Source organism: Vagococcus allomyrinae, from assembly GCF_017829975.1.
GTDB classification, from domain to species: Bacteria; Bacillota; Bacilli; order Lactobacillales; family Vagococcaceae; genus Vagococcus_D; species Vagococcus_D allomyrinae.
Map to the genome: position 1 here is coordinate 57,672 of NZ_JAEEGA010000009.1, position 56,434 is coordinate 114,105.

General features: G+C 41.0%; 60 protein-coding genes, 2 pseudogenes and 1 other annotated feature (2 of these 63 only partly in view). Of the genes and pseudogenes, 45 read left to right on the forward strand and 17 right to left on the reverse strand.

All coding sequences use genetic code 11. The annotated features are described in order from the left end of the window. On the forward strand, positions 1-1,688 hold the 3' portion of the coding sequence (locus I6N95_RS14080) for an alpha-mannosidase (protein ID WP_209529069.1). Its footprint begins 1,381 nt before the window's first position; only the last 1,688 of its 3,069 coding nucleotides appear in the window; its start codon lies off the left edge, out of view; it ends in the stop codon at positions 1,686-1,688. Positions 1,689-1,810: 122 nt separating this feature from the next. Here the strand turns inward: I6N95_RS14080 and I6N95_RS14085 are convergent, their stop codons facing one another. The 4 genes from I6N95_RS14085 to I6N95_RS14100 all read right to left on the reverse strand — a co-directional run bounded on the left by I6N95_RS14085 (position 1,811) and on the right by I6N95_RS14100 (position 4,268). Continuing rightward, positions 1,811-2,533, reverse strand: coding sequence for a DUF975 family protein (locus I6N95_RS14085; RefSeq protein WP_209529071.1), 723 nt, complete (start codon positions 2,531-2,533; stop codon positions 1,811-1,813). Between the two features lie 296 nt (positions 2,534-2,829). Next, entirely contained in the window at positions 2,830-3,261 is a 432-nt protein-coding gene (locus I6N95_RS14090) for a universal stress protein (RefSeq protein WP_209529073.1), read from the reverse strand. 150 nt (positions 3,262-3,411) lie between these two features. Next, on the reverse strand, positions 3,412-3,780 hold the full coding sequence (locus I6N95_RS14095; RefSeq protein WP_209529076.1) for an iron chaperone: 369 nt from the start codon (positions 3,778-3,780) through the stop codon (positions 3,412-3,414). A gap of 56 nt (positions 3,781-3,836) precedes the next feature. Next, entirely contained in the window at positions 3,837-4,268 is a 432-nt protein-coding gene (locus I6N95_RS14100; RefSeq protein WP_209529078.1) for a universal stress protein, read from the reverse strand. Positions 4,269-4,651: 383 nt separating this feature from the next. Here I6N95_RS14100 and I6N95_RS14105 point away from each other — a divergent pair, with 383 nt between their 5' ends. Both I6N95_RS14105 and I6N95_RS14110 read left to right on the forward strand, forming a co-directional pair. Continuing rightward, positions 4,652-4,888, forward strand: a complete 237-nt coding sequence (locus I6N95_RS14105; RefSeq protein WP_209529080.1) for a hypothetical protein — start codon at positions 4,652-4,654, stop codon at positions 4,886-4,888. Positions 4,889-5,132: 244 nt separating this feature from the next. Next, positions 5,133-5,663: a ClbS/DfsB family four-helix bundle protein gene (locus I6N95_RS14110; RefSeq protein WP_209529082.1), complete on the forward strand. Its 531-nt coding sequence runs from the start codon at positions 5,133-5,135 to the stop codon at positions 5,661-5,663. A 149-nt stretch (positions 5,664-5,812) separates the two neighbouring features. On the opposite strand, the gene I6N95_RS14115 is transcribed toward I6N95_RS14110, so the two are convergent. Both I6N95_RS14115 and I6N95_RS14120 read right to left on the reverse strand, forming a co-directional pair. Beyond that, on the reverse strand, positions 5,813-6,019 hold the full coding sequence (locus I6N95_RS14115; RefSeq protein ID WP_209529084.1) for a helix-turn-helix domain-containing protein: 207 nt from the start codon (positions 6,017-6,019) through the stop codon (positions 5,813-5,815). Between the two features lie 50 nt (positions 6,020-6,069). Beyond that, positions 6,070-6,228, reverse strand: a complete 159-nt coding sequence (locus I6N95_RS14120; protein WP_209529086.1) for a hypothetical protein — start codon at positions 6,226-6,228, stop codon at positions 6,070-6,072. A 389-nt stretch (positions 6,229-6,617) separates the two neighbouring features. On the opposite strand from I6N95_RS14120, the gene I6N95_RS14125 reads away from it, so the two are divergent. From I6N95_RS14125 to I6N95_RS14145, 5 genes are all read left to right on the forward strand, one after another. Next, on the forward strand, positions 6,618-7,142 hold the full coding sequence (locus I6N95_RS14125) for a hypothetical protein (protein ID WP_209529087.1): 525 nt from the start codon (positions 6,618-6,620) through the stop codon (positions 7,140-7,142). Positions 7,143-7,304: 162 nt separating this feature from the next. Beyond that, a complete protein-coding gene (locus I6N95_RS14130; protein WP_209529089.1) occupies positions 7,305-7,499 on the forward strand; it encodes a hypothetical protein in 195 nt (64 codons plus the stop codon). Positions 7,500-7,532: 33 nt separating this feature from the next. Further along, entirely contained in the window at positions 7,533-7,883 is a 351-nt protein-coding gene (locus I6N95_RS14135; RefSeq protein ID WP_209529091.1) for a DUF2200 domain-containing protein, read from the forward strand. Between the two features lie 224 nt (positions 7,884-8,107). Next, on the forward strand, positions 8,108-8,734 hold the full coding sequence (locus I6N95_RS14140) for a hypothetical protein (protein WP_209529093.1): 627 nt from the start codon (positions 8,108-8,110) through the stop codon (positions 8,732-8,734). A gap of 327 nt (positions 8,735-9,061) precedes the next feature. Further along, positions 9,062-10,270, forward strand: a complete 1,209-nt coding sequence (locus I6N95_RS14145; protein ID WP_209529095.1) for a hypothetical protein — start codon at positions 9,062-9,064, stop codon at positions 10,268-10,270. A gap of 45 nt (positions 10,271-10,315) precedes the next feature. On the opposite strand, the gene I6N95_RS14150 is transcribed toward I6N95_RS14145, so the two are convergent. Together I6N95_RS14150 and celB are read right to left on the reverse strand one after the other, a co-directional pair. Further along, positions 10,316-11,026, reverse strand: a complete 711-nt coding sequence (locus tag I6N95_RS14150; protein ID WP_209529097.1) for a GntR family transcriptional regulator — start codon at positions 11,024-11,026, stop codon at positions 10,316-10,318. Between the two features lie 69 nt (positions 11,027-11,095). Then, complete coding sequence (gene celB / locus I6N95_RS14155; RefSeq protein WP_209529099.1) at positions 11,096-12,364, reverse strand: PTS cellobiose transporter subunit IIC; 1,269 nt, start codon at positions 12,362-12,364, stop codon at positions 11,096-11,098. Positions 12,365-12,608: 244 nt separating this feature from the next. Here celB and I6N95_RS14160 point away from each other — a divergent pair, with 244 nt between their 5' ends. Both I6N95_RS14160 and I6N95_RS14165 read left to right on the forward strand, forming a co-directional pair. Continuing rightward, a complete protein-coding gene (locus I6N95_RS14160) occupies positions 12,609-14,006 on the forward strand; it encodes a glycoside hydrolase family 1 protein (RefSeq protein ID WP_209529101.1) in 1,398 nt (465 codons plus the stop codon). A gap of 156 nt (positions 14,007-14,162) precedes the next feature. Beyond that, the gene (locus I6N95_RS14165; RefSeq protein ID WP_209529103.1) at positions 14,163-15,989 is read left to right on the forward strand and encodes a penicillin-binding transpeptidase domain-containing protein; all 1,827 of its coding nucleotides are present in this window, start codon (positions 14,163-14,165) and stop codon (positions 15,987-15,989) included. Positions 15,990-16,057: 68 nt separating this feature from the next. On the opposite strand, the gene I6N95_RS14170 is transcribed toward I6N95_RS14165, so the two are convergent. Further along, positions 16,058-16,231, reverse strand: coding sequence for a hypothetical protein (locus I6N95_RS14170; protein WP_209529106.1), 174 nt, complete (start codon positions 16,229-16,231; stop codon positions 16,058-16,060). A 317-nt stretch (positions 16,232-16,548) separates the two neighbouring features. Here I6N95_RS14170 and I6N95_RS14175 point away from each other — a divergent pair, with 317 nt between their 5' ends. The 3 genes from I6N95_RS14175 to bglX all read left to right on the forward strand — a co-directional run bounded on the left by I6N95_RS14175 (position 16,549) and on the right by bglX (position 21,005). Continuing rightward, positions 16,549-17,388, forward strand: coding sequence for an AraC family transcriptional regulator (locus tag I6N95_RS14175; RefSeq protein WP_209529108.1), 840 nt, complete (start codon positions 16,549-16,551; stop codon positions 17,386-17,388). Between the two features lie 113 nt (positions 17,389-17,501). Further along, positions 17,502-18,785, forward strand: coding sequence for a PTS sugar transporter subunit IIC (locus I6N95_RS14180; protein ID WP_209529110.1), 1,284 nt, complete (start codon positions 17,502-17,504; stop codon positions 18,783-18,785). Then, entirely contained in the window at positions 18,786-21,005 is a 2,220-nt protein-coding gene (gene bglX / locus I6N95_RS14185; RefSeq protein ID WP_209529112.1) for a beta-glucosidase BglX, read from the forward strand. Between the two features lie 200 nt (positions 21,006-21,205). Here bglX and I6N95_RS14190 read toward each other — a convergent pair whose 3' ends face one another. Continuing rightward, a complete protein-coding gene (locus I6N95_RS14190) occupies positions 21,206-21,475 on the reverse strand; it encodes a hypothetical protein (protein ID WP_209529114.1) in 270 nt (89 codons plus the stop codon). Positions 21,476-21,682: 207 nt separating this feature from the next. Here I6N95_RS14190 and I6N95_RS14195 point away from each other — a divergent pair, with 207 nt between their 5' ends. Both I6N95_RS14195 and I6N95_RS14200 read left to right on the forward strand, forming a co-directional pair. Then, positions 21,683-22,090 carry a hypothetical protein gene (locus tag I6N95_RS14195; protein WP_209529116.1) on the forward strand — a complete coding sequence of 136 codons (408 nt, stop codon included), beginning with the start codon at positions 21,683-21,685 and terminating at the stop codon, positions 22,088-22,090. Next, entirely contained in the window at positions 22,063-22,641 is a 579-nt protein-coding gene (locus I6N95_RS14200; RefSeq protein WP_209529118.1) for a putative phage abortive infection protein, read from the forward strand. Before I6N95_RS14195 ends, I6N95_RS14200 begins: the two co-directional genes overlap by 28 nt. 28 nt (positions 22,642-22,669) lie before the next feature. Here I6N95_RS14200 and I6N95_RS14205 read toward each other — a convergent pair whose 3' ends face one another. Further along, a complete protein-coding gene (locus tag I6N95_RS14205; protein WP_209529120.1) occupies positions 22,670-23,254 on the reverse strand; it encodes a guanylate kinase in 585 nt (194 codons plus the stop codon). A 45-nt stretch (positions 23,255-23,299) separates the two neighbouring features. Then, the gene (locus I6N95_RS14210; RefSeq protein ID WP_209529122.1) at positions 23,300-23,812 is read right to left on the reverse strand and encodes an anthrone oxygenase family protein; all 513 of its coding nucleotides are present in this window, start codon (positions 23,810-23,812) and stop codon (positions 23,300-23,302) included. 195 nt (positions 23,813-24,007) lie between these two features. Here I6N95_RS14210 and I6N95_RS14215 point away from each other — a divergent pair, with 195 nt between their 5' ends. From I6N95_RS14215 to I6N95_RS14225, 3 genes are all read left to right on the forward strand, one after another. Next, positions 24,008-24,805, forward strand: a complete 798-nt coding sequence (locus tag I6N95_RS14215) for a class I SAM-dependent methyltransferase (protein ID WP_209529124.1) — start codon at positions 24,008-24,010, stop codon at positions 24,803-24,805. A 13-nt stretch (positions 24,806-24,818) separates the two neighbouring features. Continuing rightward, complete coding sequence (locus I6N95_RS14220) at positions 24,819-25,691, forward strand: PhzF family phenazine biosynthesis protein (protein WP_209529126.1); 873 nt, start codon at positions 24,819-24,821, stop codon at positions 25,689-25,691. Between the two features lie 84 nt (positions 25,692-25,775). Next, positions 25,776-26,180 (forward strand): VOC family protein, encoded by a 405-nt coding sequence (locus I6N95_RS14225; RefSeq protein ID WP_209529128.1) that lies wholly within the window; start codon positions 25,776-25,778, stop codon positions 26,178-26,180. A 46-nt stretch (positions 26,181-26,226) separates the two neighbouring features. On the opposite strand, the gene I6N95_RS14230 is transcribed toward I6N95_RS14225, so the two are convergent. Together I6N95_RS14230 and I6N95_RS14235 are read right to left on the reverse strand one after the other, a co-directional pair. Then, positions 26,227-26,568 carry a P-II family nitrogen regulator gene (locus tag I6N95_RS14230; RefSeq protein ID WP_209529130.1) on the reverse strand — a complete coding sequence of 114 codons (342 nt, stop codon included), beginning with the start codon at positions 26,566-26,568 and terminating at the stop codon, positions 26,227-26,229. A 37-nt stretch (positions 26,569-26,605) separates the two neighbouring features. Then, positions 26,606-27,835 (reverse strand): ammonium transporter, encoded by a 1,230-nt coding sequence (locus tag I6N95_RS14235; protein WP_209529132.1) that lies wholly within the window; start codon positions 27,833-27,835, stop codon positions 26,606-26,608. Between the two features lie 256 nt (positions 27,836-28,091). Next, positions 28,092-28,359, forward strand: a binding site (T-box leader). Between the two features lie 59 nt (positions 28,360-28,418). Between I6N95_RS14235 and I6N95_RS14240 the strand changes: the two genes are divergently transcribed. The 4 genes and pseudogenes from I6N95_RS14240 (at position 28,419) to I6N95_RS14255 (ending at position 32,038) form a co-directional block, all read left to right on the forward strand. Beyond that, positions 28,419-29,522, forward strand: coding sequence for an aminotransferase class I/II-fold pyridoxal phosphate-dependent enzyme (locus tag I6N95_RS14240; protein ID WP_430727543.1), 1,104 nt, complete (start codon positions 28,419-28,421; stop codon positions 29,520-29,522). A 32-nt stretch (positions 29,523-29,554) separates the two neighbouring features. After that, positions 29,555-30,696: pseudogene (locus tag I6N95_RS14245) on the forward strand (amidohydrolase). A gap of 146 nt (positions 30,697-30,842) precedes the next feature. Further along, a complete protein-coding gene (locus tag I6N95_RS14250; RefSeq protein ID WP_209529137.1) occupies positions 30,843-31,259 on the forward strand; it encodes a GNAT family N-acetyltransferase in 417 nt (138 codons plus the stop codon). Between the two features lie 74 nt (positions 31,260-31,333). Next, positions 31,334-32,038, forward strand: a complete 705-nt coding sequence (locus I6N95_RS14255) for a GntR family transcriptional regulator (protein WP_209529138.1) — start codon at positions 31,334-31,336, stop codon at positions 32,036-32,038. Positions 32,039-32,040: 2 nt separating this feature from the next. On the opposite strand, the gene I6N95_RS14260 is transcribed toward I6N95_RS14255, so the two are convergent. Continuing rightward, entirely contained in the window at positions 32,041-33,240 is a 1,200-nt protein-coding gene (locus tag I6N95_RS14260) for an enolase C-terminal domain-like protein (RefSeq protein ID WP_209529140.1), read from the reverse strand. Positions 33,241-33,498: 258 nt separating this feature from the next. Between I6N95_RS14260 and I6N95_RS14265 the strand changes: the two are divergent. From I6N95_RS14265 to I6N95_RS14280, 4 genes and pseudogenes are all read left to right on the forward strand, one after another. Continuing rightward, a pseudogene (locus I6N95_RS14265) lies at positions 33,499-34,836 on the forward strand (PTS transporter subunit EIIC); the annotation flags it as partial. Positions 34,837-35,266: 430 nt separating this feature from the next. Continuing rightward, positions 35,267-38,446, forward strand: a complete 3,180-nt coding sequence (locus I6N95_RS14270; RefSeq protein WP_209529142.1) for a M14 family metallopeptidase — start codon at positions 35,267-35,269, stop codon at positions 38,444-38,446. Between the two features lie 153 nt (positions 38,447-38,599). Continuing rightward, positions 38,600-39,289 (forward strand): 5-oxoproline transporter, DUF969 family subunit, encoded by a 690-nt coding sequence (locus tag I6N95_RS14275; RefSeq protein WP_209529144.1) that lies wholly within the window; start codon positions 38,600-38,602, stop codon positions 39,287-39,289. A gap of 8 nt (positions 39,290-39,297) precedes the next feature. After that, entirely contained in the window at positions 39,298-40,248 is a 951-nt protein-coding gene (locus tag I6N95_RS14280) for a DUF979 domain-containing protein (RefSeq protein ID WP_209529401.1), read from the forward strand. Between the two features lie 113 nt (positions 40,249-40,361). Here the strand turns inward: I6N95_RS14280 and I6N95_RS14285 are convergent, their stop codons facing one another. Then, entirely contained in the window at positions 40,362-40,715 is a 354-nt protein-coding gene (locus tag I6N95_RS14285) for a hypothetical protein (protein WP_209529146.1), read from the reverse strand. Between the two features lie 214 nt (positions 40,716-40,929). On the opposite strand from I6N95_RS14285, the gene I6N95_RS14290 reads away from it, so the two are divergent. The 16 genes from I6N95_RS14290 (at position 40,930) to I6N95_RS14365 (ending at position 53,967) form a co-directional block, all read left to right on the forward strand. Beyond that, complete coding sequence (locus I6N95_RS14290) at positions 40,930-41,874, forward strand: sulfurtransferase (protein WP_209529149.1); 945 nt, start codon at positions 40,930-40,932, stop codon at positions 41,872-41,874. Between the two features lie 432 nt (positions 41,875-42,306). Continuing rightward, positions 42,307-43,338: a sulfurtransferase gene (locus tag I6N95_RS14295; protein ID WP_209529151.1), complete on the forward strand. Its 1,032-nt coding sequence runs from the start codon at positions 42,307-42,309 to the stop codon at positions 43,336-43,338. A gap of 15 nt (positions 43,339-43,353) precedes the next feature. Further along, positions 43,354-43,764: a hypothetical protein gene (locus I6N95_RS14300; RefSeq protein ID WP_209529152.1), complete on the forward strand. Its 411-nt coding sequence runs from the start codon at positions 43,354-43,356 to the stop codon at positions 43,762-43,764. Positions 43,765-43,837: 73 nt separating this feature from the next. Continuing rightward, positions 43,838-44,299, forward strand: coding sequence for a rhodanese-like domain-containing protein (locus I6N95_RS14305; RefSeq protein ID WP_245249530.1), 462 nt, complete (start codon positions 43,838-43,840; stop codon positions 44,297-44,299). A gap of 40 nt (positions 44,300-44,339) precedes the next feature. After that, on the forward strand, positions 44,340-45,062 hold the full coding sequence (locus I6N95_RS14310) for a TVP38/TMEM64 family protein (protein ID WP_209529154.1): 723 nt from the start codon (positions 44,340-44,342) through the stop codon (positions 45,060-45,062). Further along, on the forward strand, positions 45,049-45,423 hold the full coding sequence (locus I6N95_RS14315; protein ID WP_209529156.1) for a 4Fe-4S dicluster domain-containing protein: 375 nt from the start codon (positions 45,049-45,051) through the stop codon (positions 45,421-45,423). The genes I6N95_RS14310 and I6N95_RS14315 overlap by 14 nt, the downstream gene beginning before the upstream one ends. Further along, on the forward strand, positions 45,420-46,175 hold the full coding sequence (locus tag I6N95_RS14320; RefSeq protein ID WP_209529158.1) for a heterodisulfide reductase-related iron-sulfur binding cluster: 756 nt from the start codon (positions 45,420-45,422) through the stop codon (positions 46,173-46,175). Before I6N95_RS14315 ends, I6N95_RS14320 begins: the two co-directional genes overlap by 4 nt. A 7-nt stretch (positions 46,176-46,182) precedes the next feature. Further along, positions 46,183-46,830 (forward strand): TVP38/TMEM64 family protein, encoded by a 648-nt coding sequence (locus tag I6N95_RS14325; protein WP_209529160.1) that lies wholly within the window; start codon positions 46,183-46,185, stop codon positions 46,828-46,830. Between the two features lie 23 nt (positions 46,831-46,853). Continuing rightward, positions 46,854-48,089 carry an ABC transporter substrate-binding protein gene (locus I6N95_RS14330; protein WP_209529162.1) on the forward strand — a complete coding sequence of 412 codons (1,236 nt, stop codon included), beginning with the start codon at positions 46,854-46,856 and terminating at the stop codon, positions 48,087-48,089. Beyond that, positions 48,082-48,954, forward strand: a complete 873-nt coding sequence (locus I6N95_RS14335; protein WP_209529164.1) for an ABC transporter permease — start codon at positions 48,082-48,084, stop codon at positions 48,952-48,954. Before I6N95_RS14330 ends, I6N95_RS14335 begins: the two co-directional genes overlap by 8 nt. Beyond that, positions 48,947-49,744 (forward strand): ABC transporter permease, encoded by a 798-nt coding sequence (locus tag I6N95_RS14340; RefSeq protein ID WP_209529166.1) that lies wholly within the window; start codon positions 48,947-48,949, stop codon positions 49,742-49,744. Before I6N95_RS14335 ends, I6N95_RS14340 begins: the two co-directional genes overlap by 8 nt. Continuing rightward, positions 49,734-50,738 (forward strand): ABC transporter ATP-binding protein, encoded by a 1,005-nt coding sequence (locus I6N95_RS14345; protein WP_209529168.1) that lies wholly within the window; start codon positions 49,734-49,736, stop codon positions 50,736-50,738. The genes I6N95_RS14340 and I6N95_RS14345 overlap by 11 nt, the downstream gene beginning before the upstream one ends. Then, positions 50,735-51,451, forward strand: a complete 717-nt coding sequence (locus I6N95_RS14350) for a TIGR04283 family arsenosugar biosynthesis glycosyltransferase (protein ID WP_245249532.1) — start codon at positions 50,735-50,737, stop codon at positions 51,449-51,451. Before I6N95_RS14345 ends, I6N95_RS14350 begins: the two co-directional genes overlap by 4 nt. Continuing rightward, on the forward strand, positions 51,436-52,431 hold the full coding sequence (locus tag I6N95_RS14355; RefSeq protein WP_209529170.1) for a phosphotransferase family protein: 996 nt from the start codon (positions 51,436-51,438) through the stop codon (positions 52,429-52,431). The genes I6N95_RS14350 and I6N95_RS14355 overlap by 16 nt, the downstream gene beginning before the upstream one ends. Further along, the gene (locus I6N95_RS14360) at positions 52,424-53,110 is read left to right on the forward strand and encodes a TIGR04282 family arsenosugar biosynthesis glycosyltransferase (protein ID WP_209529172.1); all 687 of its coding nucleotides are present in this window, start codon (positions 52,424-52,426) and stop codon (positions 53,108-53,110) included. The genes I6N95_RS14355 and I6N95_RS14360 overlap by 8 nt, the downstream gene beginning before the upstream one ends. Next, positions 53,098-53,967, forward strand: a complete 870-nt coding sequence (locus I6N95_RS14365; protein WP_209529174.1) for a nucleoside hydrolase — start codon at positions 53,098-53,100, stop codon at positions 53,965-53,967. Before I6N95_RS14360 ends, I6N95_RS14365 begins: the two co-directional genes overlap by 13 nt. Positions 53,968-54,023: 56 nt before the next feature. Here I6N95_RS14365 and I6N95_RS14370 read toward each other — a convergent pair whose 3' ends face one another. Beyond that, positions 54,024-54,683, reverse strand: a complete 660-nt coding sequence (locus I6N95_RS14370; protein WP_209529176.1) for a B3/B4 domain-containing protein — start codon at positions 54,681-54,683, stop codon at positions 54,024-54,026. A gap of 245 nt (positions 54,684-54,928) precedes the next feature. Here I6N95_RS14370 and I6N95_RS14375 point away from each other — a divergent pair, with 245 nt between their 5' ends. From I6N95_RS14375 to I6N95_RS14385, 3 genes are all read left to right on the forward strand, one after another. Further along, the gene (locus I6N95_RS14375) at positions 54,929-55,381 is read left to right on the forward strand and encodes a MarR family winged helix-turn-helix transcriptional regulator (RefSeq protein WP_209529178.1); all 453 of its coding nucleotides are present in this window, start codon (positions 54,929-54,931) and stop codon (positions 55,379-55,381) included. Further along, positions 55,365-55,769 carry an organic hydroperoxide resistance protein gene (locus I6N95_RS14380; protein ID WP_209529180.1) on the forward strand — a complete coding sequence of 135 codons (405 nt, stop codon included), beginning with the start codon at positions 55,365-55,367 and terminating at the stop codon, positions 55,767-55,769. Before I6N95_RS14375 ends, I6N95_RS14380 begins: the two co-directional genes overlap by 17 nt. Before the next feature lie 178 nt (positions 55,770-55,947). After that, positions 55,948-56,434: the 5' portion of an AraC family transcriptional regulator gene (locus I6N95_RS14385; protein ID WP_209529182.1), read on the forward strand. 392 nt of this gene lie beyond the right edge of the window; the window shows 487 of its 879 coding nt (coding positions 1-487); its start codon is at positions 55,948-55,950; its stop codon lies beyond the right edge, outside the window.

Below are 56,434 nucleotides of genomic sequence, written 5' to 3' on the forward strand. Positions count from 1 at the left end.
AAATGTTGGAATACCAGCGCTTCTTCGGCAAAGGGGTGCCAGGCTTCCCACAAACGACGCAGTCTTTTGTCAGGACATTTTTTGAGACATTGGCAGCAGATATCGAAAGTAAATCGGTCCCTAAATGGCGGGGAGAGCTGTATTTAGAATATCACCGGGGTGTTTACACGACGGAAGGTCAAATCAAGAAAATGAATCGTCGAGCGGAGTCACTGTTGTTAGCCACTGAAATCCTAGGAGTCATCAGCCAGTCGTTAATAAATATGTCTTATCCAGATGAAGAGCTAGATGGCTTATGGCAACTGCTATTAATTAATCATTTTCATGATATTTTGCCTGGGACGTCAATTCGGGAAGTTAAAGATGAAGCGTTAGGGCGCTATCAGACCATTATTGAAAGTTGCCAAGGTCTGATTGAGAATCGCTTAAGCAGGATTGGTGAAAGTCGTCATCAGGGACGACCGGGAGCGATTGTTTTTAATCCGACGAGTTTTTACCGCAATGAGCTTATTCAAGTGATGGATCAAGATCACCAGCTAGAGGAAGTTTTGGTGGAAAACATTCCGCCGATGGGCTATGTTTTCCTACCTCAGAGGAGGATTCAAGCTGAAAATGAGCAGCTGTCGGTCTATACGAAAGAAGGTATTCTCTCTAATTTACATTATCGTGTCACTTTGAATCAGTCTGGTGAAATTGTGCAGTTGTTTGATAAGAGTTTACAAGAAGAATTGATTCAAGCCGATGAAGTGGCTAATCGCTTTGAGTTATATGATGACCGACCGTGGGAGTACGAAGCATGGAACCTAGAAAAGAGCTATCGCGACAAGGGCCAGTTGTTAGGAGAAGAGGCCTCTATTGCGCTTTTAATTAATACTGCTCTCAAGACGATTATTCGCGTAAAAAGAGCCTTCCTTCAATCTGAGATGGAGCAAGACATCATTTTTTATCGGCACACCAAACGAATTGATTTTGTGACGCGTGTTAACTGGCGTGAAACGAAGCAGTTGTTGAAAGTCAGTTTCCCTCTTAATGTCTACACCAATGTTGCCACTCACGATATCCAATTTGGAAATATCGAGCGGAATGTCTTTAAGAATACGAGTTGGGATGAGGCTAAGTTTGAAGTTTGTGCCCATAAATTTGTCGATCTATCAGAGCCTGGTTACGGTGTGGCAGTCTTAAATGATGCTAAATATGGTCATTCTGTTGATGAGTCAACCATATCAATCAGTTTATTGCGCAGCACGTCCTATCCTAACCCAGAGGCTGATATCGGCTGTCACGAATTTACCTATGCCCTATATCCCCACGAAGGCGATTTTAGGCAAGGGAGTGTTTATCGAGAAGCGTATGGGCTTAATCAACCATGTTTGTCAATGACGATTGATGGCACTCAAGAGCTGGGACTTGCTGAGATGTTTTCGGGTTTGAGGTTAGACCAAGAGAATATTATCTGTGAGACGATTAAACTGGCAGATAGGAACGATGGAATTGTTGTTCGATTGTATGAATCCTGGGGGAAAAAGACGACGGCGATTCTTGCAAGTGATTTTGGTCAGTCAGTGTCAGCGTATGAATCTGATCTGCTTGAAGAAAATCTTATTCCTCTAGAAATGATGAGGCAAGATCGCTTGAAAGTTGTTTTTGCGCCTTATGAAATAAAAACTATTTTATTGAAAGTCAATTAAATAGGTCACCTACCATGTAGATGTGGTAGGTGTTTTTTAGTATGAGGTGAAAGTGCATAAGAACAAAAAAATCCCGACAAGTAACAACTTGTCGGGTGATAGTGATCTAGTTGAGATCACGATTAGTCTAAGGCATTGACCTTCAAATTATCGTAGAAGGCAGCGGTAGTTGCTGACACATAAGGGTTTAGCCATAAGTAGCCGATTCCCAAAGTTAGAGTAGCCACAATATACCAAGGGATGAAGCTTAGGTAGAGAACGAATAGTTCCATCTTGTGTCCATTCATTAGGCGGCGGCTAGCAGTAATCGTATCTAGAAAGCCCATTTTATTTCCTGTTTCTTCATAAACATCGTAGTAAATGAAGTAACTTTGGGAATAAGCAAAGGATTTGATAATTCCAGGAATAATCAAAAGTAAGGCCCAAAAGAACGTAAACAGACTAGTTAGGACATATAAAGCAATGACTCCCCATAAGAAAGGCGATTTAAATGCGCGAAAGGCATCGCTAAATGGGCTGATCGTTTGCTTGCGGTTGCGCAAAAGGTCCAAGTAGGTCCAAGATATTCCAGCGCTGAAAACCGCAGCAAGTAATCCGCCGAAAAAGCCTGAACCGCCTCCAGTGCCGCCGCTTCCTGAGACATCGGTCATGTCTGTTGTGGAGGTAGCTAGTGAATCCAATGTTACGCCAAGACTGGTGAGTGTCTTGTAAAGGGTTACGCCCATAATTGTAGCGATGGCTAAAGCGATGAGGGTTGGAATTAAATTAAGTAAAATAGCAGATCCCCAACGTCCCTTTAGCATTTGTTTTGCTTCAGTTTTTAATTCTGACCTAGTTTTGGTCATGAATACCACTCCTTTTTTTTATTTATCGTACTGTTTCAAGGATAGTATAACATAAAGGTGCGGATTATCTATCTAATACGATTCTTCAGATCAAGATGTTAGCGGTTTTTTTTATTTTTTTCTAAAAATAAAAAAACGGTGGTCACCGTCTGAATAGTAATAGGAGCAGTTACTAGAAATCTGTTTCAGCAAAAAGTGGAGTCGCTTTTTAGGTAAGGATAGTCTGATGACAGACTAGTGATAACATAACATGAAAAAACCCCCACTTGGTGACAGCCAAGAGGGGGTTCGATTTATTAACGTCTGACGATTAAGACATTGCAATCCGTGTGACTGGTAGCGTAGTGAGGAAGTGAGCCTAACACTGATTCTTGTAATCGATGTTTTCCAGTTGCTCCTAGCACCAGCAAATCTACCTCATAAATACTGGGTAAATCTTTGGCAATCAATTGTTTTGGAGAGCCGACTTCACTGATAATAATCATCTCTTTAAGACCGATGGTTTCCACCTGTTCTTGCAGATTGCGGCACAATTCATGTCCTTCTTCTTGTAGTTGAGACAAAGCCTCTTCAGTTAAGTAGCCCATGATATTATTCACCACGTGGACAATATAAAGAGTGGCATTGTTTCGTTTGGCAATGTGTGCGGCTTCAAAAAAAGCTCGCCGTGCATTTTCGGAATCGTCGACTCCAACTAATATTTTTGAATATTTTCCGCTGTTTGACATGGTAAAACCTCCAGTTATTAGTCAATCTTTAAGAATACTTCTTAATTATCAAGCAAAAATATGCTAAAGTCAATTTTTGTTCGAATACTTCCAAGAAACTTAAAGAGTGAGTCGTAAGCTTTGACTAATTGTTAGGTGAGGAGCAGAAACTCATCGCCAAAATTGTGTGATTTCTGCTTTATCGGCAATATTGAAATCAATCATTTTTTTTAGTAGTTGATAATCGACCTCTTGATCCCAATTTATACGTACAATATTGTCTGTATAGCTGTAGCCAGCCTGTTCGATTGCTTGTGCGAAAAGCTTGATTGTAACCGTTTCGGGTGACAGAGCAAGGTGTTTTTTTGAGACGCTGAAACCGATGATAAAAGTACCATGATCGGTGAACATCGGCTGATTCCACTTGATGACCGGTTCCAAATTAGGATAGGTTTGATTAATCCAAAGCAGGACATCTTTTGTTCGTTGCTGGTGGTCAGGTTGAGAGATTTTGGCTAAAAATGGCTCAAATTCTTTCATAACACTGGCTCCTTTCATTTGTTAGAATAGGTGAAAAATCAAGGTTCTTTGTGTTTTTATTGTCTGACAATCAAGACGTTGCGATTGGCATTTGTTGACGCGTAGTGAGGAACGGAACCTAAAAGGGATTCTTGTAACCGATGTTTTCCAGTGGCGCCTAAAACGATTAGTTCTGCTCCAAGTTCCTTAGGTAACGTATGAGTGATTAATTGCTTGGGGGAACCAACTTGAATGATGACTTCGATATTGGTAAAACCAATATTCTCTGCTTGAGCCATTAAATTACTGCTTAATTCCTGAGCGTCATCTTTTAATTGAGCGATCGCGTCATCAGTTAAATAACCAACAAGATTATTAATAACATGAACAACATAGAGAACGGCATCATTTCGTTTGGCGATGTGTGCGGCTTCAAAAAAGGCTTTGCTGGCATTTTCCGAACTGTCAATTCCGACTAAAATCTTTTTGTACTTTCCTCTATTTGGCATAGTAACCCTCCGTTATTTCTTATTTATTATATACGTTTATTATTTGTATCTAAGTACTATTATCTTTTGCTTTACTTAAATAGTCAATTTATATGCTAGATAGTCGGTCAAATAAAGCAGGCCAGGGCAGACTAAAAAGGAACCGAAAGGATGTCGTTAATATAACAAAATTTATATTGAGGTGTGATAAAGAGGAGGGGATGTTGCCGCCTGTTTTTATTTAAGAGAATCGTAATGAGTGTTGGTGAAAATTAAAGCGAAACAAAAGACACTTTTGTAGGAAACAGTGGCTAAATTCCCTTAATAGGTGACAGAATTGTCATTCTGTTTTGGCCCTTTTTTTGGTATAATAAAGGTAGGTAAATAAGGTGAGGTGAGTATTTATGAGTTTAATTGATAAAGTAAGGGAGTATCAGCAGAGTAAGAAATTGTCCCATAGCACAAAATTACAAAAGAAAAATGATGAACTGAGAGCTAATGGTGTTGAACCAGTCAAAAAAGGCTGGGGGCAAATGGTAAATACTGGAAGTGGTGGTTTTAATCAAGCAAATCCAATTGACATTAAGTATGATCTGGCCCAGCAACAAAAAAATATTGCTGAAAAAAACTCGGAAAAATGAGTGATTCCCCCGAGATGTTTATTTCTTGGAGGCTCCGTATTAGGGAATCCTTTTTTTGAAGATTTGATTGGGCGAAGTGAAGAAGATGGGCCAATTCTGTCCGTGTATGTGTCAATCGTTATTTGGCTTACAAGACATCTTAAAAGGAAAAGGGCGATTCCAATGGGCTTATAGGACCTTAGAGAGAACCACGTTTAAAATTGGCTTTAGGCAAATACGATGATAAATGATTGGAGGAGTGTGAGTGGCTAGAGCTAGAACTAAAAAAGAGTTAGTGTCTCAGGGAGAAGAGACCTTTAATGAGTTAATGGCTTTGATTGAGTCCATCCCTAAAGAACAGATTGACGATTTATTTCAGTTTGAGGATGTCAAAGAGACGGCGGCTCATTGGAAAAGAGATAAAAACGTAAAAGATGTGCTTATCCATTTATATGAGTGGCATCGCTTGCTATTAAATTGGGTGGAAGCGAATCAGAACGGAATTGAAACGCCCTTCTTGCAAGAAGGCTACAACTGGAGAACGTATGGTGAAATGAATAATGAGTTCGTAAAGCAACATCTAACGACTTCTTTTGACGAAGCGTTTAACTCATTAAAAGAAAGCCATTCACAAGTAATGAGACTTGCCCTAAATTTTTCTGAGGAAGAGTTGTTCTCAAAAAAGGTTTTTAAATGGGTTGGCGGTAGCACACTTGGTGGGTATTTTGTCTCCTCGACTTCGAGCCATTATCTGTGGGCAATAAAAAAAATAAAACAACATCAGAAATCTTTATAAATACTATTGAAGAGCAATCCTGATAAAGTGACGGCTCTTTTTTTGCATGGTTGAGTGGAAATGAGGATCACTTGAAAAAATTTGTTGTGATGATTGTCAAAAGTAAAAAGAAGATCTCTCTTATTTGGGGAGATCTTCTTTGATTTTAGCTAATCTGATCGATACTCAAGGATATCGCCTGGTTGGCAATCGAGAGCCTGACAAATGGCTTCAAGGGTAGAAAAGCGAATGGCAACTGCTTTGCTGTTTTTTAATTTGGATAAATTAACGTTGGTGATGCCAACAAGGGGTGAGAGCTCTTTTAAGGATATCTTTCGCTCGAGCATGAAGCGATCTAATCTCACTAATATAGGCACATGCGCCCCTTTCTAAATGACTTCATCTGAAAATTTTTGTAGTTTAATCCCTAATTGACAATTTCTGCTAAGCAGACAAAAATGATCCCTACCAATGAGACAGCGGTTAATTGAATTTGGAAAAAATGACCTTGACTCATGGCGAAACTGACTAGGATCGAAAAGAGAATAGAGGAAAAACAATCGATAACGATTAATACCATTCCCATGAGTTTAAACCAATGATAAAATTCGTAGGAGAAAGGGGGGAGTCCTGTGGATATTTTTTTAATAAGGTACTACCTTTCCAAAATAAGTAAGAGAAAGCCAAAGAATACAGGGTGTGTGTTAAAACGGAGGCAAATTGCCAGTCCCCTTTGGAAATGTCAGTGGTTTGTGAACTGAAGATCGCAAGCTTTGATAGGTGGAATTGAAATGGCAGGGCTCGTGCTATCTTTTGAAATTAATGTAAAACAATAATTATTTAACGATTACCGATAATAAAGTTGTGGAAATTGAGAAAAGAGCCTTCCTAACGATAATGCTGTTAATTTCGACATTGTTTGCAAGGACAGTTATAATAAAGAATAGATGAGAGTTAAGGGGAAGGAAAAAGCGAATGAAAACAATTATTGAGCTGTTACCACTTAAAGGAGCTGTCATAGGGGATCATCAAGTTATGTTTGGCGACAGTAAAGAACAGATTTTAAAAACATTTAAATTGGCTAAAGTTGATGAAGGTGAGATCTTATACTTAGATGAGTATGAATTATCAATTTCATTTAGTTATGATAAGGTCGTTTTTATCGAATGTTTATATGGCACAAAATCAGAAAAAACAATTCCTAAAATAGACGGGTGTGAGATTTTTAAACTACCGGCAGCTGAAGTGTTAGCCTTGTTAGTAGCAAAAAATGGTTGTGAGCCTGAATTTGAAGAAGAAAGGGGCTACTTGTTTTCAGAGATAAGTGTCGGTTGTTATCGTCCTTCAACACCAGAGGATATTTTGGAAGAAATTGAGTTAATGAAAAATGATGGCAGTTATGAGGATAATCAAGAGTGGTTGGAAGAGGATTTGAGTGCAGCTCGCTACTTTCAAACTGTTGGGATTGGGGTTGAAGGGTATTACCGATCCTTAGATTAACCCATTGCAACAATCAAGTTTAGTTGATGTAATTGATGCCGTTAGAAATTGCAGAAAATCCTGAATGCCACGGTCTAAACTGCTCTTTATTTATAGCTCAAGCAGTTTATTCCGGCGGTGATACTAATAATGAGGCACAGTTGGCTGGAGGGAGGTCATCAGATGGGAACTTATAGTCAAAGAGAGTTGAATGAGGCTAAAAAGGCAATTGATTCCTTAGTGAGTAAGAGCCAAAAAGCCAAGGAAAGTTTAGCTAGCAAGGATCTTCAGCGCTATAAAGGGCAGTTGACCTTACTAACTAATAGAATAAAAGCGTTGGAAATCGCCAGCGAGTTAATTACCAATGAGCTTGATTAAGGGCTCTGGGGAAAACGTGAGGAGAGTTGAATGATGAAAAAGCCAAAGATTTTTAGTATGTCCTTTGCCAGTGTTTATCCTTTATATATACAAAAAGCAGAAAAAAAGGGGCGGACAAAAGCCGAAGTAGATGAGATTATATACTGGCTAACCGGTTATGACCAGGCTACTTTGCAACAGCAAATTGACGACAGGGTCGATTTTGAAGTGTTTTTTAAGGGTGCCCCCCAATTGAATCCTAATGTAACACTGATCAAAGGGGTCATTTGTGGGTATCGAGTGGAAGAGATTGAAGATGAGTTGATGCAGAAAATCCGTTATTTGGACAAATTGATTGATGAATTAGCTAAAGGAAAAGCCATGGAGAAGATATTGCGTAAGTGATGAGCTTGTAGGCGGATGGGGATCGAGTAATTTTGGATGGTTAATCTCTGAGTTTTTTTGTTTGAGGATTTTATTTGACCGAGACCAATAAATTGTTTTTTTACCTCTCTTTAGGCTGGAGTGGGGCCATTACCCATGGGAACCTTTGGGAGTGTTCGCTTTTTATTTATTTGTCTGTAAGTCTGTGATAAAATGATAGTACTATTTATAATAAGGAGTACAAAATGAAAGAATCCGTTAAGCATGATTTCAATAAATATCAACATTCAATTGAACAATTATACAAACAACGTTCATTAAAACGTTTGGGAATTGACGGTGTTTTAGTTAGTTTATTAATTGTTAGCTTGGGTGTAGTTCCTGTTATGTTAAAGATAATCATTTTTATTTTATTAGGTCCTCTGCTCATCATAGATACCTATCAGAATATTTTAGTCGCGAAAGATCGTCAGCGTTTTATTGATAACTTAAGTCAATCATGGCAAGAATTAATTGATGCGGCTGATTGGACAGATCCTGAAATGATTGTCTACGAAGACGAGAATAACTATTTTGTCAAAAAAGATGGGGAGCAATCGGGAATTTCAAAGAAGGGTTCACGAACATTGCCTTCAGAGATTCGTGGACTCTCGTTGATCATCGGTGAAAACAATAATCTCTTTTCCAAGGGAAACCCTGTTTTTGCGGTATACTGTGATACCACAGAAATTAGGCATATTGACTTAAATAAGAAAAATGAAGCGATTTTAAAAAATATGCAATGGATGCGATTTAAAAATAAAGTTCTGCGTCCTTTAGGGATCGGAATCATCGTGATTGTGGTATTGCTGTATTTATTGAGAATTATTTAGGAGAGCTCAGAGTGGTCGAGGCAAGTGAGAATGACTTGATCGTTTAACCTTTTACAAAGGCAAGATTGGAAGTGGGTTTGAACGCAGACCCCTTCCAATCTTGTTTTTTTTGACCCCAATAAAGTCAAATGTTTGGTTTTGGTTGAGATGGCTTAATAGCTAGAGGGTATTTAGAGTAGGCGCTCTTGTCTCAACGTGATCGGCCTCTTGCCAAGTGGCGAAAATTACCCGGTAATCTGCGGTTTTTTTGTGATAAGATAAGTTCATAAAGGCGTGGTTTAGTAAGGTGACTGACAAGTAAAGAAACTGTTAAGTAGGGGTGTGGACATGGGAAATCGAAGTTATTTATATGACAAGGAAGGGCATGTATTATTTGAAGCTAATAATAGTTTGCCATTATTTTGGCTAGGATTATTAAATACGAAGATCCTTGATCGCTATCGGGCTGTTTGGCAAGAGTACGAACAGGCGCTGAAGATATTGAATGAGGCTGAAGGGATGACCGAAGAGGATATTTATCAGTTTTGGTATCAATGGACGGGTCGTCTGGATTTTATCGTGACCCAGAAAGAATTTTTGGGAAATTCTCAAGCTCTATTGCGTTTTAGTCAGCGGAATTTAGGCGATCTCCATGAATTGACCCGTGATTTTGTCAATTTTTTGAGGCAGCAGTTGCCAGAGACAACGGATTATTTGAGGCTATCAGTCCTAGAATTTTCTGATTTTTATGAAGCGCCTACAGCGTTTTTGGCTTTTTTAGAAGCTCAAGTGAGGCTAATATCTGCCAATCAAGAGACGGCGACTATTTCGCGGGTGCTGGAAAATCCTTTAGGCGAGGGAACTGGCTATGGGACTTACGCAGAGGGGCCAGCATTTGGCGACTTTTCTCAAAAGTATCAGTCTTATGAGACGCCAGTGCCTCTTTCCCCTCCTCTTGAGCAGGTGAAAAAAAAGAAGTCCTTTTTTGGAATCATTTTAGTGATATTATTAGCCCTTATTTGTTTGACACTTCTCCTTATGTTTAAAAGGAGTCAGCTTAATTATGTTAACCTAGAGGGTTATGATCAGGCTAGTTCTCTAGATGAGAAGTCCTTGACACAAGAAAAAAATACGCAGATTGAGGTAGACAAAGAACGGGTCGAATTTGATTTACCAGTGGTGTTTAACATTTTGTCTGAAGGCGATATAAGTGACAAAAATGGTAATTCTTGGCTGGTCATGGAGAGTGAGGAGTATCCAGATCTACTGCTTCAGGTAGGTATTAAAAATAAACGATCCTCCTTATCACCTCAAACTTATTCGTTAAACGGGTTGGGGTTAACAGTCATTGACAAGACATTCGTTGATTATCATGGCTTTTTTAAAGAAATGTTATGGACATTAGGCCAAGAAAAAGGGCTGGTGTATCAATTTGAAACAGAAGAGACTCAAGGAGAGTTATCGTTTATTTCAGAAGGTAAAATAACGGATGAGGAAGGTCTATTGTTTGAACAATTGATTGATAGTTTAGCTGTTACGGAGGTCATACCTAATTAAACGAGAGTCCCCCACTAACAAATTTTGCTAGTGGGGGACTCTGGGTTATTCAATAACATCTAAGATTGAGTAGCTGCGTTGGTCAAAACGATTGCGACTGCGAGAATACTCAATCGGTTGCCCATCTTTTAAATAGATAACTTGTTCTACTTCTAAGATCGGATCTGTTTCCTGACAGTTTAAGTAATCAATATCTAACTGATCAGCTTTATCAGCTTTGAGATTACGATAAGCACCTGCGAAGGAAATACCTAGCTCTTGGTGAATATAATTGTAAATTGATTGTTTTAAGATAGTAGGTGTTAAACTTGGAACTAATTCAGTTGGCATATAGGTGTGCTCGAGGACATAGGGAAGATCATCGAGCAATCGCAGTCTAATGATTTTGTAAACGGGTTGGTGACTGTCCAGTAAGAGTTTTTCTTTGACCAGTTCATCAGGGAACTCGACCTCAAAGACAATTATTTGACTGGCTAAATCGTGGTTTTTCATCTGTTGACTCAGGCCATCATATTCCTTCGCCGAAAAATCTTGACCGCCCCAAATACTACTTTTAAGCACTCGTGTTCCAGCCCCTCGCTGGCTATACACCAAACCTTCCATGGCCAAAATGTTGATAGCTTTTTTGATCGTGACGCGGCTCACCTTAAATTCTTCAACAAATTGCAACTGATTAGGCAAAAGCGAATCTTTTGGGTAACGACCATCCTTGATTCGGTCTCGTAAAATATTCGCTATTTGTTCATACTTCGTCACGGGTATCGGCCACCTTTCATTATGACCTTATTATATAGAAGTTCCGCTACTTAGACAATCTATTCTTGGTTATTCGACAGTCGTTCGTTGCTTATCTAACATTTTAAGGAATGGGAACCAGATGATGCCGACAATGATAAAGTCAACGATTTGTAATAAGCCGCCTAAGATGGAGTTGGTAGCCAAAATACCATTGATGATAATCGGCACTGTCCAAGGGACAGAAACACCTGTAGGAGCGGGAACTAGGCCGATTGCCATAACAAAATAGTTTAGGGCAGTCACGACTAATGGTGCTAGCAACCAAGGGATAAAGATGGTGGCGTTCATCACGATCGGTAAGCCGAAAATAACGGGTTCGTTAACGTTAAAAATACCTGGTGCTAGGGCTAAACGACCGACATCTTTTGATTGCTGACTTTTGACAAAAAAGGCCATTAAGATGACGACAGCTAAGGTCATTCCAGAGCCGCCTAATCCAACTGTAAAGACTTCCATAAAAGGTTTTGTAATGATATGGGGCAATGCTTCACCAGCTTTATAAGCATCTAAATTTTCTAACATCAAGGTATTCCAAATCGGGTCCATGACAGAGTTAACGATGATTTGACCGTGTAGGCCAAAGAACCAAAGAAATTGGACAAAGAACAATGCGATCAGAGTGGCTGGTAAGCCGCTACCAAGTCCCATTAAAGGTTTTTGGATGACTTCATAGACAAGATCATGTAAATTAGCATGGAAAATTCCCGTCATAATCGCATTAACGATTAAGAAAACAAAGAGTGTGATAATTGCTGGAATTAACGCTGCAAAGGATTTGGCAACTGCCGGTGGCACGCCATCGGGCATTTTTATCTGCCAGCCTTTTTTGGTGATACGTGCAAATAATTCAGCTGCCAGAAATGCGGCAATCATGCCGATAAACATGCCTTTTGCCCCTAGACGGTCAAGGGTTAAGACGCCACCTAATTCTGAACCATCTTCCAACGTGGTGAAAAAGGGGGTTAAAATCAGAAAAGCAGAAAAGGCAACAGCGCCACCAAAAATGGCTTCAACGTCATAGGATTTACATAAATAATACCCAATACCAAATGTAACAAATACCGACATAATACTCATCGTGGCATTTTGACCGTTTCCAAACAACTCGGTCAAGGTGCCTTTTGTGTTATCACTAAAGAAAGGCAGATTGTTAACAACAACGATAATTGAACCAAACATCGTCAGGGGAAATGAAAGCATAAATGCATCTCGTAAAACGGTCAAATAACGATTATTCCCTAGTTTGTTGGCGATTGGCAAGATCTTTTCCGCCAGTTTATCCATAAAACTATTCATGATTTTCTCCTTTGTAGAGGCCTTGTATGACAGTAAGTGAGGCATACAGGCTCTTTTGGTTATTTTGGACAAGGGTAATTAATCCTTGGCCAATAAACAGCTGAAATCGATTTCTGGATAATTGTACCATTTTTATTTTATAAAGACTAGTCTTTTATTAATAAAAGATTTGTCTTTGTGTAGGGGGATAGTGTATAATAAAGCCAGCAAGAGAATAAAACACTTTATTGAAGGAGTTTAACTAATGACAACATATCAGTTTCCAGCAGGATTTTGGTGGGGATCTGCAGCCAGCGGTCCACAAACAGAAGGTCGTTTACCAGGCGATGGCAAAGGTGATAGTATTTGGGATCAGTGGTATCAAGAATCACCTGAGCGTTTCTTTAATCAGGTTGGACCAGAAAAAACCTCTCAATTTTTAACAAAATACCAAGAAGATATTCAATTGATGAAAGCGACAGGCCATACCTCTTTTCGTACCAGTATTCAATGGAGTCGCTTGATTCCTGAGGGCACTGGGGAGGTTAATCAACAAGCGGTAACATTCTACAACAAAGTGATTGATGAATTGTTGGCTAATGATATTGAGCCTTTTATTAATTTATTCCATTTTGATATGCCAATGGCTCTTCAAGCTAAGGGTGGTTGGTTGAATCGGGAAACAGTGGATGCTTATGTTGAATTTGCTAAAACCTGTTTTGAATTATTTGGAGACCGTGTGACTAAATGGTTTACTCATAATGAACCGATAGTGCCTGTTGAAGGGGGCTATTTATACGATTTTCACTACCCGAACCACATTAATATGAAGGAAGCTGTTCAAGTTGGGTATCATGAAAACTTAGCCAGTGCTAAGGCGATTAAAGTTTATCATTCCTTAGGGCTAGCAGGTGAAATTGGGATTATCTTAAACTTAACACCGAGTTACCCGCGCGATCCTGAGAATGAGGCAGATGTTAAAGCAGCTAACTATGCGGATCTATTTTTCAACCGTTCATTTTTAGACCCAGCTATTAAAGGCGAATTTCCAGTTGGTTTAATCGAGGTGATTAAGGAATTAGAGATGATGCCGCAAATTGAAGAGGGTGATCTTGAGACGATTAAGGAGAATACTATTGATTTATTAGGCATCAATTATTACCAGCCTCGTCGCATTAAGGCGAAAGAGTCCGCAGTCGATCATTCGAATGGTCCACTGCCTGATGATTATTTTGACAACTATGAGATGCCAGGTCGTAAAATGAATCCTTACCGTGGTTGGGAAATTTACGAAAAAGGTGTTTATGATATTTTAACCAATGTGCGAGAAAACTATGGCAATATTCGTTGTTATATTTCTGAAAACGGCATGGGAGTTGAAGGAGAAGAGCAGTATATCGATGAGAATGGGGCAATTCAAGACGATTACCGAATTGAGTTTGTTAAGGATCATTTGAAATTTGTTCATCAAGCCATTCAAGAAGGAAGTAATGTTCAAGGGTATCACATGTGGACATGTATGGATAACTGGTCATGGATGAATGCCTATAAAAATCGTTACGGGTTTATTGCGGTTGATCTTGAGCAAGATGGCAAACGGACGATTAAAAAAAGTGGTCATTGGTATAAGGCAGTTTCTGATGCCAATGGGTTTAATGATTAATTAATGTTTATCTAACTGACAGGAAAGCTTTCTTTTTCCTGTTAGTTTTTTTATTTCTTAAGGTTTGTTAATCATTGGGCAAACAATGATTAAATACTTTGACTCCCTCGGCTTTTATGCGTAAACTAAAGGTAATTGAGAAAATGGGGAATTCGTATGAAAAAACGTAGAAATTTGGATCCAATTATGGAACGCAGAAGAGTCGCTAGAATTTTTTTCATTTTGGCAATTTTGGTCTTTATGCTATTTATTGGACGATTATCATATATAGTGAGTGCGGGGAAAGTCGGAAAAGTTTCCTTAGATGAAAAAACGAAACAACTGTATCAGGGAGAAGAGCCAGTAGTGGCCAAGCGGGGGACTATTTACGATCGCAATGGCGAAATTATTGCCACGGAAGTCTCCTCTTATTTAATGTACGTGGTGTTGGATGAAACGTATCAAGGCATTGCGGATACTAAAACAGGAAAGCGGCCAATTCTTTATTTGGAAGAAGACAAAAAAGCGAAAGCTGCTGAAATTATTGAAAAACACTTAGGCATTCCAAGGGATGAACTGGACAAGTATTTAAATCCTGGCAAGAACGAAGCGGGCAAACCCATTCTGTATTCTGAGTTTGGCACTAAGGGCAAAGGGATTGACATTGAAACGAAAAAAAAGCTGGAAGAAGAGTTTGAGGCAGCCGGCATTAAAGGGTTCTATTTTAAAGAGAGCCAAAGCCGGATGTATCCTAATGGTGAATTTGCTTCTTATATGGTAGGCTATACTGATTTTCCAGAGGATAAGGCTGCAGTTGGTGTTCTGGGGATTGAAGCTATGTATGATGAAGTGTTAAGTGGAACTAATGGAAAAATTCGTTTTGAAAAAGACAGTCAAGGCCGTAAAATTCCAGGGACAGTGGTGGAAATGTCTAAAAAAGAAGATGGCGCGGATATTTATACCACTTTTGATGTCAAGTTGCAAAGTTATGCTGAGGAACTCATGAGCGATATTTACAGCCAGTATGCGATGACCGATATGAGAGTGATGTTGGCAGACGCTAAGACGGGAAATATTTTAGCCGCTTCTCAGCGGCCGACATTCAATCCGGAAACGAAAGAGGGACTTTCAGATACAGAGACTCAACAAGCCATGTGGCGAAATTTGTTAATTGAAGATCCGTCCTATGAGCCAGGTTCTACAATGAAAGTATTTACGGCAGCAGCGGCGATTGATTCAGGTAATTTTGATGAGAATGCGACCTTTATGTCGGGAAACATTAAGGTAGATGATGCGACGATTAATGACCACAATGTGGTGGGTAAGGGTCTGATGACTTATCGACAAGCTTTTGCTTGGTCCAGTAATGTGGGAATGGTTCACTTGCAGGAGGCTATGGGGCCCACTTGGCAAACTTATTTAGATAAATTTGGTTTTGGTAAATCAACTAATTCAGGACTTTCAGGTGAAAGTTCAGGGGTTATTCAAGACTCGACGACCGTTGATAGAGCGATGACGGCCTATGGTCAGGGGATTGGTGTAACCAACTTTCAGATGATGCAGGGATTTACTGCGATCGCCAATCAAGGGAAGATGATGAAGCTTAATTTTATTGAAAAAATTGTGACAGATGGCAAGGAAGAAGTTATTGAACCAGAGGTTATTGGCGAGCCGATCCGCCCTGAAACGGCGACAAAAGTTTTGGACTTAATGCACGATGTGGTGACATTGCCCGACTATGGTCTGGGAACGATGTACGCGATTGAAGGCTATAATGTTGGGGCGAAAACGGGGACTGCTCAAATTTTTGAAAATGGCGGATATCTTCAGGATCAGTATATTCAATCAGTTGTTCAAATGGCACCAATTGAAGATCCGGAATTTATCGTTTATGTGACGATCAATAAGGCAGGATCACGCGTTGATGTGCCAACAGATATTATTGCACCAATTTCCAATAACTTGTTAAAACGAGCCTTGGAACTGAAAAAATTAACGGAATAACCGGACAACCATCATGGAAAAAGTGATGGTTGTTTTTTTATTTTTCACACGTTGATAAAAAGTGAGGGCTAGCTTTTATCTTGTTGTGATTCTTGTGTGCCTACTTGTTTAGCTAAAGCGAACCATCCCGCCAGTCCTAAGTGGATCATCAGGCTAACTAAACAAAAGTAGATGAAGCCTAAAACTTTCAATAGGACGAGACAAAATATGACAATAGCGCAAATCCCAATAGTCGTCTTCATTTTACGGCGCTCCTTTTTCTGTTGGTTTAATGAGAGGGTCGCTTGTGAGTGGCAAGCGTATCTGGTTTTATTAACTGATATTATAGCAAGGAAATAGCGGCGTGTCTGCGAACAAAGTTGTCAGTTTCTGCGGTCTATCTGACAACTTTGTCAGGTTAAATCTGAAATCAACTACGCCCACCACTTACGGGGTTTTTGGTTGATGAATTAAGCAGAAAAGAGTATTTTCCCTTTTAAAGAGATACGGTATACTTGCACTATCATGGACAGGTCTTGACTGACGTGTACTGATATAACAAATAAGAAGGAGATCAGAGATGAATTCGAGTTATCGACATGAGGTGATTAAACCTGATGAGTTGTTAGAGGTAAAGCTGTTTGCGTTTAAAGCGGATAGTTATGAGCGCATTATTGCGCCCCATTGGCATGCTAGTGTGGAAATTCTCTACTGTATTGAGGGACAATTAGTCGTGCATGCGGAAATGAACCAGTATTTATTGGAGCGAGGAGACATGATGTTACTCAATTCAAATGTGGTCCATTCGACCAACAGTCCGATCAAGAATCATATTTTAGTCATTCAGTTGCCGCTGAAATTTATGCAAAAAGTCACGGAGAATCATTACAATCAACAGTATGTTTTTGAATTGAATAGCGCTAAAAATCCGGCTGGCGCTGAGTTAAACAATTGCTTGGCAAAGATGATTGTGGAAGCGCAAGATGAGACGACAGAAGGTCGTTTGGCCACTAAAATTGCCGTTTATCAGCTGATGTTGAGCTTACTTAACCACCACAAACAGCCTTTAGATGATCAAATTCGGTTGAAAACGGTGGAAAACCAAAAGAAACTCGTTGAAATAGTTAATTACATAAAAGGGAACTATCAAACTGATTTATCTTTGACAGCAGTGGCCTCCCATTTTAATTATTCCCGAACGTATTTTTCAAAATTTTTCAAAAAGAATATGGGCACAAACTTTTCCGACTATTTAAGTTTGATACGTATTGAGCACGCTCAAAATTTATTAATCCATTCGGAATGGACAATTCTCGATATTGCCATATCTTCAGGTTTTAATAATGTTCGGACTTTTTTCGGCGCCTTTGAAAAATACCATCAGATGTCGCCAAGTGAATTTCGCAAAAAAAGAAAATGACAATATTGTTCCGAAATCATGGTAATTGAATACCGTTGTTTAGATAATGAAACCGTTATAATGAGATGGACATATAAATAAGTCTAGCGATTTAAACTAGGAGGAATTGGAAGATGAAAGAAAAAGTCATTTCATGGTTTGACCGAGTTAACCCTTATTTTGACAAGTTGGGAACCAATATTTATTTACAAGCGTTATCGGCTTCAATGATGGCAACCTTAGGGCCAGTTTTTTTAGGGTCAATGAGTTTATTACTGGTTATTTTTATTGGCAATACGGGGAAAAATAGCGAATTTTTACAAGGTTTTGTGCCAGTCCTAAGTCAGGTTACTAATTTTACAATCGGTGCCATGGCAGTGTATGTGGTGATTTTGTTAGGCAAAAACTTAGCCAATCGCTTAGTGCCAAATGACGATGGTATCTCGGCTGCATTGATTGCCTTAATGTGTTTTTTGATTGTAACCCCCTCTGCTTCAATGCCAGTAGAGGATGGGGCAGTGACGGTGCTGCCAACGACGTGGTTGGGAGCCCAAGGTGTTTTTACAGCTATTATCATCGGTTTGGTTGTGGGGAAAGGGTATGCTTTGATTAAGCAACGAGGTTGGACAATCAAAATGCCTGCTGGTGTGCCGCCAATGGTAACGCGGGTCTTTGAAGCGCTGATTCCAACCATCATCTTGGGGATCGTGTTTATTGTCATCGCACGCCTCTTTTTATTCACTCCTTATGAAACGATGCACCAACTGGTTTACACGACTATTCAACAACCGCTTAAAGGGTTAGGTGGGACGATTGGGGCGATGATCGTCATCAGCATTGTTCAGCAAGTGTTATGGTTTTTCGGCATCCATGGAACCAATGTGATTATGCCGATTATGATGCCAATTTGGATGGCTCTAGATATGGAAAATCTAGAAGCGGTTGCGGCTGGTCAAACACCGCCCAATATTTTGGGGAATGCTTTTTTCACCACAATTACCTGGGGTGGAATGGCTTTGGGCTTAGTGTTTTTGATGTTGGTCTCTAAAAGTAAACAGTACCGTGAGTTAGGTAAGATTTCGATTATTCCGGCACTTTTTGGGATTACGGAACCGGTCATTTTTGGAACACCCTTAGTGTTAAACTTTAAGTTTGCTTTTCCTTTTATATTTAATAACACGATTGCCATTATCATTTCTTATGTGTTGATCAAAATTGGGATAGTAGCCCGCTTTACAGGAGCCGCTACGGTATTTGGACTACCGGTAGGTGTTTTTGCAGCAGTTCAAGGTAAGGGATCGATTATCGTCTTAATGTTGTTACTACACGTCGTTTTGTCGCCATTATTATGGTACCCATGGTTTAAGTGGGCGGAGAAAGATGCAGTTAAAAAAGAACTAGAAGGAGCAAATAATTAAATGGATAATCAACAATTAGTCACACTCTTAAGTGAGTTGACGATCGACGAGAAGATTGGCCAGTTGGTTCAATTATCAGGTGATTTTTTTCAAGAAGATGAGGCTATGTTAGTCGGGCCTCAGAAAAAGCTGGGCATTAATGAAGCGATGATTGAATTGGTCGGCTCAGTTTTAAATGTGACAGGGGCAGAGAAGGTTCGCCAAATTCAGGATAACTATCTAGCTAAAAGTCGTCATAAGATTCCCTTGATGTTTATGGCAGATATTATTTATGGCTATCAAACAGTTTACCCGATCCCCTTAGGTCAAGCGGCTTCTTGGAATCCTGAGTTGATTGAAGAAGGTTATCAAAAAATTGCCTTGGAATCCGTGGCTGGCGGTGCTCACGTGACTTATGCACCGATGGTGGATTTAGTTAAGGATCCAAGGTGGGGGCGTTGTTTGGAATCGACAGGTGAAGATGTCTATTTAAATTCTCGTTATGCTGAGGCCATGGTTAGAGGCTTTCAGCACAACTTTGATCAAGGGCAAGGTCTGGCTTCTTGTGTGAAGCATTTTGCGGCATATGGAGCGGCTGAAGGAGGTCGCGATTATAATCATGTGGACATGTCAGAACGGCGTTTGCGTCAAGAGTATTTACCTGCTTATCAGGCGGCTGTTAATGCGGGCAGTAAATTGGTGATGACATCTTTTAATACGGTCGAAGGCGTGCCAGCTACAGGCAATAAGTGGTTGATGCATGATGTATTACGAGAAGAATGGGGCTTTGACGGTGTGGTTATTAGTGATTACGCGGCAGTTCAAGAACTTGTGACGCATGGTTATGCTGAAAATAATAAAGAGGCAACTTATTTGGCAATGGCCGCAAGCAATGACATAGACATGAAGACAGCCTGTTACGCTAATCATTTAGCGGAGTTAATCGCAGAAGGGCGCATTTCCATGGAGCAGCTTGATCAAGCTGTGTGGCGCGTACTATGCTTGAAAAACGACTTGGGCTTATTCGAGGATCCTTATCGGGGAGTCTCGCTTGAAGGAGAAAATAAGGGGGTTTTTACCTCCGAAAATCGTCAGATGGCTCGGAATATTGCCAGTGAGTCAATGGTCTTACTAAAGAATGAGAATCAGGTGTTGCCTTTAAAACCAGAACAAAAAGTGGCGTTGATTGGTCCTTATGGGGATAGTCAAGAGTTAATGGGATTATGGGCAGTTCATGGGCGGATGGAGGATGTGACGACTATCAAGGAGGCGATGAGTAAACATAGTCCATCAGTCAGTTATGAACAAGGGTGCGATATGCTAGAAGATTACACTTTTTTAGGTGAGTTTGGTTATTCGCAAAAAATTATTTCAGGCGTTGAATTAAGCCCTGAGGAAAAAGAAGCAACAAAGGATGGGGCGATTAAGCTAGCTTCAGAGTCTGATGTGATTGTGATGGCCTTAGGTGAGCACACGTTACAAAGTGGCGAGGCAGGTAGTCGCACCTCTTTGAGGCTTCCATTGAAGCAACAAGAGTTGCTCAAGGAGTTAGCTGAATTGAGAAAACCGCTTGTTTTACTAACCATCAGTGGACGACCACTTGTTTTAACAGAAGAGGTGGCACTAGTCGATGGGCTTATTCAAGCCTGGTTCCCTGGAACAGAAGGGGGCAATGCCTTAGCGGATATATTGTATGGCAAGATCAATCCGTCTGGACGGCTTACTCAAAGTTTTCCCTTTAATGAAGGTCAGATTCCCGTCTATTACAATAACTATAGCACTGGGCGCCCTGAAAATGAATCTCAACATAGCGGTCGCTTCGTCTCCAAGTATTTAGATGCTCCCAACCAACCGCTGTTTCCATTTGGTTATGGACTATCCTATCACGAAAGCAGCTATTCGGCTTTACAGGTGGATTCAGAGACACTCAGTGCAGAGAACCCATTGACGGTCACGGTCACCGTGACTAATTTAGCTGGTCTGGCAGGTCAAGAGGTGGTTCAGCTGTATGTTCGAGATTTATATGCCAGTATTGTTCAACCGGTGAAACTGTTAAAAGGATTTCAAAAGATTCAGTTGGAAGCCGGCGAAAGTCGTGAGGTCAGCTTTGAAATTTCGGAAGAGATGCTGCGTTTTTATCAACAGGATGGCCAGTTTGCTTCAGAAGTTGGCGATTTTGATATTTTTATTGGGAGAAATAGTCAGGATTGTCAAAAAATTCGAGTGAGATTAGTGGCGTAAATTGCAAGGTAGCTAAGGAAACAACCAAAGGTTCCCGTAATTTAAAAAAACAAAGAGCCCCTAGTTATATAATAACTAGGGGCTGGGGTTTGTTGCCACCATGGACAATGGTGACTCCTTATTATAGTTCGACTTTTCTCAATAAGCAATAGCGAAATAGAGTCCGAATATGAACGGTTAAATAACGAAGAATAACTGAATTAGAAACTAGGGAGTAGCAATAAATGATCTTGAATCGTGTTTACATTTTTTGATTGAATAAAAGAATCTTTGTAAATCGGGTGACAAGCCTCAATTTGCACTGGACGATTGCTTGCATCGATAAAATAGTAGCAAAAGCCCCAAGATAGATAGTCAAGTAAGGTTGGCACAGAGAGAGTATCGCCACTATCTAACAGAACTTCATAAATACTTTCTGTAGAGTGATTGGACACCTGTCTTTTTCGGATGTGCGTGATTTGTTCTTCCATGTTTATCCCACCTTTGTTTAAATATAAGTAAAAAATATCATATAAACAGGATTTTATAAAAGGGTTTGCTTGTAGTAAGCTTAACAAACGGCTGTTGTTTTATGGAAAATATAACTTGTCAGCGATTTAATCCCGAATTTATTGAATAAATGCCTATTAAATGATTTAATAGAGAGAGAATAGCTATTAAGAATAGGGGTATGACAGATGAGTGAAAAAAAGAGTTCCTATGAAAAATTGAAAAATGTGACAATTGGTGACATTATAGATAGATCAAAACAAACATTGACGATTCCACAACAAAGTTTTCAACAAACTAGCCGCCAGCGGCAGTTTCTCTATAAAAGTGTGTTAGTGGCGTTAGGTGCTCTGGTTGTTTTTCGCTTTTTATTTTTCGGCCAAGCAGTTAATCCCTGGCTAGAATCACTAAAGTTAACGATACTTGGGGCGATTCCAGTTATGATCGTCCAGTTGTTCAATCGTTTGATGAGCAGTCAAGAGAATGTGACGCGTCAACTGATGCAAGGATCAACTGGTGATGAGTTTTATCAATTGCTGACGCTTTTTAATCAAAAGAAAGCCCCCTTTTGGGCGTTACGCTGGCTCAGGAATTAAGTGAATTTGTTCAAGCTGAAGACTTGCCTATTTTGGCTGAAACTGCCATGGATCAGCATGCTCTCGCTGAAATGAAACGACAGATTAGAGAAAATCTCAATCAAAACCAGTCGGAGATTGAAGCGTGGTTAGAAAATCAAAAACAGGTTTTGGCTCCTTATTTTAATAGTTTTCAAACAATTATCACTCTGTTAAATCAGCGACGTGAAGGTGAGCAATTAGCTGGAACGGAGTATCACCGTTACATCAGTGTTTTACGCAGTCAATTGTCGGAGGATGAGATGTACTTGATTTTTATCTATTCACTCTTTAGTTTAAAGGGAGTTGAGACAGGGATTGATTTATCTTATACTTCATTTTTTGGTGACGAAGGAGAAATTAAAGACAGCGTTTATGTGAATTTACCGGCGGTCATGAAGGACATAGCCATCACTCATTTTGTGGCTCATTCTGATGAATTGGTGAGTTATGCTCACCGCCAAGAGATGCGGGAGGCTTATCAAGAATCTCGCAGCCGCCAGCAGAACTATTTAAAACGGACAAGCTTTTAACTTAATTAATAAAAGAGACGTTAACCAGTTAAGTTTGGTTAGCGTCTCTTTTAGTGATGATGGCTGTTAAGTCAGCCACAACATCGAGGAAAGGTTGATTGGCGTCTAAAATGTAGGACTCAGCATAAGCGGTCAAGTGATTGCGTATCCCTATTTCTCGATCATACAAGGTCAAGCGTTCTTGAATCAATTTTGGGTCTTGTTCTCTTAATTCTAAGCGATGCCTAACCTGTTCCTTGCTGACATTAAAGAAAATGACCACGACATCTTTTGGAAATTGTTGATAAACCTTTTGTAGTCCGCTGTGAGTTAAGACGGCATAGGCAGGTTGAAGAGCCGTTCGAGCGATGATTTCGGCAAGGCCGACGCCGTAGTGAAATCCGTGATAGTTGTCTTGCTCCACCAGTTGTCCAGAGGAAAATAATTCATGGAAGCTGGCTTCAGATTCAAAATAGTAATCAATGCCTTCTGTTTCTTCTGATCGAAGCGGCCGAGTAGTGTGGGTGATAATTTTGGCGCTTTTAGGGAAAACGGCTTCTGTTACGCGAGTTTTTCCTGATCCGCTAGGGCCCAAGATAACAAAAAGTGGATGCTGTAAACGGGTTTTTATCATGAAACGACACTCCTTTTTTAGACTAGACAGTCGCTTTGCTAGTTGTTAATTATAGAGAAATAGGAAAAAACAACCAATACAAAACAAGCTTAAAGCAATGGCACTGCTAAGGGTCCGAATCTTATTCCAGAACTGCCATTTCTGAGAATAGCTTTGCCAGATTCTTTGATAATCGTCTGGCGCAGTAATTGATTTAACTTGAGACAATTGAAAGTTAAGAGGTTCAATGATTGTTCCTGTAACAATGACGACACCGATAACATAGATGATGCCGCTGAGATAGAAAAACAAAGGTCCGCTGTGTCTGCTGAGGTACTGGGTCAGGAAACCACAGCTGAGATAAGCTACTGGGGTTAGCAAGAAGCCCACTAAAAGCCATGGCCGTTTAAGTGCTTTATTGATAGCGTTCATTGAAGGAATGGCGATATCAGCTGATGTCTTATTGAGACTGGGCATTTTGGAAATTGCCCAAAAGAAGAAAAAGAGAAACAATGACAAGCCTAGAATAAATGTCATGGTCAATAAGGCTAAGTAATTGATGGAAAGTTGTCTAAACATCGTATCCCCTCCTTGATTTGCCGAAATAAAAAAATCTTTTCCATTGAGACGTGAAAGACCACCTGATCATAATTCTATCATACCATTTTTCCAATAAGTTCTGCATTACTTTGAATTAAAATCGTGTTCATTTATCTGTAATTAAAGGATATGGTATAATTAAGCTATCATTTATCAAACAAGGAGGTGGTTGTCATGACGAATCATTATAAAAATGTGGAACGTTTTTCAGGATTTGCTGACCTTTATGAAGACGTTAGGCCTTCATTTCCAGAAGAGGCCATCGCTTTAGCCTGTAGTGACTTAAGAAGAAAGCCAGCTGTTGTTGTTGATTTGGGCAGTGGGACTGGCTTGTCAACTCGGGCTTGGTCTGATCACGCTCAACTGGTAATCGGCGTGGAGCCTAATGAAGAGATGCTCGAGGTGGCTGAGAAACAAAGGATCGCTAATGTCGAGTATCAACGGGCCTTGGCTCATGATACGGGCTTACAGACGGGGTGTGCCGATATTGTTAGCTGTGCCCAATCCTTTCATTGGATGGAGCCTCATACTACTTTGCAGGAAATCAATCGTCTGTTGACCCACGACGGTCTATTTATTACGATTGACAATGAGTGGCCACCAGTATCTGATTGGCAAGCGGAAAAGCTTTATCAAACCTTGTTTAGTAAGGTCAATCATTTAGAGTTAACCGAACCTAACTTACGAGATAAGCAACGACGCTGGGCCAAAGAGAATCATTTAATCAACCTGTCTCGCAGTGGTTATTTTCGCTTTACGAGACAAGTGTTATTATCAAAAACCGAAATCGGTGATGCTGATCGCTTTATTAAGTTGGCTTTAAGCCAAGGTGGGATTCAGAACATCTTGAAATATCAGCCGGATTTAATTGTTGATGAGTTGGCGGAATTTGAACACTCAGTGAAAGACTTATTTGGTGGACAACCACGCCAGTTCTATTTCAGTTATCGGGCTAATATTGGCGTGAAATAAAAGGAGGCAAAAGATGAAAACTTGTCAGGTGCTGCAAATTGACGCTTTTACGGATCTTCCAGGAGCAGGTAACCCAGCAGGAGTCGTGCTTAATGGGGATGAATTTACGCCAGAGGAGATGCAAAGGTTAGCCCAAAAAATCGGGTTTAATGAGACGGTGTTTGTTTGTTCCAGTCAACGGGCAACTCACCGGTTTCGCTTTTTTACTCCAGGTTATGAGACGCCTCTTTGTGGTCATGCGACGATCGGTGCTGTTTTTGCTTTGTATCAAGATGGTGAGGACCGTCAATTGATGATTGAGACAGGGGCAGGGCTATTGCCGATCGTTTATGATTCTAAAAAACAACAAATCGAAATGAGGCAAGGGGATGCCAAGTTTTTGAGATTTTTCGGAGATCAAGCCGCACTATGTGCCAGTTTGGGAATTGAACAGAGCGAGTTACATCCTACTTGGCCGATTGAATATGGTAATACAGGGTCATGGACCTTGATTGTGCCTGTTAGAGAGGTGAAGATCTTGGATAAGATGCGAGCCAATCCAACTCTTTTCCCCGCGTTGTTAGAAACTCAGCCACGGGCCTCTGTTCATCCTTTTGCCCCTATTTCAATTAGTGAAGGCCATTATTATGGTCGCCATTTTTCTTCACCATATGCAGGAACATTGGAAGACTCTGTTACTGGCACGGCCTCTGGGGTTATGGGGGCTTATTTGCTAAAGCATGTCTATCAGGAGGCGGCGAAAGAGCTAAAGGTTTATCAGGGAAAACACGTCAAGCGACCGGGACTTGTTCAGGTGATGGCGATTTGTTCTGAGACTGGTGTTTATCAGGTAAAGATTAGGGGAACGGCTTGTTTTAATCAGTTGTTTGAAGTGAATCTGGATTAGTTATTGAGTGGTTATTGCAAGCGGATAACTGTCAGTCGCCAGTTTACCTATGATATACTAAAATAAAAAAAGGTGGATGACTTAATGCCAATCGCAACTTATTTTACATTTGATGAGGAATCACAAGAGGCAATTCAGTTTTACGAAGAGGTTTTTGAAACGACGTGTCAGGATTTGGTGACGTATGGCAGTTTAGGAATGCCTGATTTAGATGAGAAAAGCCAAAAGTTAGTCATGAATGCCAGTCTGGTTGTTGAAGGCCACACCATCATGTTTTCAGATACACCTAGCTTTATGGAGGCGACTCCTTATGGTAGAACCGTTAGTCTAGTGATTGAATTGCCAGATGCGGCTAAATTGACCAAGTATTTTGAAGGTTTAGCGAAAGAGGCTCAGAAAGTGATGCCTTTGCAACAAACAGAATGGTCCGAACTTTTTGGTCAAGTCACTGATAAATTTGGTATTAGTTGGTCTTTTAATTTAATCTAATTCAAAAGGAAGCAGGGGAACGTAATCCCTCCTGCTTCCTTTTGAGTTATAGCGCCTTTTCGCCTGTTTCAGATGTGCGAATGCGAATGGCGTTTTCCACATCATAAACAAATATTTTGCCATCGCCTACTTCACCGGTTTGACAACTGTTGATAATGATAGTGATAACTGTTTCTAACTTGTCGTCAGCCACTACCATATTGACTTCAAGTTTTGGTAAGAGGGTGGTTAAAACCTCTTGACCACGAACATATTCTTTCCAGCCTAATTGATGACCATAACCAAGTACTTGAGTGACAGTCATTCCTTTGACACCAGCTTGTTCAAAAAGAGCGGCTTGCAAGTCGCTTAGTTTTTCTTGACGGATAATCGCTTCAATTTTTTTCATGTGACTCCTCCATTTCTATCAACTGTGACAAAATTTGTTAATTGTCCATTCCTAAGAAGGTAGGATAGGCCGTTTCATCATGTTCCATTAAATCCAACCCTTGAATTTCTTCTTTTTCAGAAACTCGAATCGGCATGAATAATTTGATGAGAGAAATAATTAGATAAGTTGCTACGCCAGCGAAGACTAAGGTGACGACAATGCTGATGACTTGAGCGATAAATAGATCCATTCCTCCATAAAGTAAGCCGTCAACACCACCAATTGATTTTTCCGCAAAGACTCCTGTCATAATGCCACCAAAGATACCGCCAACCCCATGACAACCGAAAGCGTCTAAAGCATCATCCAGTTCAAGTTTGCGTTTGATGACCCCGATAAAGTAATAACAGAATGGGCTGACAAGGGCACCGATTAGCAGGGCGCTCCAAAGTGGAACAAAGCCAGCTCCTGGGGTAATTGCCACTAGCCCGACAATGGCACCGGTTGAAGCACCGACGACTGTCGGTTTGCCGATTATTAATTTCTCGAGTAACATCCATGACAACATACCGGTTGCCGCTGAAGCATGGGTGGTTAATAGGGCATGAACAGCTAGGCTGTTAGCTGCTAGGGCGCTGCCAGCGTTAAATCCAAACCAGCCAAACCATAAAAGGCCAGTCCCAAGAACGATAAAGGGAATATTGTGAGGACGATATTCCAGCTTGTTATAGCCTCGTCGTTTTCCAAGGACGACTGCTAAGACTAAACCGGAAATCCCTGAGCTAATATGGACCACATTACCACCGGCAAAATCGATTGAGCCAATTTCTTCAAGGAAGCCGCCACCCCAAACCATATGGGCCATTGGATAGTACACGACGATTGACCAAGCGGCAATAAATAAGAAAATGGCCGAAAAGCGCATTCGTCCGGCAACTGACCCCGTAATGATAGCGACTGTAATCAAGGCGAACATCATTTGAAAGCCAGCAAATAGTCCTTCGGGAATCGTGCTATCTGTTTTGAAGCCAGTGGTTAAAGAAACGTCTTTAAAAAATAGTTTATCGATGTTGCCGACAAAACGTCCCTCGCCACTAAATGACAAACTATAACCAACTGCAAACCATAATAATGATGCGAGACCTAGTACGCAGATGACCATCATCATTGTATTAAGAATATTTTTTCGACGCTCCAAACCACCATAGAAAAATGCTAATCCTGGTGTCATTAAAAAGACAAGTGCTGCACAGATTAAAATGAAACCAATATCTCCTGAATTCATACCTATCACCCTTCCTGAAACTTTTCTGAAATTATTTTTTAATTATGAGATAGTTTATCATAAATAAAATGAGTAAAAAAGACTTCTGAATAATTATTCTGTAAACTGTATGGAATTTGGAAATTTTTTCTAAAAGAAAGAGCGGGAATAATCGTTGACATTAAAGGGGTTTGGTTTTAAATTAATTATCGGTTGACAGGTGTAAATTTCTTTGTTACTATTTCTATTAACTTGATAAAAGATTAAAATTTAATTAAAAATAACGTTGAAGAGAAAAGTAGCTTTAGGAGCTCATCTACAGAAAGTCTTGTTTGGATGAAAAAAGACAATGAGTGCTATGGTGAAAAATGGTCTCTGAGTTTTTTAAGTGAGCACATCGTGTAAGCTTAACATGGGAACGCCCATTATCGCGTCAGAGTATGCAACGTTGTAAGACGTTAAGTATTTGGAGAGGTGGCAGGGTACTAATGCCACAATCAAGGTGGTACCACGTTGGTTTATGAAGATAAACTGCCGTCCTTGTCGTAGACAGATTGTTTACGATGAGGGCGGTTTTTTTGTTTGATAAAAAAATGAAATGGAGATGATCGACATGGGAAAATTACAAGTGGATACGATTTTGGCCCAAATTGGCAATAAACAGGATAGGCAGACAGGAGCGGTTAGTTTACCTGTTCATTTTTCAACAACCTTTGCTCATCCAACGCTGGGAGAAAGCACTGGCTTTGATTACACACGAACACAAAATCCAACCCGGTTAGTGCTGGAGGAGGCACTCGCTAAACTGGAAGAAGGGGTGGCTGGTTTTGCTACGAGTTCAGGAATGAGTGCTATTCAACTAGTTTTAGGCTTATTTCCCAAAGGCAGTCAGTTGCTTGCTTCAAGAGATCTATACGGCGGGAGTTATCGTTACTTTAAGCAATTAGAGGAACAGGGTTTTTATGAGTTTCGCTATTTTGATCAAGTGGCGGAACTAGCAGCTTTGCTAACAACGGAGACAGCCGGCATATTTATTGAAACCCCGACCAATCCTTTGATGAGTGTCGTTGATATTGCGGAAATTTCCAAACTTGCGAAAACCCAAGGAGCATTGGTGATTGTTGATAATACGTTTTATACGCCAATCATTCAAAAACCTCTGACCTTAGGAGCGGACATCGTTGTTCATAGCGCTACTAAATATTTAGGAGGACATAACGATGTTTTAGCCGGAGCGGTTGTGACGAATAGTCAGCAGCTTGGGGAGCGCTTAGGGGTTCTTTTAAACACGACGGGTGCGGTTTTAGCTCCCTTTGATTGCTGGCTGCTCATCAGGGGATTAAAAACCTTGGCCTTGCGAATGGAGCGTCACGAAAAGAATGCTCAAGCGTTAGTTCGCTATTTAGAAGAGGAAAGTCAGGTGACAGAGGTGCTTTATCCTGGTAGAGGTGGTATGATAAGTATAAAATTGCCAACACAAGCCTGTATTAAGCCCTTCCTGGCTCAGCTGCAAGTCTTCACTTTTGCGGAAAGTCTAGGTGGGGTGGAAAGCTTAATTACTTATCCAACGACTCAAACTCATGCTGATATTCCGCAAGCACTTCGTGAAAGCTATGGTTTAACGGATACCTTATTGCGGATCTCAGTGGGGGTGGAGGCTGTTGAAGATTTAATTGCTGACTTAAGTCAAGCGTTTGGGCAACTTTAAACTGAGTGTTTTGCTCGATGAGGAGGACTTAAATGTCAAGAGAATTATCCCCTGCATTTTTAGCAGAAATAACGGCCATTCGCCACTATTTACATGCCAACCCAGAATTATCAAATCAAGAAGTGGCGACAACGGCCTATATTAACAATTATTTGGCCGCACTTGATATTAACTGTTTGCCGACTTCGTTATCAACTGGGGTGATTGGGGAAATTGGGGAGTCAGGTCCAATCGTTGCTTTACGTGCGGATATCGATGCTTTGCCGATTACTGAGGCCACGGAGCTAAGTTATGCTTCGACTAACCCTGGTGTGATGCACGCCTGCGGTCATGATTTTCATACAGCAGCTCTATTGGGAGCAGCGACACTGCTAAAAGCACAAGAAGGGGAGTTGAATGGGAGGATTCGTTTGATTTTCCAACCAGCTGAGGAAGATAACGGAGGGGCCCGCCGGGTGATCGAGGACGGTCATTTAGAAGGTGTTTCAGCAATTCTCGGCTTTCATAATAAACCAGAATTGCCAGTTGGGACTGTCGGCATTAAAGAAGGGCCGCTAATGGCTGCCGTTGATCGTTTTAAGATCACTATTAAAGGAATTGGCAGTCATGCTGCAGCGCCTCATAATGGCTCAGATCCAGTGGTCACCGCTTGTCAAATTGTCACCGCCTTACAGGGAATTGTCAGCCGCCATGTGTCACCGTTGGATACTGCAATATTAAGCGTGACCCACATCACTGGTGGGAACACTTGGAATGTTATTCCTGAAACAGTTTTTTTAGAAGGGACTATTCGCAGCTTTAGTCAAGACGTTCAGGAAAAGGTTAAGCGATTAACGGCTCAAGTGGTCGCTAATTTACCTGTCGCTTTGATCAAGTGGGGACCTTGGAATGGGTTGAAAGTCCACCTGCGGTTTGGAATGATGCCAAGCTCGCGGCACTTGTTAGTCAAGTGACGAGTGACTTTGCGAACGTTATTGTGCCAGAAGTCACCTTAGGCGGAGAAGATTTTGCTTATTATCAAACTAAGATCCCTGGCTTTTTTGCTTTTATTGGCACAAATGGCCCCCATGAGTGGCATCATCCTGCTTTTGAAGTAGATGATCGTGCCTTGGGCTTAGCAATCAATTATTATGTGGAAAATGGGCGTCGTTTATTGGCTGAAATTACGGGATAATTAAGATGATTTTCTGGGCTTAAACAGCGCAGAAAATCATTTTTTTTACTGGGATAAAGTATTTTCTTCTGTATGTCAGCAGTTTACACCTATAGGGAATGGTGACATAATAGACTCATATAAATAGTGTTGAAGGGAGCAATAGGATGAGTGAATTAACCTGTTATTATGAAGAACCAGAAGCTGTCGAGTATCTAAGCCTGCGGCAAGAAGTTAAGATGGGAAGTCGTTCTTTGAGCGGGGCCCAGAAAGGGTTAGGCAATGCCTTATTTTCTGTTGTTTTTCGGGATGAGCAGCAACAGTTAATCGCAATGGGACGAGTGATTGGGGATGATGGTTTAGCCTATATGGTAACCGATGTGGTGGTGAAGCCTGATTATCAAGGGCAGGGCTTGGCCAAAGGCATTATGGCAGAAATTATGAGGTATTTAGAACGGGAAGCAGCACCGGAGGCTTACATCTGTTTAATAGCGGATGTACCTGCCAATCAATTGTATGAACAGTTTGGATTTAAGGAAACAGCTCCTAGTAGTGTGGCGATGTTTATTAAAAATAAAGCCTAACAGGGGGCTAGCTAGGAGTGCTTTACTATCCAAGATAAGTTACAATAGATGAAAATAATTTAGGAGATACTATCATGCAAAAAAGAGAATTTATTGTGCAAGACTTATTGAGTAAAATATATCAAAATCAATTTTCTGAAGGGAAATTACCTCATCAACGGGCTTTGGCTGAAGTCTACCAAGTCTCTCGTTTTACCATCCAAGAGGCCATTAAGAGCCTTCAGGACATCGGGGTGATAACAGTCGTTCAGGGATCTGGCATGTATATTTCCAAAGGTGCTAAACAAAATCCTTTAGTCTATAATTCCTTAACGCGCAATCCTTATGATCGGATTTCTTCAAAGCTTCTCTCTTTAACAAAAGAAAGGGCCAATGAAAAAGACTGTCAAACGTTTCAAATTGAAAAGGGAGAGGAGGTCTGGCAATTTCAGCGCCTGCGAATTGTTAACTTTCAATTGACTCAAATAGAAACGTCACGGATGCCAGTTAGCCTTTTTCCTGAATTAACCCAAAAAGTCGTTGAGAGTTCCATTCAGAAATTTGTCCAGCAAAGTGGGTTTAAAATCTCCCATTATATCACCAGCTACACCCCTGTGTTAATTACAAAAGAACAGGCTATCTTTCTTCAATGTAAGAAGGGTAGCCCGGCGATGAAAATTGATAATCGTTGCTTATTGGATGATGGCCGCGTCTACGAATACAGTGAATTGATTGCGATTGATTATTCCTGTACGTATATTACGCCATTTAATAAGCAAAACCATCAGTTTAGACAATAAAGTTAAGGGGTGACTAGTGTGCCGTCGGGAATTCGACTTTGGGTCCACTCGTGTTCTCGGTATACGGGCGGGTAATCAGTTGCTAAATTTTCGGCAAATTCAACGCCAATTCCCGGTTTGTCAATGGGGTAAAAATAACCTTTGACAGGCTCTGGAACATGGCTAAAAAGTTTTTTAGTATTAGCTGGAACATCGATATTTTCCTGAATAGCTGAGTTGTGCAGGTGGATATTTAAATGGGTGTTGACGGCTAGGCCAATGGGAGTGATATCCGACGGTGTATGCCAGGCCATCCGGACGCCCATCGCCTCACAAAAGTGTGCCAGTTTTAAAGCAGGGGTAATGCCACCAATTTGTGAAACATGAGCTCGCATATAATCCAGTTGCCGATTAATGACGAGATTTTTCCATTCTGCTGGGTTATTAAACAGTTCGCCAGTTGCTATGGGGGTCGTTGTCTGGGCTCTGACTTGGGCCAACCATTCGTTTTGATTAGGAGGCAAGAGATCTTCTAAAAAGAACAAGTCAAAAGGCTCCGCCTTTTTCGCAAATTGAACGGCTTGATTAGGAAACAGTCGCTCATGAACATCATGTAACATTTGGAATTGATCCCCGTATTTTTCTTTGACAGCAGCAAACATTTTGAGTGTTGTGTTCATGTATTGATTTTGGTCAAAATAAGAGCCGACTAACGGATTTTGGGGAAGATTCATATCGGTGCCATTGCCACCATAGAAACCAAGTTGACAGCGGATATACTGGTAGCCTTCAGCTAAAAACTGCTCAATCTCGCTATATAAATCGTCTAAATTATCAGCAACAGCATGAGTGTATGCTGGAATTGCGGTGCGGGATTTGCCACCGAGCAGTTGGTAAAGAGGCATGTTGCTGAGCTTGCCTTTTATGTCCCAAAGTGCCATGTCAACACCGGAAATAGCATTATTAATCACAGGGCCATTGCGCCAGTAAGCATTGACTAACATCATTTGCCATAAATCCTCAATATTATTGGCATCTTTCCCTATTAGAATAGGCTTAAGGTATTCTTCAACCATAGTTTTGACGGCTAGCGGACGTTGCTGAAACGTGGCACAGCCATAGCCGACAACACCACGATTGGTTTCCACTTTAACGACGACTAAGTTATGTCGATCTGGTCGGATGGCGTAACATATAACATCTGTAATGATTGTTTCTTTCATTTCCACACTCCTCAAAATAGTTATCTATAGTAGTTATTTAACCATGCTGACAAGGCGGAGTCAATTTGGCTTGTCAAAATGGCTAAATAGCTTTAAAAACCAGTCCAATTTTGTTTTGAAATGACGAGGAAAGCTTTTAAATAAAGGTTTTGTTAGTCGTTTTATACTTATTAGGACTGTTTTGATGTCTGGTTATTTTATGCTATTATGACCTTGCAAACGGAATCACGATAATTTAAAAGAAAAGAGTTGGTCAGAATGAAACATGAACAATCTATCCGTGAGATCATCGAAAATGTTGGCGGAGAAAGTAACATTAATAATGCTTGGCATTGTATGACTCGCTTGCGGTTTGATTTGAAGGATGGGAGTAAGGTCAATTATGAGGAATTGGCTAAGATTAAAGGAGTAATGGGCACAAAATATCAAAGTGATCAGTTACAAGTGGTTATCGGTACCGCAGTTGCGGAATATTTTACCACGTTAGCCTCGCTCTTAAATCTGGAATCAGAAACGGAGGTGCCTGCGGAAACTCATGAGAAAAAAGGCTTAGTGTCCCTCTTTATGGATACGGTCTCAGGAGTATTTGGCCCAATTGTTCCTGCGATTGCCGGTGCCGGAATGATCAAAGGGTTAATGGCTGGACTAGTTGCCTTGAACGTTATCTCGAATACGACGCCGACCTTCTTAGTCATCGATATGCTGGCCAGTGGTGTTTTTACTTTCTTGCCATTTTTTGTGGCGGCTTCTGCTGCCCGAATTTTTAACACGAATATGTATTTGGCGATTGCGATCGCGGCAACCATGCAATTTCCCACGATGACAGCAGCCGTCGCTGCTGGCGAGATTTCGCAATTTTTATTATTTGGCCTAGTGCCAGTGCCGGTTTTTAATTATGCTGGAACGGTTATTCCGATTATCTTCTCAGTTTTGGCATTGAGTTATGTCTATAAGTGGGTCGATAAGGTTTTACCGGAAGTCTTAAGAACGGTCTTTACACCAACTATCTCCTTGTTTCTAGTGGGGATTTTAGCGTTAACCGTCATCGGCCCAATCGGTATTCATGCTGGCAATTTATTGGCTGGTGCTGTTAGCTGGTTGTTCTCGATTTCGCCGATTTTGGCTGGTATCATAGTAGGTGCAATTCGCCCAATCGCTATTTTAACTGGTTTACATCATGCGATGACTCCGATCGCGTTGCAAAATTTTGCGAATCAAGGGTACGACATGTTAATGCCGATGATGTTTATGGCAAATATGGCCATCACCGGTGCCACAGCGGCCATGTATTTTAAGGCTAACACCAAGCAGGAAAAATCGATTATCGTTTCGGCTGCGGTTTCCGGTTTGTTGGGCATTACTGAACCAGCTTTATTCGGTGTGTTAACTAAATACAAAAAAGCTTTTATCGCTGCTACAGTCGGAAGTTCGCTTGCGTCGGCCTTTATTGCGGCTTTCGGTGTTAGAATTTATGGGTATATCTTGTCGAGTATTTTCAGCTTGCCAGCTTATATTGGGCAATACTTTATTTTCGCTGTCTTAGGAATTATTTTGGCGATAGCCTCATCCTTTGGGATTGCATACTTCTTAGTACCAAAAACAGAAAAAACTGCTTAGTGAGTGGGAGCCAGCGTTAACTGCTGGCTTCTTTTTTTTGGCTTTTTTGTCATTGTAGTTAACCAAAAAACCACACTAGGGGGAAGTGTGGCAAAAGGATAAGCTGAAATTCTTGGAGTAATGTGGATGTTAGGAGTCGAACCTAAAACTGTTACTTGACCACCGTGGCCATCCCTGGATGATGTGCGCTCTTTAACTTGTCCTTAGTCTAATAGGTTAGAGTTAAATGAAACTTAAAAGATGAGTGAGGCTACTTTTTTGCAATTAATGAAGGTATTGTTTAACACCTGTCTAGGGCTGTGCTATCATAAAAGAAAAACCAAATTGTGGTGGAAATGAGGGTAGTTGGTTAGGAAATTATAAGGGAAGCGTTAAGGCAGGAATTAACAATTAGTTGAGGAGGAGAAAAATGGAAAAGCTAGTCATACGAGCAGGAATGAGCTTAGCAGAACAGAAACAAGCCATCCAAGTGGCCTTTATGCAAGGTTTTCGAGCGGAGATGGCGATATTTCCGATTTGTGACATAGAGAATTGGACAAATGTGGCCTTTCTTTATCAGGAAAATCAATTAGTGAATCTGTCAACAACTGATGAGGGGAATTCGGTTAACCAGTTTGCTGAAAAAAGTTTGGACTTCGATTGGCGTAGTCAGCAAGGGTTGGAATCATTATTTGAGAGAGATTATTTGTTGCAAGATCTCAATGATGATTTTTTGGCTGATCAATTGGCTTTAAAAGTCTGGTTGGTTGAGGCGGTTGACGTTTGGCAGTTATCTGCCTTATGTAATATCATGTATCGTTTCGGGATGGAAACAACGGCATACGAGGGATCTCTCTTTGCGACGGCAGAGGATGCAGGTAATCTGCTAGTGGTTGAAACTAATGATCGATCTGGGATCAGTGTTGCCGAAAATCAAGGGCGTAAAGTGATTAAACTAAGAGGCGAAGGTCAGTCCTTGGTTAATTTTGTCGCTCATTTTTGTCAATTTTTTCCAGATGATCAAAGTGGCGGAAGTTTGCTGACTGTCATGCAGGAGATGACTAAAAGTTTTTGTTTGCAAAATCCGGATGGTCAACAAGTATATACAGCGACTAAGGAGGAGAGTCAGACCCAAGACTTTTTACAATACATAGCGCCAGTTAAGATTTTTGAGAAAGAGTATTCACTTATTTGGGAAGTGACGGAATTCAAGGTTTTTTTGCAAGAAGAGATTTATCCACAATTGAGACCTGGTGATTCAATCGCCATTTATGGCAGTCTAAGTGAGGGGATCGAACAGCGTCAGCAATTGCAAGCTGAGATTATCCAAGAATTATTAGAGATGAAAGTAGAGGTGACAAAAGTTGAAATTGTGTCGGCTTACAAACAAGGATTTTCTTGGATAAGCGACTATGTTATTCCAGAGTTAAGTCAATTGGAAAGGTTGGACCGAATTGACATTCAATTTAAACCTTTTTTACCTGAAGGGCAAGAGGAGTGGCTGGATGAAGATGGGGCAACGCCAAGTTATCATACTGTTTCGGATGATAACCCGGATCGTTGGCTGGACTTGCCAATTCGTTTTTTACAAGAGCTCTATCCGATTGACGATGTGTTGGCAGAAAAATTGTCTCTCTCGACTGATTCCATTCAGTTTAGTGTTAATAATCAGCAAGAGACGACCTATCTTTTAAAAGGATATGCTCAGGAACAAGAAGTTTATCACAAAAGTTATCAAGCGGTTTGGGCAGAACGTTCTTATATTGACCAGTTTCCAGAATTAGGGAAGGCCCATCCGGCCACTGGCCAAATTCGGGTGGAAATCAATCAAAAGGAAGTGATTCAGCAACGAATAAAAACGGATTTAGAGCGGATCTGGGATAGCTATCAGCAAGAGCTTTTACCGACCTTTGGTGAATTAGTGACGGCTAAAACCAATGGCTTAGGGGAGAACTGTCACGAGCCCTTATTTTCAAAAATTGTTTTAGAGGCCACGGTCAGCGAGCCGGAATATTATTTGAACTCCAGACAAGACATGATTTCGAGCTTAAATAGCTTTCATGAAGATTTGTATTTTGTTGGCTTAGATTATTTTAAGAAATATGGGCTAAAGAAATGGAATCGTTTGTTGGATGCTCCTGGCTTACTGTTGCCGGTGTTGAAAGTGGGAACAGGCGCGCCTAGCTTTAAGTGTACAGTTTACGATCAAGAAGACACTCAGCCTTTTATCTGGCAGGCTGGACGTAAGCGCTATTCGCAGTATCGGAAAGAAGAAGTGAAGGTTTTTATTGAAGAAATTAATGAGAGTTGTGAACCGGGGCTCTTTGATCTGGTCATCCGAACAGAAGGCATCGCTGAGGATTATCTCGACCACTATGTTAGATTAGTGAGAACTGGTGACTTAGAAGTAGTGAGTCATCTCAAGCGCTTTGCTAGCTTGTCATTTAAAACGGATGAAGCCGTTTTTTCGGCTGAGATTCCTGCAAAAGCCGCAACACTTCCAACGCTGTCGATTGAAGAGATTGATTTAATGGAAACTGAAGTGATCGGTTATCAGGCATATAGTCAGATTATCACTCAATTGAAGTGCGTGCCAGAGCTTTCAGTTAGCCAAATAGGCACAACCTATCAAGGACGTGAAATCTACGGCATTCAAATTGCTGGCAATACTAGTGCTTATGTCTCCAGAGTTAAACGGTTGACGAATTATCCTTCACTAATCATTAATGCACGCCATCATGCCAACGAAGTTTCAGGAACCAATGGGGCTCTGTTGCTGATCAAGGAATTGTTAACTAATCCTAAGTATGCTTCATTAAGTGAGCGACTTAATCTGATGATTGTTCCCTTAGAAAATGTTGACGGGGCAGAAATTCACCATCAGTTGCAGCAACAAAATCCTTGTTGGAAACTTCATGTGGCACGCTTTAATGCGGTCGGAAAAGAGTTTTATAATGAGTATTTTAACCATGACACGATTTACCCAGAAGCATTAGCTTTTACTAAGATCTGGTATCAGCTCCTGCCTGACGTGGTGGTCGATAACCATGGTGTTCCCTCTCATGAATGGGATCAACAATTTTCTGGTTATACCTCACCTTCTTATAAAGGGTTTTGGTTGCCTCGATCTTTACTGTACGGTTATTTTTGGGCGGTCAAAGATGATAAGTTTAAGGCTAATCTTCAGTTGAATCAGGCGATTGAAAAAGCGATTGCTCAGGCAATTGGCGCTAATCAAGAGATGACGTCCTTAAATAAGGAGTGGATGAATCGTTTTGAGACCTACGCTCACAAATGGTTACCCCAATTATTTCCAGCGAATTATTATCAAAATATGATAAATTATTGGCTGTATTTTGATTATGAGGTAGACCACCGTTACCCGTCTATCCGTTTTCCGTGGATTACCTCTGTTGCTTATACAAGTGAAGTGGCAGATGAGACGGCTCAAGGAGCATATCTGAAGTTATGTGGGGAGACTCATCTGACCCATGATCTCGCCACAATTGATCTATTACTAAAACTAGAGCCTAATTGGTCAGAAGAGTGGCAAGTTGGGGAGGAGTCACTTCGACTGAAACGGATTCGTCAAAGGCCCTTGTTAGGTTAAACCGACGTTTCTAGTAACGGTCTGTTTAGTTGAGGGACAGTCTGGGGAATGCCTTAGAATTTATCTAGCAAATCGGGGTTTCCTGAATTATAATTGAAATGATTCATAAAAATTCCTGAAAATTCAGGAACATATAAGAAAGTAGGAGAGAACATGGAGTATTTAAAATTAATTGGTATTTTAATCGTCATTGTTGGATTTGCTCTGAAGTTAGATTCAATTTTGATTATTTTAGTTGCCGCAATTGCGACTGCTTTAGTCGGTGGATTGGGTGTGGAAGGGTTGTTGGAAACGTTAGGATCCAGTTTCGTGGCTAATCGGGCCATGGCCATTTTTATCATTATTATGTTAGTCACAGGAACGTTGGAGCGGAATGGGCTAAAAGATCAAGCGGCTAAATTAATTGGCCATGTAAAAGGGGCCACCTCTGGTTTGGTGATTGGTGCTTATGGTATTATGCGGGGGATTTTTGCCGCCTTTAATGTTAGTTTTGGTGGTGTTGCCGGATTTGTTTTGCCGATTATCATGCCGATGGCAGTTGGCTCAATTGAAGCTGCTGGTAATAAACCAAGCGAAGAACACGTGGAAGAATTAAAAGGGATGGCTTCTGGTATGGAAAACATCGCTTGGTTTTTCTGTCAAGTGCTCTTTGTTGGCGGTGGCGGTGGTTTGTTAGTTCAATCTACCCTTGCTAGCCTAGGATACGAAGTTGAATTGGTTGATTTAGCCAAAGCAACGATTCCAGTCAGTATTTTTGCTCTGTTTGTTGGGATTGTTTATTATAACGTGAAAGATCGCAAGTTCCAAAAACAATACAAAGCTAAGAAAAAAGGTGAAAAATAATGGGGATTATTGAGTTTTTTACAAGTACAGCACCTGAAATGACTTTAGGAGTTAAACTACTAGAAGTATTGTATATGTTTATGGGCTTGATTGCGATTTATGTTGGCATTAAAAATGCCCGTGATAAGGAAAATCCTGCCCCATATGGCACTGCAATCTTCTGGTGTTCTTTAGGAATTGTGTTGGCTTTCGGTCGTTGGTTCCCGCCATTAGTGTCAGGAATCATCGTGATTGTGATGACACTGCCAGCGATTACCAAAAAGGTTAAGGTTGGAAAAATTCATGCACCATCTGCTGAGCATATGCAAAAAATGTCTGACAAAATTGGGGCGAAAATCTTTATTCCCGCTATTAGTATGGGGCTTTTTGCGATCATCTTTGCCTTAGCTACTGATCTAGGGGCCTTAGTTGGAGTTGGTTTTGGTGTGATAGTTTCCGTCATTTTATTGATGTTCTTTTCATCAGAAAACAAACCTACCGTCTTTTTAAATGATTCAGAACGCCTTTTATCGCAGGTAGGTCCTCTAAGTATGTTGCCGATGCTACTAGCAAGTTTAGGTGCTATCTTTACGGCAGCAGGTGTTGGTGATGTGGTGTCAAAGATTGTTGGAAAATTTATTCCTGAAGGCAATGTCAATGTGGGCATTATCGTTTTCGCTTTAGGAATGGTGCTTTTCACAATGGTAATGGGAAATGCCTTTGCGGCGATTACCGTCATGACGGTCGGGATTGGGGCACCTTTTGTTTTAGCTTACGGGGCAAATCCTGTCATTATTGGCATGATTGCGTTGACTTGCGGGTATTGTGGCACATTGATGACGCCAATGGCCGCTAACTTTAATGTGGTGCCAGTCGCGATGTTAGATATGAAGGATAGATTTGGTGTGATTAAAAATCAAATAATTCCAGCTATTCTGATTTTGATCTTCCAAATTGGTTATATGATCATGTTTAAATAAAAATAGACCCTTAAGAGGTCACTAAATAGGAATCGAGTTTCGGCTCGATTCCTATTTAGTTTGAGTAGGCGAGTTAGCTTAGTTGATTCCAAGTCCATCTTATTTTAAAAAGGTTAATCCTCGTCGATCATCATTTTGAAATCATAAAACTGCTCTTTTTTGACAGAAGAGTCAAGTTTAGCAAATTGAGTTCGATAAGTGAAGAGTTGATATAAACCGAAAGTGATCATTAAGGAACTAATTAATAATGATAGTGCAATAGTTAACATAGGGCCGATTTGATCAAAAAGCCATTGAATTAGTTTTGGGACGGTGTATTGATAATAGAACTCCTGCTGATCGAGCAGTTTATTGAGGGTTTGAACTGAATAAATAAAAAAAATAAGACCTGTTAAACCAACGTAACTGGCAGTGAGTAGTTTCCTCTTGAGTTTTTTCTTTTGTTTTTGGAATTGATGGGCTGGCAATTTACTGAAACCTCCTGGCTAGCTTATTCATTTATTGTACTAAAAAGGATAGTTTAATACAATGGAGTGGAATAGTTAATGAGATATGAACACTTTTTGAAGTGAAACTGACTCTTGTGATGATAAGCACAAACTGCTATGATTTAAGTAGTATTGCAAAGGTTTCCATTAGGTGTATCAGAGCGGATGTTGAAAGCAGAAGGGGGAGAAATGATTGAAGAATTTACCAAAGATGCTAGTAGTGGGAATGATCGTGTTGGCGGTGTCAGGTTGTTCTAATAATGAAGGGAAAAAGAATGAATCTCAGTTTAAAACGAATAATTCTAGTGCTGCGATCTCGGCAGACTTTACGAGCGATTACGTGATTGAGGCAACAGACGTTGCGGCCCGCAAAGATGATGTAGTATTAGTCGATTGCCGTGGTGAGGAAACGGCTAAAAAAGGAACGATTGAAGGCGCGGCAGCCGTTTCTTGGCAATACTTATCCAATGTGGAAGACGTTGATCAAGGTGAATACGAATGGGGACTAGTCTACGAAGCGCCAGAATTGGCTAAGCGATTAGGAAAAGCTGGTTTGAGTAAGGAGGCCAATTTGGTTTTGTTTTCTGACGGTGTTGAAGGTTGGGGAGAAGATGGGCGTATTTTGTGGACCTTAAATCAAGCGGGTTACGAACAAGTTAAGCTGGTGAACGGTGGAATGCAAGCCTTAAAGGAAGCTGGTTTGCCTACCTCTAAAAAAATAACCACTCTCGAGTCGGTTAACGTTGAAATTGAGTCTCTGGATAAAGGTCAAAGTATTGACACGACAGAGCTTGAAGCTGATTTTACGGATTATAAGTTGGTCGATGTTCGTTCCAAGAAGGAGTATGACGGAGCAACTAAATTTGGCGAAGCCAAAGGAGGCCATTTACCGAAGGCGATCCATTTTGCTTACACTGATTTGTTTCAAGAGAATGGCTACTTGAAATCAAATGAGGCGATTGCAGAATTAGCCGAAGCAGCTGGATTGGCTAAAGAGGATGCGCTCGTGACGTATTGTACTGGGGGCATTCGTTCAGCGTATATGGCGGTGATTTTATCGTCGATCGGGTATAACCAAGTGAAAAATTATGATGGGTCTTATTATACTTGGTCAGCAAATAATAAAGTCGAGAAATAAGAGATGATGGTGGGGTGAGGAAATGACTTACAAAACATTTGATGCTTATGTTTGAGGAATCTCCTACTTAGCGGTGACTAAGTTCGAGCGAATCAAGGGTTTTCCTCAAAAAAAGAACGTGGAGCGATCTATATCAGCTCTATTATCGAGTCTTTAATGACTGCTAGACAGCTATTCTAGTTACTCGTAACCTATTCATTGTTTGGATGATCGGGTATTAGCTTGTAAAAGGTCTTTGTTACTTGGTTTTAGGGGAGTAGTGACGTGACACTGGAAATATAGTTGAGGAAAACATACGATTCTACGTATGTTTATTTGGCGTGGGTAAATTAGTCTTGTTGTCATCGTGAAAGGATGAGCATTTTGGTAAGCTCATAAAAAGAAAAGTAAAAATCAAGTGAATGATCTTAGGAAAAGGCGGAGAATATCTCAATGAAAAAAAAATTAGGATTGAGTGCAGTAATCATTGGATTGTTTATATTAGTAGGATGTCAGCAGAAATCAAAAGAAACAACGGAGGATTCGCAAAAGGCAGTAGAAGAACAGCGATTAGTTGGTGATATTCAGGAAGATGATGTTTTTGTGGATGTTTCTTGGGTAAAAAAAGCGTTGGCAGATCAAAAAACGATTGTCTTAGAGGCCTCGTACGGAGAAGGAGAATCTTATGAAAAAGGTCATCTTCCAAAGGCCCTTCACATGGACACGATGGAGATCGAAACTGAGGAAAGTCATTGGAATATTTTAGAGGCTAAAGAATGTGAAACGGCATTTTTGGCAAAGGGAATCACAAAAGACAGTCAGCTTATTGTCTATTCGGAGGATATTAATGCAGCGGCTCGGGTGGCCTTTGTGGCGTACTGGCTTGGTGTTGATAATGTAAAAATCTTGGACGGGGGCTTAGCGGCTTGGCAAGAGGCTGGCAATGACTTAGAAAAAGGCAATGAAACAGGGAAAAAAGCCACAGAGTTTGGGATTGCAGTACCTGCTAGACCAGAGTACTTAATAAAAACAGCGGATGATTTATTGGCCGCTCAAGCTAAGAATCCTGATTTAGTGTTGGCGAGTATTCGCAGTTGGGAGGAGTTCACAGGTGAAACTAGTGGTTACGGCTATATCGAAAATGCTGGTGAACCTTTAGGAGCAGTTTATGCTAAATCTAGTAAATCAAGTGCCGATGTGGCTTATCTTGTTAATGCAGATGGCACCATAAAGGAACCAACAGCCATTTTTTCTGAATGGCAGGATTGGGGAATTACACCAGATAAGCAAGTGGCATTCTATTGTGGCACTGGTTGGCGAGCTGCAACAGCCTTTTTCATCTGCTTGCAAAAAGGCTGGGATAATGTCCAACTTTATGATGGTGGTTGGTATGATTGGGATTTAGGTCATCAGAAAGACCCGAGTAACTACCCAGTGCAAGTGGGAAATCCTCGTGAACCAGAAACCCTTGAAATCAAAAAATAGAGAGAAGGGTGTCCAATGAGGAAGGGACGAGGGAGGATCGTGTTGATTCATCTTTTTCAGTTAGGATTATTAGTTGTCTTATACCAGCTGAAAATTTATTATGCTAACCACTTAAGTTTTATGCGAAATGTGTCTTTTTATACAAAAAAACTGGCTGGAGGGCCTGTTGGCTTATTGCTAGACGGTTTGTCAGTATTGTTATTATTGGGGATATTAGCTGTTACTTTGAGCTTGTGGCGGCAAGGGCGCTTAAAAAGTGTCTGGCTAGTTTTGGTGACAGGTTTTATTTTATCCATTGGATTCGTCTATTGGCAGTGGGCGATTTCTCCATTAAAGGTATCCCTCTATTACTTTGTTTCAACTGCTTTTCTACTGGCCATCTGCGGTCAGTTTATCGTGTGTCGATTACGAGTTGCGAATCAGTGATGCGGGTTATGGAGTGAGAGATGGTAACAGTGTGGCTTTTCTTGGAAGTGAAAAATTGAAAGAGGCGATCAAAATGAAAAAAATAATGAAAAAAAGTGTGGCAGTCTTTTGTTTATTAGCTGTGGTAGTTACCTTGGGAGCTTGTAATAAAAAGGCAGATGATCGGGCGGAAAGTGATATTAACTGGCAACTAATCTCGGCGGACGACCTAAAGGAAGCGATCGATCAAGGGGAGAGCTATCAAATTATTGACATTCAACCTGAGGCCGATTTTGCTAAAGGCCATGTGCCAGATTCAGTGAGTGTGCCAGCCTATCCGGTAGATACAGCTGAATTGGAAAAGCTGGTGTCTGATGCGGTTCCTGACTTTGCCGATGGAGATGACCCGATTTATGTCATGTGCCTTGGTGGGGGATCAGGAGCAAAACGAACGATCTCGATTATGCAAGAAGAAGGGGTTGCCCCAGAACGACTTTATATTATTGAAAAAGGGGCGAAAGGATGGCCTCATAAAGAATTATGGGTGACAGATTAATTTGAGGGGTTTGGGTGATGAGTAATGAAAGGAGAGCCATATGAACACTAAATGGAAGACACATCGGAAAGGCTTAATCATCATGGTGATAGTCGTTTTAATTGTGCTGTGCTACTTGTTTACACCCCTGAGGTCAGTCCTAAATCAAGCGACCAGACTGCTTGCCAGTGCTAACATTGAGGCCATCAAGGATTACATATTGTCTTTTGGTGCTTTAGCACCGATGGTCTCCATGTTATTAATGATGTTTCAGTCAATTGTAGCACCTCTACCTGCTTTTGTGATTACCTTTGCCAATGCGTGGGTATTTGGTTGGGCGCAAGGGGCCTTTTATTCATGGACTGGGGCGATGCTAGGGGCGATCTTGTGTTTTTATATTTCGCGTTTTTTAGGGCGACCAGTAGCTGAAAAGCTGGTAACGGCCACGGCTCTCAAAAAGATGGATGGTTTTTTTGAGGAGTATGGCAATTACACGATCCTTATTTGTCGACTGTTTCCTTTTATTTCCTTTGACGTGGTCAGCTATGCAGCCGGTTTAACGGGGATGAGCTTGTGGTCTTTTTTAATCGCAACAGGTGTCGGTCAATTACCGGCAACCATTGTCTATTCGTTTGTTGGCGGTAGTTTGGGGAAAGAAACGAAGGCCCTATTGTATGGTATTTTGGGTTTCTGTTTATTGGTAGTCGTCTCCCTTATTTTAAAGAAAGTACTGTTGAATCGGAAAAATGGACAGAAAGTAGTAGGTGAACATGACGACATATAGTGAAGAGACTCTAGACTTGGTTCAGAAGATTGCCACAGAATGCACAGCCTGTCAGCGATGTATGAAGGATTGTCTTTTTTTGCAAAGCTTTTGTGAGAATCCGAAAGACTTATTTACAACCATCTTGGCGACCGGTGAAAGTGAGCCCTTACTCCCTTTTTCTTGTTTGTTATGCGGACGTTGTACCGTTGTTTGCCCTCTTCAATTAAAATTGGGAGAAAGTTTTCTAGCAATGCGTCAGGATTTAGTTAAAAGCAATCAAGGAAGGCCTTTAAAGGCCTTGCGGTCTGTTGAGCTCCATCAGTTTTTTTCGTGTCACCGATTTTTTACTGGAGACAATCGAGGAGGTAGAAAACAATGAGGTATGGTTTTATGGCTGGGTGTTCCTTAAGTTCTTCTAGCCCGAAACGGATCAGCCAAATTATTGCTTATTTAAAGGGCTATTATCCTGATTTAGCACTGATTCAAGCCTGTTGTGGCAAACCGACTAAATATATTGGCGATGAAGACCGTTTTCGGCAACGGTTTCAACAATTAGTTGAGACCGTTCAAAGCTGTGAGGTGGAGGAGCTAATTGTTGCTTGTCAGGGGTGTTTGGCTACGATGAATCATGAAGCTCAATTTTCAGCTAATTCTTTATGGGTCTTGATGGCTGAGCTAGGTTTGCCTGAGGAATTAAAAGGCAAGGCCCAAGACAGTGATGTGGTCTTTTCAATTCAGGATTCTTGTCCAACCAAGGATCTGACTGAAATCCATGATGCCATTCGTTTTTTATTAAGTGAATTGGGGTATCAGGTGGCTAAAAATCGTTTAAGTGGTAAAAATACGCTGTGTTGCGGTATGGGCGGCATGTGCGGTGTTACAAATCCGACTTTAGCAAAAGATCAGGCGACTAAACGGGTGCAGGAGTTTAAGACGACACAAATTGTGACTTATTGTGCCAGCTGTACATCGGCCATGATTTTAGGTGGCGGCCAGGCGTGGCATTTATTGGATTTAATCTTTGGCGATGTTGTCTATCAAACAGACAAGAGCCAAACAGATCCCCTTAGTCAGCCGCTTAGTGCCTGGCTAAATCGCTATCGGTCAAAAAAAGTGATTCAGAAAGGATAGTCTGCTCATGAAAAAAATCACACTGTTTATTGGATTGATGATTATATTTGTGGCTATCGCTTATCAGGTAGGGCTTGTTGATCTATTGACAGATATTGACCAACTAAGGTTGCTGTTAGCTGATTTTGGCTGGTGGGGATATGTCTTGTTTATCGGGCTAGGCATACTAGTCGCGGTCTTAATGCTACCAGGCCAATTTCTAGCAGTGGTTGGAGGGTTGATATATGGCGGTTGGTTAGGCGGAGCGCTGACGATTATCGGCGCGTCTATTGGTTGTACAATCTCCTTTATGATTGGTAAATTCGTTGCGCGGGACTACGTGATTCAGCGGTTTAGCAACAGCCAAGTTTTTCAAAAAATCGAAAAAGGGGTGGCTCAGAATGGCGTCTCCTTTCTCATATTTACTCGTTTAGTCCCGATCTTCCCCTATGGGATTCAAAGTTATGCCTACGCATTAACGCCTATGACAGTCGGTAAATTTTCTGCTATTTCTTTTGTGACGATGATGCCAGCTAGTTTTATCTATGCGTTTATGGCCTCTGAAATTGCCACAAAAGGCGTTTCGCTGCAATTATTGGGAGAGCTAGCTCTAGCAGGCATGTTATTAAGCTTACTGTCATTTGTCCCCAAAAAAATCTTAAGCAGTTATTATTAAAGCGTTAAAATAAGGAGGATACGATGAAAAAAATGGCTAATATTTGGTTAGCTTTGTTGATGGGAGTCAGTTTGGTTGGATGTCAAACAAGACCAACAGCCGATTCTGCCATTCCAGAACCAGCATCGTTTGCAGAGGCTGAACAAACCGCTAAAGGTAAAACGGTGAGTTTTTACGGATTTGGTGGTTCGGAAAAAGCCAATCAGTGGGTAGATGAGGTGATTGCCCCAAAGATGAAAGAAAAATACGATATTAAGCTTAAACGGGTGCCAATGGACATCAATGATATTCTAACAAAGCTTCTAAATGAAAAAGAAGCTCAAGCTGAAACAGGCGATATTGATGTGATTTGGATTAATGGTGAAAATTTTTATACAGCTAAACAAGCGAATTTATTATATGGACCTGTGACAGAGAGGGTGCCCAATGTTGAAAAATTAATGGCTGTGGACAGTCATGAGTTTAACTATGATTTTGGTGTTGAAATTGAGGGCTACGAAGTACCTTATGGAACAGCTCAATTAGTTTTTGTCGGTGATCAGGCTAACTTTAGCAAAGGGTTTCCTAAAAGTGCTCAAGCCCTGCTGGCTTACGCCAAGGAGAATCCTGGGAAGCTGACCTATACAGCACCACCTGAATTTACTGGCAGCGCCTTTGTTCGCAACATTATTTGTGAGGTGATCGGCTTTGAGGCCTTGAATCAAGCACCGGCTGAGAAAGAAGCCCTCCATCAAGTGATTATGCCCGGGTTGGATTACTTGAATGAGTTAAAACCCTTTCTGTGGCAAAAAGGTGCGACCTATCCAGCAACGACTGCCGAATTAGATCAGCTATTTGCTGCTAATCAAGTCCATCTGACTTACAGTTACTCTCAGATGCACGTGGCGGAAAAACGTCAGGATCAGGAATTTAAAGAGTCGGTTGAATCGTTTGTTTTTGATCAGGGAACCATTACCAATCAAAATTACTTGGCTATTGCGGCGAATTCGGCTGCGAAAGATGCCGCTATCGTGCTGATCAATGAGATGATTAGTGAAGAAGCACAGTTGGCCAAAGCATCTGCCAAATATGGTTTTAGCATTCCGCCATTTGAAGCAGATAAGTTATCAGCAGAATCAGTGCTAACATTGGCAAGTTTGTATGATAATCAAGGTGTCTTGAGCTTGGAGGAGTTACAGGCCAAACAATTACCTGAAGTAGCGGCCGAAAAAATTTCATTGATTGAAGAACTGTGGAAAGAGTATGTGCTTCATGAATAAGGCATCTTGGTTGAAGTTGGTCCCCTTTCTTTTGCTAAATGTCTCCATTTTGCTAAGTGGATTGCTTAAAGCGTTACAGGTAAGTTTAGGTTACTATCCCATTATCGGCTTAAAACAATTGACCTTGGGCTATTATCAGTCAGTCTTAGGCGATCCACACTTTCAACGCTCACTGCTGTATACTTGTTACTTAGCTTTGACGACAGCAGGCCTCTCCTTGGTTCTAGGATTAAGTTTAGCTTTAGTGGTCCTGAAAAGAAGTGAGAGAAGTAAATGGGCTGTAGGGCTCCTGCAGTTACCAATTGCTTTACCTCACATTATTGTGGTGATGATGGTTTTACAAATGGTTGCTCAAACAGGGCTACTCTCACGAGTTATGTTGGCTTTGGGGCTAATTAATGACGGAGGTTCCTTTCCATTGTTGGTCCACGATCGAGCAGGAGTAGGGATCATCTTGGTCTTTTTATACAAGCAAATACCTTATGTGGCAGTCACTCTTTTGGCTATTTTAAGACGGGTCGATTTGCAGTATGTGCTTGTGGCAAAAACACTGGGAGCCTCTTTCTGGCAACGTTTTTGGCATATTGTTTTCCCTTTAATCCAGCCGACGTTACTCACACTGTTTGTGATTTTATTTGCGTTTGTTTTCGGATCGTTTGAAGTCCCTTATATGTTGGGTTCGCCAAGTCGAGAAACATTAGCCGTAACAGCTTACACGCTATTTAGTCAAGCTGACCTAGCTAAGCGGCCACAGGGAATGGCGCTGAATCTGATAATGTCAGCTATTTGTACGACTGTCGTGTTAGTTAGTTTAGCGATCAGTCGCCGCTTACCAGGAGGTCAGGGAGGAGGTCGTTATGAATAGGTTCAAAGGGATTTTACTGATATGGGGGGCTTTAATCTTGCTACCTTTTATTTGGTTAATCTTAATCGGCGTTAGCGGTCAATGGACTTACCCCCATATTTTACCAAGTGAGCTCAGGCTGTCTCACATCGGTCAAATTCTTTTATCTGATTCTCAATTAAAGCCGGCCTTGCTTAATAGTTTGCTAATTGGCTGCTTGGCGACAAGCTTGACTATGCTCGTCACGATTCCTACAGCTAAGGTTTTTGCCTTCCAACAGATTTTACCTGTTCGAGGGCTGCAAGTGCTTATTTATTTGCCATTGATTTTACCAGCAGTTGCGGTGATGACGGCTACTCAGATAAGCTTTATTCAATTGAGATTAACAGGTACTTTTTTAGGAATCATACTGGTTCATGTTTATTTTTTGTTACCTTATAGTCTGCAAATTATGATGCAAATGTACCGTCAAATCGGCACAGGATATGAACTGAGTGGCAAAACCTTAGGGGCGACTAACTGGCAAATTTGGCGATCGATTACTTATCCCCTAGTCAAGCCCGGTCTGATATCAGCCAGTAGTCTAGTCTTTATCATTTCCATGAGTCAGTATTTGCCAACTTTTTTTATAGGAGGTGGGAAGATTGTCACCTTGCCGATGATCTTACTTCCTTATGCTCAAAGTGGACGGATGCAAATAGCGTCTGTTTATAGTTTGTTGTTCATTGCTGCTTCGCTAATAGGCGTCAGCGTGATCAATTATGTATTGTCTTTAAGCCATGATGAAAGGAGCCGAAAAGATGGGGCTTGAATTACAACATGTGTCGTTTTCCCATCAAAATAAACAGATTTTGGAGTCGATTAACTTGTGCATTGAGCCTGGTGAGGTTGTCTCCTTATTAGGGCCTTCTGGTGTTGGGAAAACCACCTTGCTAAAAATCATCGCAGGGCTTGAACGGGCTGATACTGGCCAGATCATCTTTCAAAATGACTATTCTCAAGAGGCCACCGTATTAGTCTTTCAAGATTTTTGGTTATTTCCTCATATGACGGTTAGTGAAAATATTTCCTTTGGTCTGCGTATGAAAAAAGGAGACAAAGCGGCAATCGCCAAAAAAGTGGCCTTGATTTGTCAAAAATTGCAATTAGAGGGTTTGGAAAGGGCCTATCCGGCTGAGTTATCTGGTGGCCAACAACAGCGAGTGGCACTGGCTCGAGCAGTTATCTTAGAACCGCGTTTGCTATTATTAGACGAACCTTTTTCTAGTCTGGATGCCAATTTGCGAGGGAGTACTCGGGAGTATTTGGTGGCGTTGCAAAAGGAATATCACTTTAGTATTTTGTTGGTGACTCATGATAAAGAAGAGGCATTTCAGTTGTCTGATAAAGTAGCTGTGATGTTGGGGGGGCGTATTGTGCAAGTGGCAAAACCAAAGGACTTGTATTTTAATCCCAACAGCAAAGAGGTGGCGGATTTTCTGAATGAAATGAATTATCTGAAGGGAACGGTCCACTCGACCAACTTTCTTATTGCGGGAACCGAGACAGTTATAACAGTTGCTAATCCTGCTGATCTGAATGGAGAGGCGGTATTGCTAGTGCCTTTTGGACAACCTTTTGTGTTTGGCTCTGAAGGGCTTAAGGGGACGGTTGAAAAGATAACTTGGCAGCCAAGCGGTCAGCGCTACAGCTTGCGCATTGGCGAAACACTTTGTTATTTTACGAATATTGGTGGACAAGCTTTAGTCGGTGATGGTGTCTATTTAGATACTCAAGAAACTAGCTGGCAGGTGATGTTGCCATGATGTGTTCGATCATTATTCCAGCGTTGAATGAAGAAAAGCGAATCGGCGGACTTTTGTCGGCTATTAAGGAAATTCCGACGACACTTGAGATAGAAATAATTGTGGTGGATGGAGGTAGTCAGGATCGGACAGTTGAATGTGCTCAAGCTGACAGTCGCGTCGAGATTCTACCAGAAGGTAATCGCGGCAAACAATTGGCTTATGGAGCGAGCCTTAGTCAGGGAGAATTACTGTGGTTTTTACATGCTGATTCGCAATTACCAAAGGGCGATGTCTTTCAGGAGATGCTCGCGATACTTCAAGCGAAAAAATGTGCGGCGGGCTTTTTCCCCTTGTGTTTTTATGATAATCAGCAATGGTTTTTCCGCTACTTGCAAGGCACATCGAATTGGCGAGCTCAGTATTTAGGTCTAATATTTGGCGATCAAGGGTTGTTTTTATGGAAAAGCACGTATCAACAGGCTGGTGGGTTTTCAGAAGTGCCTTTGATGGAGGATTGGTTATTAAGTCGTCAACTTAGAAAGCTTGGGGCTTTTTGTCGTCATTCCCAATCAATTGGCACCTCTGCTAGACGATTTGTGGATGGTGGAAAATGGCGCACTCATTTTCACATGCATTATCTTAAGTTGCGATTTCTATTAGGCGTTTCTCCTGAAAAATTGGCTAGCAACTATCACCGTGAGAAAGGAAAGGGAAAATGGAGCAAAAAATAAGAACGTATCTCCAAGAAGTCGGTTGGCAACAAGGATTAGGTTTAGAGAACCATTTTGTTGTTCGTTTTTTGGCTCAAGGAGAGTGTAATCAAAACTTTTTAGTAGCAGATGGCCGTCAACAATTTGTTTTTCGACTTAACTATGAAAGCCAAATGAACCTTTCCAATCAAATTATGTATGAATTTCAAGCTTTAGGGTATTTACAACCTTCTCTGCGAACACCAAAGCCTTACTATGTTGACGATAGTCGTCGCTATTTTCCTCAAGGGCTTTTAGTGATGGCCTTTATTCCGGGGCGACCACTTGATTATCGCTCTGATTTAACAGAAGCGGCTGCTATTTTTAGCGATATTCACAATTTGCCAATTTCCGATCAGTTGCCTCTTAAAAGGGAATATCGATTGCTAACTGACCGGGTGGCAGAGTGTCGTCAGTTGTTGGCACCAGTCTTTAAAAGTCCGCACATGAGCGCTAAGCAATTGCAATTATTTGAAAAAGCTTGGGATCGTTGTCAAAAGAATCGCAGACAAGAGAAAATATTTGAAGAAATGAACTGCTGGTGTATTAATAACACGGAAGTGAATGCTCATAATTTCATTATCGGCGAAGAGCAAGGGTGGTTAATCGATTGGGAAAAACCGGTTATTAGCCATCCATGCCAAGATTTAACGCAATTTTTAGTTTCCACCACCACATTATGGCGCGGGCATCACCAGTTAACTTATGATGAAAAGAAGTTGTTTATCGATCAGTATACAGCGCATAGAAGCATCGATCAAGGCGCGTTGGAGGAGGCGTTAGCAATTTATAGTCCTTACATGATGTTGCGAGCCTTAGCGTGGTCAGCCATGGCTTACGATCAATACTTATCCGGCACAAAGGCGTTAAAAAATCAGGCCATCTTTGAGAAAGTCAGCCAGTATTTAGAGCCAGCTTTTTTGGAGAGAACTTTAAAGGAGCAGGTGTTAGCCTATGATTGAGGAGGCGTTGATTATCTTTACCCGAATTCCGATTCCTGGCAAGGTCAAAACCCGCTTGGTAGGAAGTTTGTCGATTGTAGACTGTGCGGCTATTCAAGCAGCGATGATCGCTGATTTATTCCAGAAACTACAACCGTTAACTCAGAAAAGATGTGATGTCTTTGTCTGTTATTCAGATGAAGGAGAGCCGAGTCATTTTCTAAAAGAAATGCCCACTTCTTTTACTAGCTTCCCCCAAAAAGGGCAGAACATCGGTGAGCGAATGTTTGAGGCGTTTCAAACCTTATTTGCACGTGGCTATCAGCGTGTTGTGTTAATCGGTAGTGATATTCCCGGTGTGACAATGGATCGAATGATAACGGCGTTAACTCGACTAATGACGAATGAGGTGGTGATTGGTCCCTCTGTCGACGGCGGATACTATTTGATTGGCGCCCAGCAACAGGATCTTAGCTACCTTTTTTTAGAAACTGACCTTTCTTGGGGGGAAGGCAGTGTGTTTCAGGAAACACTGACAAAAATAGCCAAAGCCAATAAGTCAGTCTGTCAGGTAGAAACACTAGGAGACATTGATTATCATCAAGATTTAATTGGCTATAAGGCCATCAAGTTACCTGAAAATTACCGTCTAAATCAGTGGTTGAGGCAAAATCAAAGGAGGTTTATATGGAACGGGTGATTTTTGATTGTGACAATACGTTTGGACTGCCAGAAAAAGATATAGACGATGGCTTAACAATCTTGTATTTACTTGGCTCTTCGGCCGTCAATTTAATGGGATTGACCTTAACTTACGGAAATGCGGAACTAGCAGAGGTGGCAAAGGGAACACAGACGTTTATATCAACCTTTGATGTGACGTTGCCCGTTTATTTAGGCGCAAAAAATGGTCAAAACAGAAGGAGTGACGCAAGTCGTTTTTTAGCTGAGGAAGTTGCTAAATATCCTCAAGAAATGACGATTATTGCGACAGGCGCCTTAACTAATTTATTAGGGGCCGTCGAGTACTATCCTGATTTTTTTCAAAAGGTCAAAAGGATCATCCTGATGGGAGGAATACTGGCACCTTTAGTGGTCAATGGTCACGGGGTTAAAGAATTGAATTTTTCATGTGACCCTGAAGCGACGGCCGCTGTCTTGTTATCAGCAGCCCCTTTGGTGATTATGACGGGTCACTTGACGGCTCAAGCTTATTTTCCAAGAGCGTTAATCGAGTCTTTGGTGAGTGGTGGCATCCCACAGAATCAGTGGTTAAGGCAAGTAATGGATCAATGGTGTGACTGGAATCTTGAGCATTTAGGGATGGATGGTTTTTGCAATTGGGACATGACCACCGCGATTTACTTAGAGAAGCCAGAGTTATTTTCCGATGAATCGGTTTGGTTAAGTTCACAACAGGACACAACGACTGGGCTGATGAGACTAACCTCAGGCCCTAAGTTAGGTAAACAGGTCACGATGCCTGAAAGACTATTAGATGTTCAAGGGTTTAATGCTCTTATGATGACGACCATTCAACAAATCTTAAAAAAATAAAACCAAAGAGGAGCCGATTATCGGCTCCTCTTTGGCTTGGTTAAGGTTGTGATGATTTAAATAATTTGCTGGCGAAGGATTTTGCCGTTTACTAAATAAGTAGGCAAGAGCTTCGCGATGTCCTCTTGGATCGCGTTTAGTTGACTTGTTGTGTCACAGACATAGCCGATCATTAAAGCATGTTGAGTCTGGCTGCTAATCATTCCCCGGGAGGAATCGCTGGTTGGTCCGCCGAAACAGCCAAGTTGATCTTTGAGAACTAGAGCACTTTCAAGATTGACGGATCCTTTACCGATTCCTGGATAGCTCATCCCTACGTCACCAATGATCAGTTCGATAGGCAGTGACAGTTTGGCTAGGTCATAGACACCAAACGGGAGTTTATAGAGCAGTGAAAAATAATTATTTAAATCCACAAGGTTGTTGATTTGATACAGTCCTTTTTGTTGAACAATCCGACGCCAAAGACTTTCTGAAGAGGGGCGGAAACGGGCAGGGTCTTTGCCGTAATGTTTATAAACGTTTTTTGTGCCGATGATGGCAGGATGCTGACGAATGGTGTCAACGTCTTGTTGTTCAAGTTCTTTAATCAGAGGGGTGAGTAGCTCGTTCCAGATACTTACCTGTTTTTTCTCATAGGTGAATTCAAGTTCTGTTAGAAGCAGCTTTACCTCTGGTGTTTCGGTTGTTATCTGTGAATTGATTAAAAGTGTCATGATTATTCGCTCCTTTAGTTGTTGTTTGAGAATTAAAGGGCGTTTGGTACATCGTTTTCAAATAGTGGGGCAAAAAACATAAGGGGGACTCCTTTCCGATTGCAATCTGTTACTTCAGTCTATCGTAAAAAGGCCAAAAAAGAAACTGTCAGTCCCGAAAATGAGAATTAACCACTAAGCAAAATGATTGCTTTGATCAAATAGGTTGTGTACAATTGAATTGTTCGCAAGTTAGGAGTGTTGAGATGACATCAGCCAATCGATTATTAGATGAGCAACTTTGTTTTTCAATTTATAAAGCGTCAAAACAATTTATTAAGATTTATGGGACAGCTTTAGAACCTTTTGGTTTAACTTATACACAATATATTGTGTTGCTGGCTTTATGGGAAAAAGATCATCAAACCGTGACGGATTTGGGGAAAATGGTCGATTTAGATAGCGGGACGTTGACCCCTTTATTAAAGAGAATGGCAACAAATGGCTATGTGACACGCGCTCGTCTTCTCGATGATGAACGAAAAGTCGGCATTTCGTTAACGCCTAAGGCCATTGAATTAGAAGAAACCATCAATCAACAAGTGTCTGGTTGTGTTGAGCAACTGATGATTGATCAGCAGACGTACGAGATGCTCTTAAAAGAAGTGAACGCATTAACAGAAAAAATAGGAGGAATCGTTCATGAAAAAAATCTATGAGACAAGTATTATTAACACCGGCGGTAGATCTGGGGAAGTGTATTCACCAGATAAAAGTTTTTCGTATGAGGTCGTATCTCCTGGAATAAAAAAAGAACACACGACAAATCCTGAACAGTTATTTGCTGCCGCGTATAGCGCCTGCTTTAATAGCGCACTTGAGGTAGTGATGGCGAAGGAAGGCATTAAATCCAAGAGTACTGTGACGGCGCGGGTTTCACTTTACAGCGCTTCTAAAGAGGATTTTCAGGTTGCCGTTCAGCTAGAAGTGAAAATTGATGATGTGGAAAAAATTCAAGCAGAAGAATTAGTGGCTAAGGCTCATGAAGTTTGTCCTTATTCAAAAGCCACTCGTAATAATATTGACGTGGAATTAATTGTGGTTTAAATAACTAAACAGGCCTCCAGATAGAATGATATCTGGAGGCTTTGTTTTGTTGTTTTTTTGAGATGATAGAAACAATTAGAGGCGGCTGTTTTTTTTCTTCCCGGAACAGCTCAGAGATGAAAAGTGACTCTTATGCTACAATAGGAGATAATTGATGTAAGAAAGTGAGTAGATAACAATGGCAATTTACCTTGAAATGCCACAATTGGCGGATGATTTTCCTTTTCGAATTTTATTGAATGATGGCAATATATTGACAACGCCTCATTGGCATCGTGAGATTGAAATTATTTACGTCACTGAGGGAACGATCAATTTAGGGATTAACGATCGTCCCTATACTCTCAGAGCAGGTGAGCTAGTGTTGATTAATGGTGGTGATATTCATTATGTTTTGCCGTCACCTGGAAGCGAACGGATTGTCTTTCAATTTGATTTAGCCTTTTTTGTTAAGCTAGATACTGACAATGTCAATTTACAAGAGGTATTTCATCATGTAGAGCCGTTCAGTCCGCTTTGGGGGAAAGAGCAAGAGGCAACAATCAGAGCATTGCTCGAGGAATGTTATCAAGAAGAACAACGCAAATCGATCGGTTATCAATTTCAAATTAAAGGGAAATTGTTAGTGTTGCTCGTTCATATTTTAAGAGAGCTTCCCAAAAAGT

Coding starts and splice junctions, on each gene's coding strand:
- I6N95_RS14145 (WP_209529095.1), top strand. CDS start 9,062: ATGGGAAATCGAAGTTATTTATATGACAAGGAAGGGCATGTATTATTT.
- I6N95_RS14275 (WP_209529144.1), top strand. CDS start 38,600: ATGGAGTATTTAAAATTAATTGGTATTTTAATCGTCATTGTTGGATTT.
- I6N95_RS14230 (WP_209529130.1), bottom strand. CDS start 26,568: ATGAAAAAAATTGAAGCGATTATCCGTCAAGAAAAACTAAGCGACTTG.
- I6N95_RS14270 (WP_209529142.1), top strand. CDS start 35,267: ATGGAAAAGCTAGTCATACGAGCAGGAATGAGCTTAGCAGAACAGAAA.
- celB (WP_209529099.1), bottom strand. CDS start 12,364: ATGAATAGTTTTATGGATAAACTGGCGGAAAAGATCTTGCCAATCGCC.
- I6N95_RS14130 (WP_209529089.1), top strand. CDS start 7,305: ATGGGAACTTATAGTCAAAGAGAGTTGAATGAGGCTAAAAAGGCAATT.
- I6N95_RS14215 (WP_209529124.1), top strand. CDS start 24,008: ATGACGAATCATTATAAAAATGTGGAACGTTTTTCAGGATTTGCTGAC.
- I6N95_RS14190 (WP_209529114.1), bottom strand. CDS start 21,475: ATGGAAGAACAAATCACGCACATCCGAAAAAGACAGGTGTCCAATCAC.
- I6N95_RS14350 (WP_245249532.1), top strand. CDS start 50,735: ATGATGTGTTCGATCATTATTCCAGCGTTGAATGAAGAAAAGCGAATC.
- I6N95_RS14365 (WP_209529174.1), top strand. CDS start 53,098: ATGGAACGGGTGATTTTTGATTGTGACAATACGTTTGGACTGCCAGAA.
- I6N95_RS14305 (WP_245249530.1), top strand. CDS start 43,838: ATGAAAAAAATAATGAAAAAAAGTGTGGCAGTCTTTTGTTTATTAGCT.
- I6N95_RS14250 (WP_209529137.1), top strand. CDS start 30,843: ATGAGTGAATTAACCTGTTATTATGAAGAACCAGAAGCTGTCGAGTAT.
- I6N95_RS14090 (WP_209529073.1), bottom strand. CDS start 3,261: ATGTCAAACAGCGGAAAATATTCAAAAATATTAGTTGGAGTCGACGAT.
- bglX (WP_209529112.1), top strand. CDS start 18,786: ATGGATAATCAACAATTAGTCACACTCTTAAGTGAGTTGACGATCGAC.
- I6N95_RS14195 (WP_209529116.1), top strand. CDS start 21,683: ATGAGTGAAAAAAAGAGTTCCTATGAAAAATTGAAAAATGTGACAATT.
- I6N95_RS14170 (WP_209529106.1), bottom strand. CDS start 16,231: ATGAAGACGACTATTGGGATTTGCGCTATTGTCATATTTTGTCTCGTC.
- I6N95_RS14340 (WP_209529166.1), top strand. CDS start 48,947: ATGAATAGGTTCAAAGGGATTTTACTGATATGGGGGGCTTTAATCTTG.
- I6N95_RS14085 (WP_209529071.1), bottom strand. CDS start 2,533: ATGACCAAAACTAGGTCAGAATTAAAAACTGAAGCAAAACAAATGCTA.
- I6N95_RS14220 (WP_209529126.1), top strand. CDS start 24,819: ATGAAAACTTGTCAGGTGCTGCAAATTGACGCTTTTACGGATCTTCCA.
- I6N95_RS14320 (WP_209529158.1), top strand. CDS start 45,420: ATGAGGTATGGTTTTATGGCTGGGTGTTCCTTAAGTTCTTCTAGCCCG.
- I6N95_RS14125 (WP_209529087.1), top strand. CDS start 6,618: ATGAAAACAATTATTGAGCTGTTACCACTTAAAGGAGCTGTCATAGGG.
- I6N95_RS14205 (WP_209529120.1), bottom strand. CDS start 23,254: ATGATAAAAACCCGTTTACAGCATCCACTTTTTGTTATCTTGGGCCCT.
- I6N95_RS14120 (WP_209529086.1), bottom strand. CDS start 6,228: ATGGGAATGGTATTAATCGTTATCGATTGTTTTTCCTCTATTCTCTTT.
- I6N95_RS14370 (WP_209529176.1), bottom strand. CDS start 54,683: ATGACACTTTTAATCAATTCACAGATAACAACCGAAACACCAGAGGTA.
- I6N95_RS14175 (WP_209529108.1), top strand. CDS start 16,549: ATGAATTCGAGTTATCGACATGAGGTGATTAAACCTGATGAGTTGTTA.
- I6N95_RS14315 (WP_209529156.1), top strand. CDS start 45,049: ATGACGACATATAGTGAAGAGACTCTAGACTTGGTTCAGAAGATTGCC.
- I6N95_RS14165 (WP_209529103.1), top strand. CDS start 14,163: ATGAAAAAACGTAGAAATTTGGATCCAATTATGGAACGCAGAAGAGTC.
- I6N95_RS14295 (WP_209529151.1), top strand. CDS start 42,307: ATGAAAAAAAAATTAGGATTGAGTGCAGTAATCATTGGATTGTTTATA.
- I6N95_RS14210 (WP_209529122.1), bottom strand. CDS start 23,812: ATGTTTAGACAACTTTCCATCAATTACTTAGCCTTATTGACCATGACA.
- I6N95_RS14330 (WP_209529162.1), top strand. CDS start 46,854: ATGAAAAAAATGGCTAATATTTGGTTAGCTTTGTTGATGGGAGTCAGT.
- I6N95_RS14325 (WP_209529160.1), top strand. CDS start 46,183: ATGAAAAAAATCACACTGTTTATTGGATTGATGATTATATTTGTGGCT.
- I6N95_RS14140 (WP_209529093.1), top strand. CDS start 8,108: ATGAAAGAATCCGTTAAGCATGATTTCAATAAATATCAACATTCAATT.
- I6N95_RS14260 (WP_209529140.1), bottom strand. CDS start 33,240: ATGAAAGAAACAATCATTACAGATGTTATATGTTACGCCATCCGACCA.
- I6N95_RS14255 (WP_209529138.1), top strand. CDS start 31,334: ATGCAAAAAAGAGAATTTATTGTGCAAGACTTATTGAGTAAAATATAT.
- I6N95_RS14335 (WP_209529164.1), top strand. CDS start 48,082: ATGAATAAGGCATCTTGGTTGAAGTTGGTCCCCTTTCTTTTGCTAAAT.
- I6N95_RS14240 (WP_430727543.1), top strand. CDS start 28,419: ATGATCGACATGGGAAAATTACAAGTGGATACGATTTTGGCCCAAATT.
- I6N95_RS14300 (WP_209529152.1), top strand. CDS start 43,354: ATGAGGAAGGGACGAGGGAGGATCGTGTTGATTCATCTTTTTCAGTTA.
- I6N95_RS14360 (WP_209529172.1), top strand. CDS start 52,424: ATGATTGAGGAGGCGTTGATTATCTTTACCCGAATTCCGATTCCTGGC.
- I6N95_RS14095 (WP_209529076.1), bottom strand. CDS start 3,780: ATGAAAGAATTTGAGCCATTTTTAGCCAAAATCTCTCAACCTGACCAC.
- I6N95_RS14100 (WP_209529078.1), bottom strand. CDS start 4,268: ATGCCAAATAGAGGAAAGTACAAAAAGATTTTAGTCGGAATTGACAGT.
- I6N95_RS14105 (WP_209529080.1), top strand. CDS start 4,652: ATGAGTTTAATTGATAAAGTAAGGGAGTATCAGCAGAGTAAGAAATTG.
- I6N95_RS14380 (WP_209529180.1), top strand. CDS start 55,365: ATGAAAAAAATCTATGAGACAAGTATTATTAACACCGGCGGTAGATCT.
- I6N95_RS14345 (WP_209529168.1), top strand. CDS start 49,734: ATGGGGCTTGAATTACAACATGTGTCGTTTTCCCATCAAAATAAACAG.
- I6N95_RS14310 (WP_209529154.1), top strand. CDS start 44,340: ATGAACACTAAATGGAAGACACATCGGAAAGGCTTAATCATCATGGTG.
- I6N95_RS14225 (WP_209529128.1), top strand. CDS start 25,776: ATGCCAATCGCAACTTATTTTACATTTGATGAGGAATCACAAGAGGCA.
- I6N95_RS14355 (WP_209529170.1), top strand. CDS start 51,436: ATGGAGCAAAAAATAAGAACGTATCTCCAAGAAGTCGGTTGGCAACAA.
- I6N95_RS14180 (WP_209529110.1), top strand. CDS start 17,502: ATGAAAGAAAAAGTCATTTCATGGTTTGACCGAGTTAACCCTTATTTT.
- I6N95_RS14375 (WP_209529178.1), top strand. CDS start 54,929: ATGACATCAGCCAATCGATTATTAGATGAGCAACTTTGTTTTTCAATT.
- I6N95_RS14160 (WP_209529101.1), top strand. CDS start 12,609: ATGACAACATATCAGTTTCCAGCAGGATTTTGGTGGGGATCTGCAGCC.
- I6N95_RS14135 (WP_209529091.1), top strand. CDS start 7,533: ATGAAAAAGCCAAAGATTTTTAGTATGTCCTTTGCCAGTGTTTATCCT.
- I6N95_RS14235 (WP_209529132.1), bottom strand. CDS start 27,835: ATGAATTCAGGAGATATTGGTTTCATTTTAATCTGTGCAGCACTTGTC.